This is a genomic window from Sphingomonas sp. LY54 (assembly GCF_035594035.1).
In the GTDB taxonomy this organism is placed as follows: domain Bacteria; phylum Pseudomonadota; class Alphaproteobacteria; order Sphingomonadales; family Sphingomonadaceae; genus Allosphingosinicella.
Window position 1 is genome coordinate 2829344 of sequence record NZ_CP141588.1, and the last position, 56261, is coordinate 2885604.

General features: G+C 64.8%; 55 protein-coding genes (2 of these 55 running past the window's edge). 32 read left to right on the top strand and 23 right to left on the bottom strand.

The features are described 5' to 3' along the window. Positions 1 to 94 carry the beginning of a GumC family protein gene (locus SH591_RS14045; protein ID WP_324749637.1) on the bottom strand. The gene continues 2132 nt to the left of window position 1, outside the view, so only the first 94 of its 2226 coding nucleotides appear in the window; its start codon is at positions 92 to 94; the stop codon falls past the left edge of the window. 299 nt (positions 95 to 393) lie between these two features. Between SH591_RS14045 and SH591_RS14050 the strand changes: the two genes are divergently transcribed. The 6 genes from SH591_RS14050 to SH591_RS14075 all read left to right on the top strand — a co-directional run bounded on the left by SH591_RS14050 (position 394) and on the right by SH591_RS14075 (position 8334). Then, complete coding sequence (locus tag SH591_RS14050) at positions 394 to 2109, top strand: type I secretion system permease/ATPase (protein ID WP_416385244.1); 1716 nt, start codon at positions 394 to 396, stop codon at positions 2107 to 2109. Further along, positions 2106 to 3464: an HlyD family type I secretion periplasmic adaptor subunit gene (locus tag SH591_RS14055; RefSeq protein WP_324749639.1), complete on the top strand. Its 1359-nt coding sequence runs from the start codon at positions 2106 to 2108 to the stop codon at positions 3462 to 3464. Before SH591_RS14050 ends, SH591_RS14055 begins: the two co-directional genes overlap by 4 nt. 112 nt (positions 3465 to 3576) lie before the next feature. Continuing rightward, entirely contained in the window at positions 3577 to 4425 is an 849-nt protein-coding gene (gene cysD / locus SH591_RS14060) for a sulfate adenylyltransferase subunit CysD (protein ID WP_324749640.1), read from the top strand. Positions 4426 to 4478: 53 nt separating this feature from the next. Further along, entirely contained in the window at positions 4479 to 6389 is a 1911-nt protein-coding gene (cysN, locus tag SH591_RS14065; RefSeq protein WP_324749641.1) for a sulfate adenylyltransferase subunit CysN, read from the top strand. Further along, positions 6386 to 7132 (top strand): 3'(2'),5'-bisphosphate nucleotidase CysQ, encoded by a 747-nt coding sequence (locus SH591_RS14070; protein ID WP_324749642.1) that lies wholly within the window; start codon positions 6386 to 6388, stop codon positions 7130 to 7132. Before cysN ends, SH591_RS14070 begins: the two co-directional genes overlap by 4 nt. Before the next feature lie 122 nt (positions 7133 to 7254). Further along, positions 7255 to 8334 (top strand): glycosyltransferase family 4 protein, encoded by a 1080-nt coding sequence (locus tag SH591_RS14075; RefSeq protein ID WP_324749643.1) that lies wholly within the window; start codon positions 7255 to 7257, stop codon positions 8332 to 8334. A gap of 60 nt (positions 8335 to 8394) precedes the next feature. On the opposite strand, the gene SH591_RS14080 is transcribed toward SH591_RS14075, so the two are convergent. Beyond that, a complete protein-coding gene (locus SH591_RS14080) occupies positions 8395 to 9531 on the bottom strand; it encodes a glycosyltransferase (protein WP_324749644.1) in 1137 nt (378 codons plus the stop codon). Between the two features lie 246 nt (positions 9532 to 9777). Between SH591_RS14080 and SH591_RS14085 the strand changes: the two genes are divergently transcribed. Next, positions 9778 to 10173 carry a calcium-binding protein gene (locus tag SH591_RS14085; protein ID WP_324749645.1) on the top strand — a complete coding sequence of 132 codons (396 nt, stop codon included), beginning with the start codon at positions 9778 to 9780 and terminating at the stop codon, positions 10171 to 10173. A gap of 158 nt (positions 10174 to 10331) precedes the next feature. Here SH591_RS14085 and SH591_RS14090 read toward each other — a convergent pair whose 3' ends face one another. Further along, positions 10332 to 10880 carry a polysaccharide biosynthesis/export family protein gene (locus tag SH591_RS14090; RefSeq protein ID WP_324749646.1) on the bottom strand — a complete coding sequence of 183 codons (549 nt, stop codon included), beginning with the start codon at positions 10878 to 10880 and terminating at the stop codon, positions 10332 to 10334. 379 nt (positions 10881 to 11259) lie between these two features. Between SH591_RS14090 and SH591_RS14095 the strand changes: the two genes are divergently transcribed. From SH591_RS14095 to SH591_RS14115, 5 genes are all read left to right on the top strand, one after another. Further along, entirely contained in the window at positions 11260 to 11892 is a 633-nt protein-coding gene (locus SH591_RS14095) for a WecB/TagA/CpsF family glycosyltransferase (protein WP_324749647.1), read from the top strand. A 52-nt stretch (positions 11893 to 11944) separates the two neighbouring features. Continuing rightward, positions 11945 to 13183, top strand: coding sequence for a cell wall hydrolase (locus SH591_RS14100; RefSeq protein ID WP_324749648.1), 1239 nt, complete (start codon positions 11945 to 11947; stop codon positions 13181 to 13183). Positions 13184 to 13300: 117 nt separating this feature from the next. Then, positions 13301 to 14161 (top strand): FkbM family methyltransferase, encoded by an 861-nt coding sequence (locus SH591_RS14105; RefSeq protein ID WP_324749649.1) that lies wholly within the window; start codon positions 13301 to 13303, stop codon positions 14159 to 14161. Positions 14162 to 14236: 75 nt separating this feature from the next. Beyond that, positions 14237 to 14422 (top strand): hypothetical protein, encoded by a 186-nt coding sequence (locus SH591_RS14110; protein WP_324749650.1) that lies wholly within the window; start codon positions 14237 to 14239, stop codon positions 14420 to 14422. A gap of 486 nt (positions 14423 to 14908) precedes the next feature. Continuing rightward, entirely contained in the window at positions 14909 to 15211 is a 303-nt protein-coding gene (locus tag SH591_RS14115; protein ID WP_324749651.1) for a hypothetical protein, read from the top strand. 171 nt (positions 15212 to 15382) lie between these two features. Here the strand turns inward: SH591_RS14115 and SH591_RS14120 are convergent, their stop codons facing one another. From SH591_RS14120 to SH591_RS14170, 11 genes are all read right to left on the bottom strand, one after another. Continuing rightward, on the bottom strand, positions 15383 to 15616 hold the full coding sequence (locus SH591_RS14120; RefSeq protein WP_324749652.1) for a helix-turn-helix domain-containing protein: 234 nt from the start codon (positions 15614 to 15616) through the stop codon (positions 15383 to 15385). Between the two features lie 852 nt (positions 15617 to 16468). Then, complete coding sequence (locus SH591_RS14125) at positions 16469 to 17002, bottom strand: calcium-binding protein (RefSeq protein ID WP_324749653.1); 534 nt, start codon at positions 17000 to 17002, stop codon at positions 16469 to 16471. 189 nt (positions 17003 to 17191) lie between these two features. Next, positions 17192 to 17674 (bottom strand): Ros/MucR family transcriptional regulator, encoded by a 483-nt coding sequence (locus SH591_RS14130; protein WP_324749654.1) that lies wholly within the window; start codon positions 17672 to 17674, stop codon positions 17192 to 17194. Positions 17675 to 18047: 373 nt separating this feature from the next. Next, positions 18048 to 19598 carry a porin gene (locus SH591_RS14135; RefSeq protein WP_324749655.1) on the bottom strand — a complete coding sequence of 517 codons (1551 nt, stop codon included), beginning with the start codon at positions 19596 to 19598 and terminating at the stop codon, positions 18048 to 18050. Continuing rightward, the gene (locus SH591_RS14140) at positions 19552 to 20595 is read right to left on the bottom strand and encodes a sulfate ABC transporter substrate-binding protein (protein ID WP_324749656.1); all 1044 of its coding nucleotides are present in this window, start codon (positions 20593 to 20595) and stop codon (positions 19552 to 19554) included. The genes SH591_RS14135 and SH591_RS14140 overlap by 47 nt, the downstream gene beginning before the upstream one ends. Positions 20596 to 20697: 102 nt before the next feature. Continuing rightward, a complete protein-coding gene (locus SH591_RS14145) occupies positions 20698 to 21750 on the bottom strand; it encodes a sulfate/molybdate ABC transporter ATP-binding protein (RefSeq protein WP_324749657.1) in 1053 nt (350 codons plus the stop codon). Then, the gene (cysW, locus tag SH591_RS14150) at positions 21747 to 22580 is read right to left on the bottom strand and encodes a sulfate ABC transporter permease subunit CysW (protein ID WP_324749658.1); all 834 of its coding nucleotides are present in this window, start codon (positions 22578 to 22580) and stop codon (positions 21747 to 21749) included. The genes SH591_RS14145 and cysW overlap by 4 nt, the downstream gene beginning before the upstream one ends. Further along, the gene (gene cysT / locus SH591_RS14155; protein ID WP_416385188.1) at positions 22577 to 23482 is read right to left on the bottom strand and encodes a sulfate ABC transporter permease subunit CysT; all 906 of its coding nucleotides are present in this window, start codon (positions 23480 to 23482) and stop codon (positions 22577 to 22579) included. The genes cysW and cysT overlap by 4 nt, the downstream gene beginning before the upstream one ends. Then, positions 23479 to 24501 (bottom strand): sulfate ABC transporter substrate-binding protein, encoded by a 1023-nt coding sequence (locus SH591_RS14160; RefSeq protein WP_324749659.1) that lies wholly within the window; start codon positions 24499 to 24501, stop codon positions 23479 to 23481. The genes cysT and SH591_RS14160 overlap by 4 nt, the downstream gene beginning before the upstream one ends. Positions 24502 to 24804: 303 nt before the next feature. Further along, positions 24805 to 25341 carry a hypothetical protein gene (locus SH591_RS14165; RefSeq protein ID WP_324749660.1) on the bottom strand — a complete coding sequence of 179 codons (537 nt, stop codon included), beginning with the start codon at positions 25339 to 25341 and terminating at the stop codon, positions 24805 to 24807. A 799-nt stretch (positions 25342 to 26140) separates the two neighbouring features. Beyond that, positions 26141 to 26557 carry a calcium-binding protein gene (locus SH591_RS14170; protein ID WP_324749661.1) on the bottom strand — a complete coding sequence of 139 codons (417 nt, stop codon included), beginning with the start codon at positions 26555 to 26557 and terminating at the stop codon, positions 26141 to 26143. 537 nt (positions 26558 to 27094) lie between these two features. Between SH591_RS14170 and SH591_RS14175 the strand changes: the two genes are divergently transcribed. From SH591_RS14175 to SH591_RS14195, 5 genes are all read left to right on the top strand, one after another. After that, positions 27095 to 27523: a bactofilin family protein gene (locus SH591_RS14175; RefSeq protein ID WP_324749662.1), complete on the top strand. Its 429-nt coding sequence runs from the start codon at positions 27095 to 27097 to the stop codon at positions 27521 to 27523. 841 nt (positions 27524 to 28364) lie between these two features. Beyond that, positions 28365 to 28793: a bactofilin family protein gene (locus SH591_RS14180; protein WP_324749663.1), complete on the top strand. Its 429-nt coding sequence runs from the start codon at positions 28365 to 28367 to the stop codon at positions 28791 to 28793. 10 nt (positions 28794 to 28803) lie between these two features. Further along, entirely contained in the window at positions 28804 to 29184 is a 381-nt protein-coding gene (locus SH591_RS14185) for a hypothetical protein (protein ID WP_324749664.1), read from the top strand. 350 nt (positions 29185 to 29534) lie between these two features. Then, positions 29535 to 30068: a hypothetical protein gene (locus SH591_RS14190; RefSeq protein ID WP_324749665.1), complete on the top strand. Its 534-nt coding sequence runs from the start codon at positions 29535 to 29537 to the stop codon at positions 30066 to 30068. Positions 30069 to 30383: 315 nt separating this feature from the next. Next, on the top strand, positions 30384 to 31181 hold the full coding sequence (locus SH591_RS14195) for a Crp/Fnr family transcriptional regulator (RefSeq protein ID WP_324749666.1): 798 nt from the start codon (positions 30384 to 30386) through the stop codon (positions 31179 to 31181). Positions 31182 to 32933: 1752 nt separating this feature from the next. On the opposite strand, the gene SH591_RS14200 is transcribed toward SH591_RS14195, so the two are convergent. The 4 genes from SH591_RS14200 to SH591_RS14215 all read right to left on the bottom strand — a co-directional run bounded on the left by SH591_RS14200 (position 32934) and on the right by SH591_RS14215 (position 36331). Continuing rightward, the gene (locus SH591_RS14200; protein ID WP_324749667.1) at positions 32934 to 33938 is read right to left on the bottom strand and encodes a DUF3616 domain-containing protein; all 1005 of its coding nucleotides are present in this window, start codon (positions 33936 to 33938) and stop codon (positions 32934 to 32936) included. Positions 33939 to 34299: 361 nt separating this feature from the next. After that, positions 34300 to 35256: a protein kinase domain-containing protein gene (locus SH591_RS14205; RefSeq protein WP_324749668.1), complete on the bottom strand. Its 957-nt coding sequence runs from the start codon at positions 35254 to 35256 to the stop codon at positions 34300 to 34302. Further along, complete coding sequence (locus SH591_RS14210; protein ID WP_324749669.1) at positions 35256 to 35855, bottom strand: hypothetical protein; 600 nt, start codon at positions 35853 to 35855, stop codon at positions 35256 to 35258. The genes SH591_RS14205 and SH591_RS14210 overlap by 1 nt, the downstream gene beginning before the upstream one ends. Before the next feature lie 17 nt (positions 35856 to 35872). Further along, positions 35873 to 36331: an Lrp/AsnC family transcriptional regulator gene (locus SH591_RS14215; RefSeq protein ID WP_324749670.1), complete on the bottom strand. Its 459-nt coding sequence runs from the start codon at positions 36329 to 36331 to the stop codon at positions 35873 to 35875. A gap of 126 nt (positions 36332 to 36457) precedes the next feature. Between SH591_RS14215 and alr the strand changes: the two genes are divergently transcribed. From alr to SH591_RS14230, 3 genes are read left to right on the top strand one after another with little or no spacing between them, the layout of a single operon-like run. Then, complete coding sequence (alr, locus tag SH591_RS14220) at positions 36458 to 37591, top strand: alanine racemase (RefSeq protein WP_324749671.1); 1134 nt, start codon at positions 36458 to 36460, stop codon at positions 37589 to 37591. Further along, entirely contained in the window at positions 37591 to 38841 is a 1251-nt protein-coding gene (locus SH591_RS14225; RefSeq protein WP_324749672.1) for a D-amino acid dehydrogenase, read from the top strand. The genes alr and SH591_RS14225 overlap by 1 nt, the downstream gene beginning before the upstream one ends. Before the next feature lie 18 nt (positions 38842 to 38859). Further along, positions 38860 to 39210 carry a RidA family protein gene (locus tag SH591_RS14230; protein ID WP_322832884.1) on the top strand — a complete coding sequence of 117 codons (351 nt, stop codon included), beginning with the start codon at positions 38860 to 38862 and terminating at the stop codon, positions 39208 to 39210. A gap of 24 nt (positions 39211 to 39234) precedes the next feature. Here SH591_RS14230 and SH591_RS14235 read toward each other — a convergent pair whose 3' ends face one another. Beyond that, a complete protein-coding gene (locus tag SH591_RS14235; protein WP_322832885.1) occupies positions 39235 to 39720 on the bottom strand; it encodes a response regulator in 486 nt (161 codons plus the stop codon). Positions 39721 to 39818: 98 nt separating this feature from the next. Between SH591_RS14235 and SH591_RS14240 the strand changes: the two genes are divergently transcribed. The 4 genes from SH591_RS14240 to SH591_RS14255 all read left to right on the top strand — a co-directional run bounded on the left by SH591_RS14240 (position 39819) and on the right by SH591_RS14255 (position 44155). Then, positions 39819 to 40622 carry a DUF72 domain-containing protein gene (locus SH591_RS14240; RefSeq protein WP_324749673.1) on the top strand — a complete coding sequence of 268 codons (804 nt, stop codon included), beginning with the start codon at positions 39819 to 39821 and terminating at the stop codon, positions 40620 to 40622. A gap of 1 nt (position 40623) precedes the next feature. Further along, the gene (gene amaB, locus SH591_RS14245) at positions 40624 to 42165 is read left to right on the top strand and encodes an L-piperidine-6-carboxylate dehydrogenase (protein WP_324749674.1); all 1542 of its coding nucleotides are present in this window, start codon (positions 40624 to 40626) and stop codon (positions 42163 to 42165) included. A gap of 73 nt (positions 42166 to 42238) precedes the next feature. Beyond that, a complete protein-coding gene (locus SH591_RS14250) occupies positions 42239 to 42664 on the top strand; it encodes a DUF4383 domain-containing protein (RefSeq protein WP_322832888.1) in 426 nt (141 codons plus the stop codon). A gap of 225 nt (positions 42665 to 42889) precedes the next feature. Further along, positions 42890 to 44155 (top strand): L,D-transpeptidase family protein, encoded by a 1266-nt coding sequence (locus SH591_RS14255; RefSeq protein ID WP_322832889.1) that lies wholly within the window; start codon positions 42890 to 42892, stop codon positions 44153 to 44155. 65 nt (positions 44156 to 44220) lie between these two features. Here SH591_RS14255 and SH591_RS14260 read toward each other — a convergent pair whose 3' ends face one another. Continuing rightward, positions 44221 to 44760 (bottom strand): murein L,D-transpeptidase catalytic domain family protein, encoded by a 540-nt coding sequence (locus SH591_RS14260; protein WP_324749675.1) that lies wholly within the window; start codon positions 44758 to 44760, stop codon positions 44221 to 44223. A gap of 253 nt (positions 44761 to 45013) precedes the next feature. Between SH591_RS14260 and SH591_RS14265 the strand changes: the two genes are divergently transcribed. The 6 genes from SH591_RS14265 (at position 45014) to gloA (ending at position 51149) form a co-directional block, all read left to right on the top strand. Next, positions 45014 to 46060: an ATP-dependent DNA ligase gene (locus SH591_RS14265; protein WP_324749676.1), complete on the top strand. Its 1047-nt coding sequence runs from the start codon at positions 45014 to 45016 to the stop codon at positions 46058 to 46060. Then, entirely contained in the window at positions 46057 to 46926 is an 870-nt protein-coding gene (ligD, locus tag SH591_RS14270) for a non-homologous end-joining DNA ligase (protein WP_324749677.1), read from the top strand. Before SH591_RS14265 ends, ligD begins: the two co-directional genes overlap by 4 nt. A 448-nt stretch (positions 46927 to 47374) precedes the next feature. Then, complete coding sequence (locus tag SH591_RS14275; RefSeq protein WP_416385189.1) at positions 47375 to 47941, top strand: response regulator transcription factor; 567 nt, start codon at positions 47375 to 47377, stop codon at positions 47939 to 47941. Positions 47942 to 48002: 61 nt separating this feature from the next. Then, positions 48003 to 50042 (top strand): PAS domain-containing sensor histidine kinase, encoded by a 2040-nt coding sequence (locus SH591_RS14280; RefSeq protein ID WP_324749678.1) that lies wholly within the window; start codon positions 48003 to 48005, stop codon positions 50040 to 50042. Between the two features lie 52 nt (positions 50043 to 50094). Then, positions 50095 to 50643 carry a peptide-methionine (S)-S-oxide reductase MsrA gene (msrA, locus tag SH591_RS14285; RefSeq protein WP_322832895.1) on the top strand — a complete coding sequence of 183 codons (549 nt, stop codon included), beginning with the start codon at positions 50095 to 50097 and terminating at the stop codon, positions 50641 to 50643. Continuing rightward, positions 50643 to 51149, top strand: a complete 507-nt coding sequence (gene gloA, locus SH591_RS14290; protein WP_324749679.1) for a lactoylglutathione lyase — start codon at positions 50643 to 50645, stop codon at positions 51147 to 51149. Before msrA ends, gloA begins: the two co-directional genes overlap by 1 nt. Here gloA and SH591_RS14295 read toward each other — a convergent pair. Further along, on the bottom strand, positions 51146 to 52081 hold the full coding sequence (locus tag SH591_RS14295) for an L-threonylcarbamoyladenylate synthase (RefSeq protein ID WP_324749680.1): 936 nt from the start codon (positions 52079 to 52081) through the stop codon (positions 51146 to 51148). The two genes, gloA and SH591_RS14295, sit on opposite strands and share 4 nt — an antisense overlap. Before the next feature lie 51 nt (positions 52082 to 52132). Here SH591_RS14295 and SH591_RS14300 point away from each other — a divergent pair, with 51 nt between their 5' ends. Then, positions 52133 to 53857, top strand: coding sequence for an acyl-CoA dehydrogenase (locus SH591_RS14300; RefSeq protein WP_324749681.1), 1725 nt, complete (start codon positions 52133 to 52135; stop codon positions 53855 to 53857). Positions 53858 to 53867: 10 nt separating this feature from the next. Here SH591_RS14300 and SH591_RS14305 read toward each other — a convergent pair whose 3' ends face one another. Then, positions 53868 to 54215, bottom strand: a complete 348-nt coding sequence (locus tag SH591_RS14305) for a GntR family transcriptional regulator (protein ID WP_322832899.1) — start codon at positions 54213 to 54215, stop codon at positions 53868 to 53870. A gap of 57 nt (positions 54216 to 54272) precedes the next feature. After that, positions 54273 to 54857 carry a nitroreductase family protein gene (locus tag SH591_RS14310; protein ID WP_324751396.1) on the bottom strand — a complete coding sequence of 195 codons (585 nt, stop codon included), beginning with the start codon at positions 54855 to 54857 and terminating at the stop codon, positions 54273 to 54275. Between the two features lie 134 nt (positions 54858 to 54991). On the opposite strand from SH591_RS14310, the gene SH591_RS14315 reads away from it, so the two are divergent. Then, positions 54992 to 56261: the 5' portion of a peptide MFS transporter gene (locus SH591_RS14315; RefSeq protein WP_322832900.1), read on the top strand. Its footprint extends 641 nt past the window's final position; 1270 of the gene's 1911 nt are visible here — the first part of the coding sequence; its start codon is at positions 54992 to 54994; its stop codon lies off the right edge, out of view.

Genomic DNA, 56261 nt, shown 5'->3' on the forward strand with positions numbered 1-56261 from the left:
ACATGATGCCGAGCGATCTCAGGTCGATCGGGTCTCCGGCATCCAGTGGCGTCGGAGGGGGAGATGCGGAAGCGACTTGAGTCGGCTGGTCCATTGCTCCCCCTCCGCCATTCTCCCCTCCGGTGCTGTGGTTCGCCAGGCGGGGCGAGTCTTGAATATGAGCGTTTTCAATAGTCTGTTGCCATGCGATAGATGAGGTGTCAAGTTGCTTGGCCCGAGTCTTGTCCAGATTATGGACTATGGCATTAGTGTTATTGTGCTCTGTAGAATATGCGTGACATATGGCTTTGCACATCGCTTGCGGTCGTGTTGGTATGCTAATGCGAAGCCTGTCTCGACTGGCGGTTTGGTTCGAGTCTGCTTGCGTCGTCAATGTCGGAGCTGGTGATGCTCATGGGTCGCAAAAGACATTCCGAGATATTGCGAGCATTCTCACCAGCACGTGGTGCCCTTATACCAATCGTTATACTTAGTGCGGTCCTTAACATCCTAATGCTCGCCGGGTCCTTCTTCATGCTCCTCGTCTATGATGAGGTGCTGACCAGTCGGAGCGTGCCGACGCTCGTGGGCCTGTTCGCGATGGTGGCCGTCGCATACGGATTCCAGGCGACCCTCGACATCATTCGAGGCCGCGCTCTCATCCAGGTCGGCGCGCTCGTGGACAAGCGCCTGTCGGGCCGCATCTACGACATCATCAGCCGCTACGAGCTTCGCTTCGGCCCCATGCATGGAGGGCTCATGCCCGTAAGGGACGTGGACGCGATAAGGACCTATCTGTCGGGCCAGGGCCCGATCGCGCTTCTGGATCTGCCCTGGGTGCTGTTGTTCCTGGCGGTCCTCTTCATGTTCCACTGGGCGCTCGGACTGACATCCCTGCTTGGCGTGGCCGTCCTCGTCATCCTCATGATTGCCACCGACCGGCTGACCCGTGACAGGATCCGTTCGGTCGCCAGCCTGACCAACGCCCGCTTCTCGCTCGCCGAGACGACTCGACGCAATGCCGAGGCGATCCGGGCATTGGGCATGTCGGAATGGACCCGTCGCAGCTGGGCCGACATTAGCACGAGCCAGCTTGCGGCCCATGACCGGCTTGCCGAGATCGGCGGCAAAATGCAGGGCGTGAGTAAGTCGTTCCGGCAGATGCTCCAGTCCCTGATGCTTGCAGTCGGCGCATTCCTGGTGATCGACGGCGATGCCACCGGAGGCATCATCATCGCCGGATCCATCTTGAGCGCGCGCGCGCTGCTTCCGGTCGAGCAGGTGATTGCACATTGGAAGTCCATGACCGCGGCCAGCCAGGCCTGGGAAAGGCTCGAGAGGGTCTTCAGCGACATTCCGGCCGAAATCGCTCCGCTCGCTCTGCCTGCACCCAAGGCCCGCTTCCAGGTGCGCGACCTTGCCGGTGGACCTCCCTTGCAGAAGCCGACCGTCCACAACATCACCTTCAACCTCAAGGCGGGCGAGTCGATGGGCGTGCTCGGCCGTTCGGGCTCCGGCAAGTCGTCGATGATCCGCTTGCTGGCTGGCATTTGGCCAGTCGCGAGGGGCAGCATAAGGCTTGACGGGGCCTCGCTCGATCAGTGGGCGCCCGACGATCTGGGGCGCCACATCGGCTATGTCCCGCAAAGCGTAGAGCTGTTCGACGGAACTGTCGCTCAAAACATTGCGCGCTTCGATCCGGAAGCGAACCCTGATCAGGTCCTGGCGGCGGCGCGGGCGGCCGATGTGCACGACATGATCGTCCATCTTCCAGGCGGATATGAATATCAGCTCGGTTCGGGTGGCGGCAATCTGTCGGCCGGACAGAAGCAGCGCGTCGCGCTGGCGCGGGCGCTCTATGGCGACCCCTTCCTGCTTCTGCTGGATGAGCCCAATTCCAATCTCGACCTCGAGGGCGAGGCCGCGCTGGCCGCCGCCATTGAAGATGCACGCCTAAGGGGCGCGATCACAATCGTCGTTGCCCACCGGCATGCGATCCTGGCCAACATCGATTATGTGATGCTGATGTCCGATGGACAGGTCCGCCAGCTTGGACGCCGGGATGAAGTGCTGGCCCGGCTGCAGATGCTGAACCCGGCCACTTCCGATCCCAGGATCGCCGCGGCATGAATGGCCAAACCGGCCTCGCCGTGGAATTGCGCGGCCAGCCGATCCGGCTCGCCGGCAGCGACTACAGCCCGGAAGCACAGCTGCGGCGGGGGCTGAGACGGGGCATGCTGATCATCTGCGTCCTCGTTCTCGGCCTGGGCACGATGGCGGCGACCCTGCCCATGACGGGGGCGGTGATCGCGCCGGGCTCGGTCTCCGTGGCGACGTTCGTAAAGCAGATCGCGCATCCGTTCGGCGGAGTGGTGGCCGAGGTGAGGGTCCGCGACGGCGACCGGGTGTCGGCAGGACAGGTGCTGATGCGTTTCGACGACCGCGTCAGCCAGGCCAATGCCGATCTGACCGGCGAGAGCCTCGACCAGCTGCTCGCGCGCTCGGCCCGCCTGATCGCCGAGCGGGACGCGCTCGGCAGGATAGCCTTTCCCGCCATACTTCTCTCAAGGTCCGGCGATCCGAATATCGCCGCGCTGATGCGCGAGGAGGACGTGGCGTTCCGGCTGAGGCGCGCAGCGCGCCAGGGCCAGTTGCGGCAGATCGAGCAGAAGATTGCCGAAACCAATGCCGAGATCGCAGGATTGCGCGCGCAAGGATCGAGCTACAGCCAGCAGGCAGAGCTGATCGGGCAGGAGCTTGCCGTCCAGAGAGGCCTTTTCGAGAAGAAATATACGACGCTCGATCGCCTCAACGCGCTCGAGCGGGCGGCCGTGTCGATCTCCGCAAGCGCGGACAGCGCCCGCAGCGGCGCGGCCGGCGGGCAGGCTCGCATCGCCGAGCTTCGAGCGCAGGCCGCATCGCTTGGGCAGGAAGCGAGAAGCGCTGCGGCAGGAGAGTTGATGGAGGTGCAGGCCAGGATTGCCGACCTTCGCCGGCAAAAGGTTGCTGCCGACGATGCCTATCACCGGTCGACGATAAGAGCGCCTTATTCGGGCGTGGTCGACAAGCTCGCCTACAGGACGATCGGAGCAGTGGTGCCTCCGGGGGATACCATCATGGAGATTGTGCCGGATCGTGACCGACTCGTCGTCGAGGTGCGACTGCCGGTGACGCAGATCGATCAAGTCCGGGAAGGACAGGCCGCGATCCTGCGCTTTAGCGCCTTTTCGGCGCAGACGACACCCGAGCTTCGGGGTTCTGTTAGCCACGTCTCCGCCGACCGCACGGTCGAGAAGGAGACGGGCATGGCTTATTACCGCGCGACCATCAGCTTGAGCGATACCGAACTGAGGCGGCTGGGCGGGCTCAAGCTCAAGCCGGGAATGCCCGTCGAAGCCTTTGTCCAGACCGAGGAGAGGACAATGCTGAGCTATATCGTTCGCCCGTTGCGGGATCAGCTCAACAGGGCTTTCAGGGAAAGCTGATCGTGGTGCGGAAGGAAAATCCATTCCGGGCTCCGACGTCGCTCGCCATGTCGAAGGAGGGCTAATGTCGCTTACACATCTCCAGCGACTCGAGTCCGAAAGCATCCACATCATGCGCGAGGTGGTCGCAGAGGCACAGAATCCGGTGATGCTTTACAGCGTCGGCAAGGATTCCGCGGTCATGCTGCACCTTGCCAAGAAAGCCTTTTTCCCCGGGGCGCCGCCTTTCCCCCTCCTGCATGTGGATACCACCTGGAAATTCCAGGCGATGTACGAGCTGCGCGACCGCGCGGCGGCTGAGGCCGGGATGAAGCTCATCGTTCATCACAATCCCGAAGCCTTGCAGATGGGCCTCAATCCTTTCGACCACGGACCGCTCCATACCCGGATGTGGAAGACCGAGGGCCTCAAGCAGGCGCTCGACCACCATGGGTTCGACATCGCCTTTGGCGGCGCGCGTCGGGACGAGGAGAAAAGTCGCGCCAAGGAGCGGGTTTTCTCGTTCCGCGCGAGGAACCATCGCTGGGACCCCAAAAGCCAGCGCCCCGAACTCTGGCGGATCTATAACGGTTTCAAGCGCAAGGGGGAGTCGATCAGGGTCTTCCCGCTCTCCAACTGGACCGAGCTCGATATCTGGCAGTATATCCGTGCGGAAGGCATTGAGATCGTGCCTTTATATTTCGCGGCCTCGCGACCGACCGTGGAGCGCGACGGAATGCTGCTCATGGTCGACGATGAACGCTTCCGGCTGGAGGAGGGCGAAGAGCCGGTCATGCGATCGATCCGCTTCCGCACGCTCGGCTGCTACCCATTGACCGGCGCCGTCGAGAGCCGGGCGAGCACGCTTGCCGAGGTCATCCAGGAGACGTTGCTTACTACCACCTCGGAGCGGCAGGGGCGCGCGATCGACAATGACCACGCAGCCTCGATGGAGGCGAAGAAGCGCGAGGGTTATTTCTGATGCGTGGTCCGTTGGGCGGATCGGCGGCCATGGTTGCGGGGAAGGGAAACTCCATGACGAGCGCATTTCTCGACAAGCATTACGAAGGCGAGGCTCTGATCGCCGAGGATATCGTCGCCTATCTCGACAGGCATGAGATGAAGTCCATGCTTCGCTTCATTACCTGCGGATCGGTGGACGATGGAAAATCGACCCTGATCGGCCGGCTGCTCTACGATTCCCGGATGGTCTTCGAGGACCAGCTGACGGCCTTGGAGGCGGAATCCGCGAAAGCCGGGGGGAAGGCCGGGGCCATCGATTTCGCCTTGCTCGTCGATGGACTGGCCGCGGAGCGGGAGCAGGGGATCACGATCGACGTCGCCTATCGATTCTTCGCGACCGAGAAGCGCAAGTTCGTGGTCGCCGATACGCCCGGTCACGAGCAATATACGCGCAACATGGTGACCGGCGCTTCCACCGCAGATCTCGCTGTGATCTTGGTCGACGCGAGGAAAGGGGTTCTGACCCAGACCCGGCGCCACACCTTTCTGGCCCGCCTGATGGGGATCCGGCACCTCGTCCTGGCGGTGAACAAGATGGATCTCGTCGGCTATGCCCAGGACAGGTTCGACGAGATCGTCCTCGCCTATCGCGAATTTTCCGAGGGTCTCGACGGCACCGACTTTCTCGCCATCCCGATCTCGGGCGTCGAGGGCGACAATATCGCCCGTATTTCCGCCAACATGCCCTGGTATGGCGGTCCCACCCTCATTTCCCATCTCGAGGAGGTGGAGGTCGCACAGGCGGACGCGTGCTCGCCGTTCCGCATGCCTGTCCAATGGGTCAATCGCCCCCACCGCGATTTTCGGGGCTATTCGGGGATGATCGTCTCGGGGACAGTCCGTCCGGGCGACCCAGTCCGAGTGCTTCCTTCCGGGCGCAGCACCAAGGTACAGGCGATCGTCACGTTCGACGGCGAGCTGCCGTCGGCGGAAGAGGGCCAGTCGGTCACCTTGACACTCGAAGACCAGGTCGACTGCTCGCGGGGCGACATCCTCGCGGCAGCCCATGCACCGCCCGAAGTCGCGAACCAATTCGAGGCCAGCCTCGTGTGGATGGCGGACGAGGAGTTGCTGCCGGGCCGGCAGTACTCGTTGAAGCTCGGCACTCGGGTGGTTGGCGCTTCGGTGCAGCAGATCAAGCACCAGATCAATGTCAACACGATGGAGAAGCTCGCCGCCAAGACGCTCGGGCTAAACGATATCGCGGTGGTCAACCTTCTCGCCGAGCAGCCGATCGCGTTCGAGCCTTATGAGGCATGCCGCGACCTTGGTGGGTTCGTCCTGATCGACAAGGTGACCAACGCGACCGTCGGCGCTGGCATTCTTCATTTCGCGCTGCGCCGATCGCACAATATCCATTGGCAGCCGAGCGATATCAGCCGCGACTTCCGCTCCTCGCTCAAGAACCAGAAGCCGGCCGTCCTCTGGTTTACTGGTCTTTCGGGGGCCGGAAAGTCGACCATCGCCAACCTCGTCGACAAGAAGCTTGCGCGGATGAACCGGCACACATTCCTGCTCGACGGCGACAACGTCCGCCATGGCCTCAATCAGGATTTGGGCTTCACCGAGGCGGACCGTGTCGAGAATATCCGCCGGGTGGGGGAGGTGGCGCGCCTGATGGCCGATGCCGGCCTCATCGTCATCGCCGCCTTCATCAGCCCGTTTCGCGCCGAGCGCGCGATGGTGCGCTCCATGCTTCCCGACGGGGAGTTCTTTGAGATCCATATCGACACGGCATTGGCCGAGGCCGAGCGCCGGGATGTCAAAGGCCTCTATCGCAAGGCCAGGGCCGGCGAGCTCAAGAACTTTACCGGCATCGACAGTCCGTATGAACCTCCGCAACAACCCGAAGTTCGTATCGATACCGCGAGCATGTCGCCTGAGGAGGCGGCCGACGCGATCATCGCGAAGCTCGTTCCATGACGCAGACACAAGATGCGGAACTTGCGGCCCAGCTCGCGGAAACGGCCGGACGAATTCTTCTGGCGCTCCAGTCCACGCCTCTTCTTGGTCCGGCAACTTTGGGTAAGGCCGGGGATGCCGTCGCCAACCAGTTCCTTATGCGGGCGCTCGGGGAGCAGCGACCCGACGATGCCATCCTGTCGGAGGAAGGGGGTTGGGAGGGCGCTCGACTAGGCAAGTCCCGTGTCTGGATCATTGATCCCCTCGACGGCACCCGCGAGTATGGCGAGGGACGCTGCGACTGGGCGGTTCATGTCGGGCTGGCAGTGGACGGCGAGGCGACGCTCGGCGCTGTTGCGCTGCCGAGACTGGGCGTCACCCTCCGGTCTGACGCCGGCATCGTCGCAGGACCTGAGGCCGAGGAGCGCAGGCCGCGAGTCGTGGTGAGCCGCACTCGTCCGGCCTCGCAGGCCGTCGCACTTGCCGATGCGCTCGGGGCCGAGCTGGCGGAAATGGGCTCGGCCGGGGCCAAGGCGATGGCCGTCGTCCGCGGCGAGGCCGACTTCTATCTTCATTCCGGCGGCCAGTATGAATGGGACAGCTGCGCGCCCGTCGCCGTGGCGCTCGCGCATGGCCTTCACTGCTCGCGCATCGACGGAAGTCCGCTTCGGTACAACCAGCCGGACTCCTATCTGCCCGACCTCCTTGTCTGCAGGAAACAGGATGCCGCGCGGCTTCTCGGACTTCTCGAGGCGATGGCGTGACGGAGGTTGCCCGCCTCGTGGCCGAGCGCTCCTGCGAGTGTGAGCAGGCCGGGCGGCCAGCCCCACAAGTTCCCGACCCACCTGCCGTTCTGGCTCCGACCCGTATCCTCGTCGTCGGCACGATGGCGAGCCGCTCGGGCGCTCCGATCGCGGCCCTTCGCCTCGCGGCGGGGTTGTCGGACGCGGGCCACGAGATCCGTGCCTTGTTCCTCTACCGACGCGAAGATGTCGAAGCCGGCGATTTTCCCGTTCGGTCCCTGATGACTACGCGCCCACAGGGGGCGCTGGACTTCCTGCGCATGTTGTGGCGCCTCGACGAGGCCATTAGGGAGTTTCGACCACAGGGCATTATCACGTTCCTCCCCCTCGCCTCGATCCTGGCCTGCACGCTCGGATGGATCCATGGCGCGCGCGCGCGGATCGTGTCGCATCGAGTGCCGCGCGCGACATATGGAAGGCTCCTTCTGGCGCTCGACCGGCTGCTCGCGTGGGCAGGCGTCTATAGCGATGTCGTGGCCGTTTCTCGGAGCGTGGCGCGCAGCTGCCGAAGCTATCCGCGATGGTTGCGGCGGCGCGTTCGGGTCATTTACAATGGACTGAAGGACTGGCAGCCTTCCTCGCTGGGTCGTGATGAGGCGCGCAGACGCTTCGATGTTCCGCGGGACGCCTTCGTAGTGGCCGCGGTAGGGAGGATCGACCCGCAGAAAAATTACCGTGTGTTGATCGACGCCATGCCCGGACTCCCCGTCAAGGTTGTGCTGGCAATAGCCGGCGATGGCTCCGAGCGGGAGGAGGTCGAGGCGAGGATCGCAAGCGAGGGACTCGGCGACAGGGTTCGCCTCCTCGGCAACATCCCACGCGGCGAGGTGCCCGATCTGCTGAAGGCCGCAGACCTGTTTGCGCAGCCGTCGTTGTTCGAAGGGCAAAGCAATGCACTTCTCGAGGCGCTAGCTGCGGGCCTGCCGTGTTTCGTGAGCGAGGCGCCGGAACAGGCTGAAACGATCAGCGGTCCGGCTGGGACGGCTGGCGCGATTCTTCCCACTCATGATCCCGAGTCTTGGGAGGCAGCGATCGCGTCGGCCTGCTGCGACCCGAATTACCGAACGAAGGTGGGGCCGGCCGTCGCTGCGCAGGCAGCCCGTTTCACGTTCTCCCGAATGATCGGCGATTTCCAGAATATGCTGTCCGATCGGCTGGCCTGACGGGGGCAGCAACCCGAAGGGGTGGCACCGGGTCCGGCATTGAGTTCCGAAATCGCGCGATCAGGTCCATCCGCCGCGGCTCGTCTGGTCCCGACCCTGGCGCACGGCGAGCCGTTCGAACAGGGCCTGGTAGCGGGCCACAGAAATCTCGAGCGAATATGCCTCCGCCCGCTCGGAGAGAAGCGCGGCGGCGAGCGGGGCCTCAAGGCTTGCGTTCATCGCGTCTGCAAGGTCGCGCGGCGCTGAGACCGGAACGAGCCGTCCGATACCGCCCTCAAGGATTTCGGCGGGACCGCTCGGGCAGTCGGTAGCGACGACGTTCACTCCGGCGGCGAGCGCCTCGATCAGGACCGTCGGCAATCCCTCCCAGCGGGACGAGAGGGCGAAAAGCCGGGCGGCGCGCATCGCGGCATAGGGGTTGCGATCGAACCCGGGCAGTGCGACGGCGTCGCCAAGGCCATTTTGGGCAATTTGGCGCTGCAAAGCTTCCCTTTGCTCCCCTTCTCCGAGAATGAGGAGGCGGACCGGGCGCTTCTGAAGAAGCAGCCCGAACGCCTCGATCAGCGTTCCGAAATCCTTCTGCTCGACAAGCCGTCCACAGCCAAGGATGACAGGCGGCCCCCCATCTCTCAACCACGGGTGAGCGGGCTCCTCAAGCAGGCGACGGCGCAGTTCGGGCGTGACGACGGGATTGGCGATGACGTGAAGGTTGTTGCGCGGAATCCCAGTGAAGCGTCGGACCGAGTCACGCACTCCTTCCGAGACGCTGACCAAGGCCGAGACGCGCGGATAGATCCAGCCGGCGACTCGATAAGCCGCCCTGACGCTGCGCTGCCGGATGCGCGGATAATTCAGGTCCATCTGATTATGCTCGACGGCGACATGCGCGGTGCCGGTTCGGGCCAGGCGCGCCGCTATCGCTCCGGCGACATTCACATGCGTGAGATGGGTGAACAGGATGTCAGGCCGGGTTTTCCTGAGCCAGCGTGCCAGGAAAGGGATCGATGCGGCCGTGGATGCCGCGCCGGTTGGGATCAGGCGTATTTGCGGAGACAGGTCGGCTAGATAGGGCCCTTCGGGCCTGGCAAGAATCAAGGTCACCTCGTGTTCGATGGCGAACGCATTGAGGAGCGTCACGGCAACCCGCTCGGCGCCGCCTCCAGCGAGATCCTGCAGGAACGTTGTTATCGAGACCATTCTTGGTTGAGCCTTAGATGATCAAAGCTGTTGTATGCGCTACTCTAACAAACATCATGGCTGTGTAAGTGTTCAAAATGGGACAGCTGTGTAAATGCCGTGAAATCTTGCGTCATGGAAGTAGTGTCACTATGGTTAATCCTAATAGGCGAATACGAGTCGCGCCCCTGTTGTAGCGTCGAAGGACAAGGGGGCGTCACGGCGAATAATTGTGTGGTGGGCATCAACGCAGCAAGGAGATCTATCATGTCTGACATCACCGGTACCGACGGCAATGACGACCTCACTGGGACCCCGGGCGACGATAGGATGCGCGGTGGTGGTGGTGACGATAGGATCCGCGGTGGCGAGGGCGACGATGAGATTTCCGGCGGTGGCGGGAATGACGACATTTCCGGCGGCCAGGGGAATGACACCATTCGCGGCGGCCACGGCAATGACGACATCAACGGCGGCGAGGGCTTCGACCGGGCCGTCTATGAAGGCGATGTCAGCGAATATGACATCTTCGTCGATGACCAAGGCCGCCTCCACATCAACGACCAGGTCGTCGATCGGGACGGCAACGACCGGGTGAAGGAAGTCGAGGAATTCAATTTCAACGGCGAGATCTATACCTATGCGGAGCTTCTGGCGCTCTGACCGATCGCGCGGGGTCTCTGCAGGGAAGGCGGCCCCGGGCCGCCTTCTTTTTTTCAGCGACCGATGCCGTCGAGGAAGGCGACATGACCACAGCGGGCTGGAAAGGCCACACGAGGCGAGCGGCTCTGGACCGGGCACGTCGGAATGCCGGCCAGAGCTTAGAAGAAGCGCTCGAGCACCCTCACCGTGTCCCCTGGCAGGACGGGAGTGTCGGCGGCGATCAGGACCCGTTCTTCCGCGCCCGCGTCGGAACGGCGGATATAGACGTAGCCCCGCTGCGCCCGATAGGTGAAGCCGCCCGCCTTCGCGACCGCGCTCAACAAGGTCATGCCCTCGACATAGGGATATTCGCCCGGCTGATTGACCTCGCCCAGAATGTAGAAGGGACGCCGCTGCATGACGTCGATATTGACCTTGGGGCTGGACAGGAAGCCACTGGCATATTTGGCGGCTATCGCGGCTTCGGCCTCGCGCTGGGTCAATCCGCCCAGCTTCACCGGACCTACCAGCGGGAGCGATGCCTCTCCTTCGCTGCTGATCGCATATTCCCCTCCAGAGAGATTGGGCTCTTCATAGACATTGAGCTTGAAGCGGTCTCCACCACCCAACCGGTAGGTTTCGGCAAGCGTGACAGACTGAGAAGAGGAGGCAGGAAGGGGCGGTTCGACGCCGCAGGCCGCAGTAACCAACAGCAGCATGCCGATCATGATACAGTATAAAGTCCGCATGTGGCTCTCCTGCATTGGCGCTTCCAAAGTTAAAATTCATATGGAAACAGCCGCCTGATAGCAACAGCGCCCGAACCCAGAGTCTCATATCAAGACGCGCCTTAGTCTATCTCGCCGGGTGGAAAGTAGGCGACATTTGCGATATTAGAATCACCAAGTGCAAAGGCGGCATTGCCGCGAGGCGGGCCTCATGGATAGAAAGTCCTTATTGGCGGAAAGCTGGCCGGCGCCCATCGCGCCGGTCGTTGTCGGAGGTCTTCCAATCGCACCGTTGACGACCCGTCAGTGGGTCGAACTCATGCTTTCCGATCACAGGTCCGTCAGAAAGCGGGGGGCGGCACCACGATATCATTCCGCCGTGAACGGCAACGTGCTGTCCGTCAACGCGACGAATGCCGAATTCAGCGCCGCGCTTCGTGAAGCCGACGCCCTCGCAGCCGACGGCGCCCCCATCCTGTTCGGAGCGCGGCTCTTCGGCCGTGCGGAAATACCGGACCGGGCCGCCACGACCGACCTTTTCCACGATCTCGCGCGCGCCGCCGAGGACGAAGGCCTTTCGATGTATTTCCTCGGAGGGACGGAGAAGGAGAATCGTACCGCGGTCGCGGAGGTGCGGCGGCAATATCCAAGGCTGAGGATCGCCGGCCGGCACGACGGCTATTTCGACAGCGGGGAAGAGGCGAGGCTCGTAAGAGAAATCTCGGCGGCGCGAACGGACATCCTCTGGGTGGGGCTGGGTGTCCCTCGCGAGGACCTCTTCGTGGTGCGCAACCGAGCCCGCCTCCACGGGATCACCTGGATCAAGACCTGCGGGGGGCTCTTCAATTTCCTCTCAGGCAGCCGCTCGCGGGCTCCGCTCTGGATGCGCAGAAGCGGGCTCGAATGGCTCTACCGGCTGGCTCTCGAGCCGCGCCGCCTGTTTCGCCGCTATTTTTTCACAAACTTCCACGCCCTCTGGTTGATGCTGAGGCTAAGCCGCGGCCGGACCTAAACGTCTGGCGGGACGGGCGGCGCGCGCGGAATATCGGAGAGCGCTGGTGCGAGTGACGAGCCTGGACGCAACGCTGCAATGGCCGAGGCTTGCGGCCCTATCGCTGGTGTTCCTCATCCTCCTCGCGAGCTTGACCTCCAGCGAACCGGCGCGGGTCGTGGGCGCGCCGGCTCCGCCCATCCCTCCGCGCCAGCTGCAAGCGGCCGCTTACCAGGCGCTGCTGAAGCAGGAGCCCGTGCCCATTGTCGCGCCTGCCGTCATTCCTGATATCCCGGAGGACAAGGCCCGCACGATCAACGCGTCCATTCCCTTTTCCGATGAACCGAACCCTTCCGCCGCGCCGTTTCAACTCCGGGCCCTAGGGGAGGATCGCGAGCGCGCGATCGACTGCCTCGCCGCCGCCATGTGGTACGAAGCCGGCGCGGACTGGGAGGGACAGCGCGCAGTTGCCCAGGTCGTCATCAACCGGTCCCGGCATCCTGCCTTCCCGAAGTCCATCTGCGGCGTGGTGTTCCAGGGATCCGAGCGCGACACGGGCTGCCAGTTCACATTCACGTGCGACGGCGCGATGAGGCGCGTTCCGCCAGACGCGCTTTGGCGCAGGACTAGGTCCAGCGCGGCCGGGATGCTCGAAGGACGCGTCTTTCATCCTGTAGGTCTGGCGACGCATTATCACACCAATTGGGTGGCTCCTTATTGGAATGCGCGGATGGAGAAGATCGCCGCGATCCGCACCCACCTTTTCTTCCGCTGGCCCGGAAACTGGGGCAGGCCGGTGGCCTTCCAGGCCAAGCCGGCGTCGACGGAATCGGTCGTCCCCGCGCTTTCCCGCCTGTCGCTAGCCCACCGCTCGAGCATCGGGGTGGCAGGGGTCGCGGATGATACGCTCGCGCTCGCGACCGGGAGGCAATCGGACGGCCTTGTGCCGCTCGCTCCCGCCACCTCCGCGTTCGCGCCGCGAGACGTGCGCGGCGGACGGCTCCTCCTGGCGGACGAAGAGGGCGGGACCTTCCTCGTCGCGCTCCAGCCTGGGACCCAGTCGGGCACCTATGCGCTTGCGGCCGCGGACCTTTGCGGGGCGAGGTCCGCTTGCCGGGTCCTGGGCTGGCCGAGCGCAGCCCTCGTGCCCACCTCGATCCCCCAGCCGGGCGCGGAAGGAGGCGGGCTCGGCTTCCACTTCATCCGGCGCAATGGACAGGACCATGTGCGGTGGGACTGCGACCGCTACCAGCGGCCGTCGCCCCAGCAATGCCTGGGTGCCCCGGGCTGGAAGATGCAGCGTGCCTCGTGAGGGCACCGGTCCCACGATGGGGCCGGCGAACATTCGGCGCCGTGCATCATGGGCGGGAGCGTCCGGACGGGCCAGGTCACCGACCGAGCGCGGGAACGGCAAGAGAGGAGAAAGGACATGACGCTGGAGGCAATGGAACTACCCGCATCGGGGGTCGCGTCGAGTGAGGCCGACCTCGTCTACGATGTCGGCCTCCACCTCGGCGAGGACACGGCTTATTATCTCGCCCTGGGCTATCGGGTCGTAGCTTTCGAGGCCAATCCTGATCTCGTGATGCACTGCGAACGGCGCTTCACATCCGAAATTGCCGACGGCACGCTTGTCATCGTCGCTGGTGCGATTGCCCCGACAGGCTCGCCGCCGACCGTGACCTTCTACCGCAACGTGAAGTCAGTCTGGGGAACGATCGCGGTCGACTGGGCCGAACGGAATGCGAAGCTTTTCCGGGGCAGCACGGCAATCACGGTGCCTACGGTGGATTTTCAGGATTGCCTTGCACGGCACGGCGTCCCTCAATTCCTCAAGGTCGATGTCGAAGGAGTGGACGGGCTCGTGGTCGAAACCGCTTGCGCGCTGGAGAGCCCTCCTGCCTACCTCTCGATGGAGTCCGAGAAGGTCGACTTCGACCGCCTCGTGAGCGACATCGACCGTCTACGCGAGGCAGGCTATTCGGGCTTCAAGATCGTTCAGCAAGCCTCCATCCCAGGGTCCGTGGTCGACGTGCGCAAGCTGAACGGCGAGTGTTTTCGTTACCGTTTCGAGAAGCATTCGTCCGGCCCTTTCGGCGAGCAGCTCCCGGGCCCCTGGCTGGACCGGGACCAGGCGATCGAGCGCTACCGCCGCATCTTCACGAGATATCGTCTGATCGGTGACCGCTCCGTCCTGGGCCGCTACGCGCGCGTCGTCTCCAAGCCGGCGGAGAAAATCTTCCGCATAGGGATACCGGGATGGCACGACCTTCACGCGCGGCGGGAATAGCACACTGCGTCCGCGACTGGACGTGCCGGCTGCCGCCGGCACCGTGGCCCTCGAGCTAGCCCGGAGTTCGCCGCGATGACATTGCGGGCAATTGCGACCCTTGTGGTGGCGGCGATCGGCGCCGCTGCGCCTCCGCAAGCCCTCGAGCTTGCCAAGCCGATCGATTGCGCACTCGGTTCCGACTGCTTCGTCCAGCAATATTATGATCGTGCCCCCCGGGCCAGCAGCCAGGGACTTCCGCTGCAGATCGCGTTCCTATGACGGCCATGATGGCGTCGATATAAGGGTGCCCGACCTGGCCGCGCTGACCCGCGGTGTGGCCGTAATTGCCTCAGCGCCGGGAATTGTCAGAAACGTTCGGGACGGCGAGGAAGAGCAGTCTCCCGGGCCCCCGGGGACCCCTGCGCCGCAGGGGCGGGAGTGCGGCAACGGCGTCGTGATCGCCCACCCCGGAGGCTGGGAAACGCAATATTGTCACATGAGGCGAGGCTCCGTGACGGTGAGACCCGGCAGAGCGTTGCACGGGGCGGACATCTCGGACTTGTCGGACTTTCCGGCGACACCGAATTTCCGCATCTTCATTTTTCCGTGCGGGAGGAAGGGACGAAGGTCGATTCATTCGCTTACTCAGCCGCATCTGATAGTTGCGGCGGCGGCGTGTCGCTCTGGTCGAAAGAGGCCGCGCAGGAGCTTCGCTAGAAGCCCGTCGAGATCCTGAACTCGGGTTTTGCCTCCAAGGCTGTCTCGATGCGGGAGGTCGAGGATGGGGTCGTCGCCAAGGTCGGCACGACGCACGACCCGATCGTCTTCTATGCTCGCGCAATCGGAGTCGAAGCCGGAGATGTCCTGCGCCTTACCGTCCTCACGCCCGATGGGAGGCCCCTTGTCCGGGACGATACCCTGATCGACCGTCCTATGGCGCAACATCTCGCTTTCGCGGGCCGCAGGAGCCGGGCGTCCGGATGGAGCCAGGGACGCTACGTGGGGAAGTGTGAGGTGCTGCGGCACGGCAAGCTGGCGAGCGTCGCGGAGCGCACGCTATCGCTTTGAGACAGATCGATCCTCGTCCCGCGGGTGCGGAATTCCCGGCTGCAACTCGCCCCCGACCGGTTGACACGGAACCATGTGTGTTGGCCGGGCGGCTGTCGCGCAAATCCCACGTCACTGCGTTTCGCACCGCTTCGCCGGTTTACTTGACGCCGGCTCGGCGATGGCGCGTTGCTAGCGGGGTTCGATTGCACATCCGTCGAGCGACGAGCGGATGTCTCCGGCGGTGCGGGCGGGCAATTGCTCGGGCTCGCCAAAGAGCAGAGGCGGACATCCCTCCCGCCCGAAGATCTGCTCGACCTTCCGGTAGATGGTCGATCGCCCGATCCCCAGCGCCTGGGCAGCGGCCGCCCGGCTTCCGCAAACAAGAAGGGCATGATCGATTGCAGCGGCCTCGATCTCGGCCATCGTCAAGAGATGCCCATCGGACCGGACTAATGGGAGGGAGTCGTCTATTAGATCTCGTCTCGGGTCGAGACTTTCGCAATTAGGCTGGAGCGAGAAAGCGGATCGATCTGACGCAGCCATGAGCGTCTCCCCTGCCGGACGATGGTGACCATACGCTTGCCCTCCGATTCCGTCTGGTACCACAACAGAGCTGCTAACTACAATGGAGAAATATATACATATCAGTAGCGTCCGCGCTCGAACATATACAATCGACGAAGTACGAGCCGTAAGTATATCTATCGAAGGTTTAGGCCCATGACTGAAAATCGACGACCTGTAGAAGGAGCCAAGTATAAGGAGCTTGAGTTCCTCATATCGGCGCACTGAGATTACTTAGAGTCCCAATAGTCGGCCAAGATCAGACGGCTGTCCACAGACGGTGCGATCCCTCACGCGTGTGTTGCGTCATGCCGATGCGGCTTATCGTCGTCGCGACGGCGCCGTGGTTGGACGGGCGCGGCCACCGCTAGTTCAAGGGCGAGAACGAGCGGTTTTCCTGGTGTGAATCATTTTTCGCGTGGATCGCCAGTTAATGGAGAGCCGTGGTCGTGCACGCGCATGGCCGCGCTCGCACGAGTCGGCCATGCCGTATTCCAATCTCCGGCATTTAAGTGATCTCATCGGGGCGCTCCCTTCTGCTCCGTGCGCCCACCCCCGGCGCCAACGCCGTAACGCGCGACGTGCGCGAGCCGCTATTTGTCCCGTCGGCGCTTCGTTGCCGATCATGAGAACGGTAGCCTGCGTGCCGGGTGGTCGCTCGGCATTAACCAGGGGACTGCATCGCCAGCGCACACAGCCGGCGCGTGGCAATCAGATGAACCAGGCGGCGGAAACGTCCGAGACGGAGTGAACTCCAAGGATGGTAACGACCGGCCCGCCCGGCCCCCAGCTAACCGTCACGCCGTCATGGGGATTGCCGTTATCGGTAATGGCCGCATCGCCCAGGGTATATCCGGGTGGAATGTCGATGCGGTCCCCGTGGGCATATTTGAAGTCCTGGATGATGTTCTCGAAGCCGGTGGCGTCGATACGGAACACGTCCTTCCCGCTGCCCCCCTTCATGATGTCGATTTCGCCGCCGCCGGTCAGCCGGTCGTTGCCGCTACCGCCGAACAGGAAATCGTTGCCGTGGCCTCCGTTTATCGTGTCGTTTCCGGGCCCGCCGAACGACCGGTCGTCCCCGGCGCCGGAGCGCAGAAGGTCGTTGCCCGTTCCGCCCTTGAGGAAATCGTTGCCATTCCGGCCTTCGAGAATGTCATTTCCACCCCGGCCATGTATTTTGTTCCCGTTCCCGTTCCCGGTCAAAGTATCCGGTCCGGACGTCCCCTTGATGGGCTTTCCCATACCATCCTCCTTTGAGCATCGTTAGAAAATAACGGTACCTCATCATATAGCGGATGGCAGTTTCGACATAGTGGGGTCTATAAATGGGACTTGCTGGAACTATCGTTTGCAAACAGTGACTTGTTGTCGCCTTTTGAATATCTAATAAGGGCGGTGACAATTCGACGAAGTATCGCTGGGCCCGGAAGCTCAGCCGTTACGCTTGCCTGTAGTGCGGGCTCGGCCGCCGCTCCGCTTGGCATCGGGTGCGGGGGCCGGCTCTTTCGCGCGCGCTGTCCAGCGAGATGTGGTGCGGCCAAGGCCCAGTGCGCGCGCCATGTCGCCGCGCTGCTTGGAATAGCTCGGGGCCACCAGCGGATAATCGTCGGGCAGGCCGTAATCTGCCCGATATTGTTCGGCGGAGATTCCGTGAGTCATACGGAGATGACGTTTCAGGGTCTTTTGCTTGCGGCCGCATTCCAGGCAGATGAGATAGTCCGGCTTTACCGACGCCCGGATCGAGACCACCGGAATCTTCGCCTCCGGCTCCACCTCCCTGGCCTCGCCCAACTCGAGGAGGGCGTCATGAACTTCGTGGATGACTTTACGCAGGTCGCCTACCGCCACGCTGTTGTTGGATACGTGGGCGGCGACGATGTCCGCGGTCAGGTTGATAAGATTAACGTCTTCCATGCTTACTCCGCGACCCAACGCCGAGGGACGCCCTCGAACCTTCGACAAGGCCGATCTTGTTTACAATGAATGGGCCGATTGGCAAGTCTCTCTCTCTCTCACCATCTGCTTTTGATTTAACCGGCTCTGCTTGAGGCGCGCGGTCGATCCGAATTGTTATTCATATCGCGGCCGGCATTTATACATGCGATTGGTTAATGGGACTTTTCTCGGGCAAGACTTGAGGTTCGATTCCCTAATAAGCGGATTTCCGCATGCTGGCCCCCATCCCGGTTCTTCGAGTGTCAGTCCGCATCGGCGCGATCTGAGGCCCTGCGCGGCGGCAAAGCCTCGGCGGGGCCTGGCCGGCGCCTGGGGAACGGCTCGCGACATTCTAGAAATCCAAGTGCAGCCGCGACCCGATTACCTCGCCTCTGGTCAGGGTTCCGATCGGGTCCAGCGGGCTGTTGGTGCCTTTGAAGCGGACCCAGTTGATCATGACTTTCGCATAGGGATTGAGATACCAGTTCAACCCGAGAGTGAAGCTGTGCGCCCGATTGCCGGCTCGCGCGGGAGCCGGCGTCTGCGAAAGGTCAATGCGATCGTAGCGGAGCGCAAGCTCGAGAGCGCCAAGTCCAGCCTTCCCCAATTCGCTGATCGGCTTGACTCGATCGAAGTTGCCGTTGCGGAATGGCCGGGTCTCTCCGGTCAGGAAATAGCTGGCATAAGCGTAGAAGCCGTCGGCATGGAAGTCCGGGAGCGCCTGCCGGTCTAGCCACAGCCTGCCATATTCGCCAGCCAGCGTCAGGGGACCGAACACCGAGGCGGCCTCGACGCCGGCATAGAACAGCGAGCTCACGTCCGTGACGACCCCGCTGTCCGCAATGTTGCCATTATCGACGCGGATGTTCGCCCGATCGCTAAGGCGGACTGCGTCTTCGACGTCGCCCGACTTAAGCGCCGATCTGTAATAGCCTGAAAGACCGACATGCACGATCTTGCCCGTGTCGAACACCGGCTCCAAGGTCGCTCGTCCGTTTACGCCCCAGCTCTCGTCGGGTGTATCGGTGACCGGGGAGCCGGTTGAACGCGAAATGCTCTCATTGTCACCGAACAGTCCGAGAGCGAGATTGATCGTCTCGCTGGGCGCGTAGGCGAGCGATGCCCCGATCCGGCGTTCGGCGCCGGCATTGCCGAAGGCGTTCGTAAACATGCCCCGCTCCAGAAAGACATTGTAATTGTCGCTGTTGTTGGACTCGAGACCGAACGGAGCCTTGTGCTGTCCCACCGTAACGGCGAGCTTGGGGATGCCCACATATTGGAGATAGGCGTCGGTGAGAGTGACCGCATTGCCGGCAAAGTCTGCCTCGATCCGATAGTTGAACGATTTGAAGGCCGTGCCTTCGAATCCGATCCTGGCCCTGCGGAAGCCGGTGCCATTATTGTAATCATATCCACCTTTGCGCTCGAAGAAGGCAGCATGGTCCGCCTCCACCACGCCCCGAGGTTTGAAAGTGAAGGCGCCGCTCGGATCCGACAGGGCCGGGCCCCAGCTGAACTGCACATTCTTGGCGGCGCGGGTTTCCACGGTCTCGAGGCGGGTCTCGTTTAACTGCGCCTGTTCCTCGAGTTGGGCGTTGCGGGCCTCAAGCTGTCTCACCCGGGCTTCGAGGGCATTGAGACGGTCGGCTACGGGGTCGCTCGTGGTCGGCGGAGGGACTGCGTCGACCGGCGCCTCCTCGATCCGCGAATCGAGCACACCGGACGACCTGTCGGCGGGAGGAGTGGCTTCTTGCGGCGGTGCCTGGCCTAGAGCAGGTGAGCCTGAAAGTACCAGGAGTGCGGCTCCGAAGGCATGGATATGCATTTGCAGTCCTCCTGACGTTTGATGGCTGGCTCTAGCGTTTCGCCTGCTCGAAGATCTGGTCGAATAGGCCGCCGTCATTGAAATGCGTCTTCTGAGTGCGTGCCCAGCCGCCGAAATTGCGGTCGATTGTAAACAAAGGAACGTTGGGGAAACGCGACTTGTATTTTGCGGCTACGGCCGGCGCGCGCGGTCCGTTGCGCGCGATCGTCTCCTGGGCCTCGGCCGTGTAGAGATATTTCAAATAGGCCTCGGCGACGCGGCGCGTGCCGCGTTTGTCGATAACCTTGTCTACCCAGGCGACCGGCGGCTCCGCGAGGATGGAAACCGAGGGCATGACGATCTCGAACTGTCCACGCCCGAGCTGGCTTGTGGCCAGAAAGGCCTCATTCTCCCAGGCGATGAGAACATCGCCTTGGCCGCGTTGCACGAATGTCGTGGTGGATCCTCGCGCTCCGCTGTCGAGCACGGGCACGTTGCGCAAAAGCCGCGTGACGAATTCGCGCGCCTTGACGGGCGACCCGTAGGTTTTCTGCCCATAGCCCCACGCCCCCAGATAATTCCAGCGCGCGCCGCCGCCCGTCTTGGGATTGGGGGTTATGACCGAAACCCCCGGCTTCGCCAGATCGTCCCAGTCGCGGATCTTCTTCGGGTTGTCTTTGCGGACGAGGAAGACGATCGCCGAATAATAAGGAGCGCTGTTGTTCGGGAGCCTCGCCTGCCAGTTGAGGGATAGAAGATGGGCGCGGCTGGCGATCTCGTCTATGTCGTAGCCGAGCGCCAGCGTGACGACGTCGGCGGGAAGGCCGTCGATGACGGCGCGGGCCTGCTTGCCCGATCCGCCATGGCTCTGTCGAATGCTGACCGACTGGCCGGTGCTCGCCAGCCACCGCTTCGCGAAGTCCGTATTTATCTGTCGGTAAAGCTCGCGCGTGGGGTCATAGGATGTGTTGAGCAGTTGCACCGGGGGCGGGGCGGCCGCCACCGATACGAGGGGCGATGCGACGAACGTGACGGCCGCGGCGATGCCCACAAGCCGGCGGGCCGTGGCTGTACGTAAGGGACGACGCAGGATCATGAATTCCTCCGCACCTGGATCGCGAGCGGCGGATCCGGTTTCTTGACTAGCGGTCTTGGTCAGGGAGCCTGCGCGTTAGCGCAGGGTGCAGGACTCAAATGTTCATCCCGCGCCTCCGTCCGCCTGGAAGACGGATGTCCGAGTCGGCGCCAGGCCGATCGTCGCGCCTATTTCCGGAACTTTCTGGCCCGCCACGATGGCCTCGACCGCGATCTGCGTTCCGACGATGATCCCCTCCAAGCGGACATGGCCGCCGCGCTGCCGCACGTCGTGAACGATCACCGGCAGCTTTCCGAGCGGCTCGGCGCAGATCGACGTGTCTTGGGGCCGGAAATAGAGCTCGGCGGCCCCTTCGAAGCGCGGCATGGGTTGTAGGTCCACCACATGCCCGTCCAGCTCAGCCCGACCTCCGCGAATTGTCAGCGGAATTCGATTGGAATCGCCCACGAAGTCGAACACGAAGGCGCTGCTCGGCTCTTCATAGACCTCGCGGGGCGTGGCTATTTGTTCGATGCGGCCCTGGTTCATGACCACGACCCGATCGGCCAGCTCAAGCGCTTCCTCCTGGTCGTGCGTGACGAAGACCGAGGTTATTCCCATTTGGTCGTGCAGCGCGCGCAGCCACCGTCTCAGGTCCTTTCGGACCTTGGCGTCGAGCGCGCCGAATGGCTCGTCGAGGAGCAGCAGCTTGGGATCGACCGCGAGCGCGCGGGCCAGTGCCACGCGCTGCCGTTGTCCGCCCGAGAGTTGTGAAGGAAGCCTGTCGCCTAGATGGCCCAGCTGCACCAGGTCGAGCAGCTTCTGCACCCGGGAGTCTATCTCGTGGCGACGCGGACGCTCGCGCCGCGCGCGCACGCGGAGGCCGAAGGCCACATTCTGCGCGACCGTCATGTGGCGGAACAGAGCATAATGCTGGAACACGAATCCGACGTGCCGGTCCTGTACCCTGAGCCGCGTCACGTCCTTGCCCTCAAAATAGACTGCCCCGGCCTCGGGGAACTCGAGGCCGGCCATGATGCGCAAAAGGGTCGTCTTACCCGATCCGGACGGTCCCAGCAGCGCCAGGAACTCGCCTGGCCGGGCTTCCAGGCTTACTCCGTGGAGGGCCGCGAAGACCCCGAAATTCTTGCTGACGCGGTCGACCTTGATGCTCACTTTCGGTCTCCTTTGTGGCGGCGACGCAGGCGCCATTCGAGCGCGCTCTTGAGCACGAGTGTGAGCAGCGCCAGCAGCGCGAGCAGCGAAGCAACGGCGAACGCAGCGACGAAATTATACTCGTTGTAGAGTATCTCCACATGAAGGGGCATCGTGTTGGTCTCGCCCCGTATGTGGCCCGAGACTACCGAAACGGCACCGAACTCGCCCATCGCGCGCGCGTTGGAGAGCAGCACCCCGTAGAGCAGGCCCCAGCGCACGTTCGGCAGGGTCACTCGGCGAAAGGCCTGCCACCCGCTGGCGCCGAGGCTGATCGCCGCTTCCTCATCGTCGCGCCCTTGCTCGGCCATCAGCGGGATGAGTTCGCGAGCGACGAATGGGAAGGTGATGAACATCGTCGCGAGCACGATGCCCGGGACCGCGAATATGATCTCGATATCGTGTCGCGCCAGCCATTCGCCCCACCAGCCCTGCGCTCCAAAGAGCAGCACGAAGATGAGGCCCGACACGACCGGGGAGACCGAGAAGGGGAGGTCTATCAGGCTGACGAGTACGGACTTGCCGCGAAAGTCGAACTTGGTGATCGCCCACGCCGCCGAAAGCCCGAAGACGACATTGAGGGGTACGCTGATGGCGGCGACGAGCAGCGTGAGGCGTATCGCCGCGCGCGCGTCAGGCTCGGTGATCGCCTCTGCATAAGCGGCAAGGCCTTGGGACAAGGCCTCAGCAAACACGGAGACGAGAGGGAGGAGGACGAAGAGGCCTAGATAACAAAGCGCGCCGCCGATCAGCCATTTCCTCGCCCGGTCGGGGGAGGCGGTAGCGTTCACGAGGCGAGGCTCCGCCGGCGCGCCCAGATCTGGACGAGATTGATGAGGAGCAGGAGCAGGAAGGAAGCAACCAGCATCACCGCTGCTATGGCTGTCGCCCCGGCATAATTATATTGCTCGAGCTGCGTGACGATGAGCAGAGGAGCGATCTCCGAGACATAGGGCATGTTGCCCGCGATGAAGATGACCGATCCATATTCGCCGATGCCGCGGGCGAGGGCGAGGGCGAAGCCGGTCATGAGCGCGGGAAACATCGCCGGAAGGATGACCCGGCGGAAGGTCTGGCTCCGGCTTGCCCCAAGCGACGCCGCGGCTTCCTCGACGTCGACGCCAATGTCCGCCAGCACCGGCTCCACCGAGCGCACGACGAAGGGAAGCCCGATGAAGGTGAGCGCGACGACCACGCCGAGCGGCTTATAGGCGACCTTGATGCCGAGCGGCTCGAGAAACTGCCCTAGCCAGCCATTGGACGCGTAGAGCGCCGTCAAGGCGATGCCGGCGACCGCAGTCGGCAATGCGAACGGGAGATCGACGAGCGCATCGACGACGCGCTTGGCGGGGAAGTCGTAGCGCACCAGGACCCATGCAATGAGCAGGCCGAAAAAGGCATTGAGCACGGCAGCCGCAAGCGAGGCTCCAAAAGTGAGCCTGTAGGCGGCAAGCGCCCGACCGGACAGCGCGACGTCCGCGAACTCGGCCCAGGACAGGCCTGCCGCTTTGATAAAGACCGCGCTGAGCGGGATGAGCACGATGAGGGTGAGCCAGGCTACGGTGAAGCCGAAGGTGATGCCGAAGCCCGGTATGACGCTTCGCTTTCGAAATGCGAGCCGTCCAGGCAGGGGGAAGGCCGGCGCCGCCGCTGGGGCGGGGACCTGGGCCCGTGCCTGGGCGACCGCGATCACCGTTTTCGCTCCGCGAAGATGCGGTCGAAGGTCGAGCCGTCGTCGAAGAAGCGCGCCTGTGCTTCTCTCCATCCACCAAAATCGCGGTCGATCGTCAGCAGCGCCAGGGAGGGGAAGCGCGCGGCATATTTGGCCGCCACCGAAGGGTCGCGCGGACGATAGAAGTTTCGCGCGATGATTTCCTGGGCCGCGGGCGTGTAGAGGTAATCGAGATAGGCCTTGGCGACCGCGAGCGTTCCTCGCGAATAGGCATTGTCGTCGATCACGGCGACCGGCGGCTCGGCCAGAATCGACAGGGAAGGAATCACGATCTCGAACTTTCCCGGCCCGAGCTTTTCCTGCGCGAGGAGGGCTTCATTCTCCCAGGCGAGCAGCACGTCGCCGATGCCGCGCTCGACAAACGTTGTGGTCGCGCCGCGCGCTCCACTGTCGAGCACTGGAACGTTGGCGAATAGCTGACGTACAAATCGCTCGGCGCCGGCCTCGCTTCCTTCGCGCTTACGGCCGTAGCCCCAGGCCGCGAGGAAGTTCCAGCGCGCGCCGCCGCTGGTTTTGGGATTGGGCGTGATCACGCCGACGCCCGGTCGTGCAAGATCGCCCCAGTCGCGAATTCCCTTCGGATTGCCGGCACGCACCAGGAACACGATCGTCGAGGTATAGGGGGAGGAATTGTCCGGAAGGCGGCCTTGCCAGTCGGGAGGAAGCTTGCGCGTTCGTTCCGCGATCACGTCCACATCATAGGCAAGGGCGAGGGTGACGACATCGGCATCGAGCCCGTCGATGACGGCCCGCGCCTGCTTTCCAGAGCCACCATGGCTCATCCTGAAGCGAATGCCCTGGCCGGTGCGCGACGACCAGCTTCTGGAAAAGGCCTCATTCAGGTCGCGGTAGAGTTCGCGCGTGGGGTCGTAGGACACATTGATCAGCTCGATGCTGCCGGGGGAAGCCGATTGCTCCCCTCCACAGCCCTGCAGCGCCGAGAAAAGGGCCGCCACCACCACCCATATTCTTAGACGCATGCCCAAGCTCCGCAGTGGAGGCTGATATGTCTACTTATCAAGTAGAGATTTAAAAGCGATTCGAGTCAAGATGTCGTTAGAAGTGTTCAAATCGGGACTCGCCTTTTACTTGCAGGCGCGTCGTAGCGTCTGCCGCTCCTCGACATGCCAGGCTTGGCCGGGCGCCATCTTGAAAGATGCGGCACCGCCGATCGCAGACATCACGCTCGTGCCGGTGGGGGGGTGGCGTTTCCTTCCCGCAGCCGCCGCTGCGGTCCAGCGTGGACGCGCGGGCAGCAGCGCGGGAAGCTCGGGTTGCACCGCTCAGTCCTTTCCTTCCGCCCGGCCGGCCTGCTTCCGGGCGAGGCTCGCAAGCGGCTCCCAGCGCAGCTTGGCCGGGATCGCCACACGGCCTTCCAGTGTTTCCCGTGCTCCCTCTCGTATCTCGCTGTCGCCCGCTGCTTCCTGAGCGCTCTGTCCCAGGAGCTGCGAGGCGGCGACCTGCAGGGCGCCGCGAAGCAGCTTCTGCTCCCCATCGAATATCCTGCGCATGTCGGCAGAAAGGTGGCGCCTCAACTGCCTCCGGCGCGGGAGCTCCAGCGCATCGATCATCTCCGCGGCATCGGCAATCCGTCCGCACGCGGCGCGGTACCGCTCGAGCGCCCCGAGCAGATCGACGCACTGCCCGGCGATCTCGGCAGGTTTGCCGGCGCCCCGCATGATCCTGAGCAGGTTGGCAGCGAAGGATCGCAGCGCCGCGCGCAGCTCGCATCTGGCCTCTCGCGCCGCGATGTCGGCCTCCGAATTTGCGATGATGAGGTGCAGCCGACTAGGCGCTTCACTGAAATCCTCGTCATTCATGGCCGCCCTCGCCCACGCGATCATGCCTCGCCGTGCCGGCGCGCCGGACCGGGCGGTTGTCGCACGAAGGAGTTGATCCCCGTATCTCCATGGGCCGCTCCGAATATCGCATCGACAAATAACAGATATTCTTAGGCGGGGGGAGACGTGCGGGGGAAAAGCCAAGATGTCTCGATCAGGGATTCTCGGTTCTACTAAGATTACGAACGGACAAAACCTTGGTGCTTATCGTCTGGTGCCAGAAAGCTCACCCCAACAAGACGAGCACTACCCAGCCTAAGCGATCTTCAATCCGGTTGCACCGGCTGAAGAGGAGGCGCGCTACATCTCAATCTAGAGAGCTGAGTTTTCGAGAGGGGACTAGCACCGATGTAGATCCCGATAATCGGGCCGTGATGGCTAAGGAAAATAGGATCGTTAAGTCCGGTCTTAATCTGGGATTCTTGTGGAAAAGCACGATTTGTACCATAAGGGATGAGTCCGGTCTTTCCCTTCGACCGGAGTCGCAAAGGGGTCGCCCGGCAGTATTCCGGACGACCTCTTTGACGTCGAATTGGGCGCTGCAAAGGAGCGAGGAGCTGCCTGAAGCTGCACCTTTCCCGATCACGTGCGGACATCGTCCCGCGAGGAAGGCGCGGCATGGGGGCGGCCATGTTCGCGCCTTCGTCGTCGCTGCGGCCCGATCAGATGAACCAAGCGCTCGATACGTCGGAAACATTGCTGACGCCCAGTATCTGCACGACCGGGCCACCCGATCCCCAGCTCACCGTGACGCCGAACAGAGCGAAGCCGTTGTCCGTTATGGTGGCGTCGGACAGCGCATAGCCGGGGGGATGTCGATCCGGTCGCCCTCAGCGTAGCAGAAGTCGGCGACGATGTTCTTGAAGCCGGTTGCGTCGATCCGGAACTCGTCCTTTCCGCGACCTCCGACCATCACATCGATCTCGCCACCACCGGTGAGCCTGTCGTCGCCGCTTCCTCCGAAGAGCAGATCGTAGCCGTGACCGCCGTTGATGGTATCGTTCCCCTTGCCGCCCAGCGCGAAGTCGTTGCCCGCACCCGATTTGATCAGGTCGTCGCCTTTCCCGCCGAGGAGCAGGTCGTTTCCGTTCGCGCCGTCGATGACGTCGTTGCCGCCCTTCCCGAAGATCTTGTCCGAAAACCTAGTTCCCGTGAGAGAATCCGGACCATTGGTGCCTTTCTTGAACCTGCCCATTTCTGCCTTCGCTATATTCGGAAATATATTCCCGGATATTATGTCTTTTCGCCAAGACAAGCTGATCCCAAAGCGGGACACTGTAGCCGGTAGGAACTGTGTCGAGTAAGTCCTGATTCAATTTGCGACGTGGCTAAGGATGTCTCTGGCGCGAGGTGATGAGATAGGCGGTAATTGTCAAATCGACCAAAGAAGTTATACCGGATCTGGCTATGTATATGAGGCGATGAACATTGCCTGGCCTGATGGTAACTTTTGATGATTACTGGAGAATTCTTACGGATCGTACGGAATTCTAATTGCCTGCGATGTCTGCGCCTCTTGGTGGGTGGGGCAGCTGCCAGGCGGCTCACGTCTTGGCCTTCGGCCGGCGGCCCCGCCACGACGCGGAAAAATAAACCTTTTGAAGGGCATGCAGGCCTGCTGTAAAGTTGGTCCCAACTGACCGGGTTGTTGCGTGATGGGGCGGTTCAGGGGGATCAGCATTGGCGACGGTCCAGTCCCCGGCATCATTCTCTTGTGAAAGGCCGGAACATCATGGAAAAAGCAGACGCTGGAGAGCGTGCCCAGACGACGCCGACCTCTATGATCGGCGCCGACATCGTAGTCACCGGAAACATCGAAGCCAGCGTCGACCTGCAGATCGAGGGGCGCGTCGTAGGTGATGTCCGCTGCGCGACGCTCATCCTTGGCGAGAAGAGCTGCGTGCAGGGCAGCATCTTTGCAGACCGTGTCCGCGTGTCGGGAAAGGTCGAGGGTGCGATCGAGACCCGAGACTTGGCGGTCGAGGCGACCGCCTATGTCGCAGGCGATGTGACCTATTCCCGGCTGAGAGTCGTGAATGGCGGGATCCTGGAAGGCAAGATGAGGAGACGGGCGATCGAAGAGCACGGGGCAGAAGCATCGAGGCTGAGACTGGTCGAGCCAGGTTCGGAACCGGTCGCCGAGGCCGTGTTCATCGAATGACCACTCCAGCCGCCGCTTCGCCTAGTTCGGACTTCGGCGGGTCCCTCGCTGCGATGCTCCCCGATGAGATGGTTATCTGCTGCCGGATGCGGGCGCCCAGATGACGGAGTTACGTTGCAGTCCAGAGCGGCTGAGCGGCTCCCGCAAAAGTCGATGACGGGCCGGGCGCCGGGAGGGTGCAATGACTCCATTGTGCAACCTGCGTTGGCGCGGGATCAGCCCGATAGTCCGCTGGAGCAGGGGCTAATGTTTCTCAGGCTGCGAACGATGCGGGCGAGACCTCATCTGCACGATCTATGGACGCTGGCACGAGCCGCGCGGCTATGGCGTGGTCTGGACGGGGGGCCGCACCGCTCTGTCCGAGTACGCCTCTTTTCGCAACGACACACTTCGGTGGGGCGAGCCCGATCAATTGCAGGACAGCACCCGCCCGAGAGGCGCGCGTCGCGCGACGCCTTATCTCAGAAGACAAAACCGACATTCTTGTCAATGATGCACGCCGTGCGAGTAGCGGCATCGGGGGGAGGCAATGCTGGATACAGGCCCGCTACATTCTACGGCTCGGCTGCCCAAGGCCCAATGACGGGCGAGCATTTCTTCCTTGAAGCTTGCGCGGTGGGGCGTTGCGGCGCGCCCGGCGCTCTCGTCCCAACAAGGGGCAGCGCAGGAAAAGAAAAAGAAACGTTTTGAGGGGCGTGGCTTGCTGCAGTAAAGTCTTCTGCACGCCGGTCGGTGGTTGTTTAGCGGGACGGTCAATGTCTCCGGAACGGCCCTCAGGCGCGCAGGCCCGAGGGCTCGCCGGTGCGTTCTCACCAGCCTTGCGAAGACAGGCGGAACGAGCATGGAACCTCCCCGAGGAAGAGGGCAGACAGACGAGCTGTCCATCTCGACGATCGGGCCGGAGGTCGTGGTAACCGGCACCATCGAGAGCGATGCGCAGCTGAGAATCGATGGTCGGGTGGTCGGCGACGCCATATGCTCGGCGATCTTTATCGGGGAGGAGGGGACCTTCGCGGGGAGGATTTATGCTGGCCTGGTGGAAGTAAGCGGGCAGGTCGAGGGGGCGATTCAGGCCAACGAGCTCATCGTCGAGTCCAAGGCACGCATCATCGCCGACATAAGCTATCTGCGCCTGCGGGTCGCGAGTGGAGGCCGGCTCGAAGGCGAGCTCGCAAGACGGCCCCCGCGGGGCCCGCCGGAAACGTGCAATTTGCGCTTGATACGCAACGGCGTAACCGAAGGCACATCGTGTATGTCGCCGACTGAATGAGGGAGGCCTTATGTCCCTGGGTTACTGGTCTGGGCGATCGAACGGCGAGACCGGCCGACCGGCGGCGATCGAGCCCCATTTGACGCCGCACGAGGCGTTCGTCGAGATCGGAGAGATCATGCTTCTCACCGCGAGCGACCATGCGGCCCCGCGGATGTCCGCGGTACGTTACACATGGTGCCGCAGCGCGCTGATCGAAAACGGCCTTCGCTCTGCCGTGCCGGGCTTTTTGGTCCAGTGCGTTTCGCTCGACAAATTCCACGATTTCATCAGTCTCCTCGACCCGGATCCGAAAGTCCGGGTCGCCTTCGTTGAGGCGGGGCTCGCCGGATCTCGGGATGCGCTCGACGTACGGAGGGACTATGACGTGTTCGGGAATGACGATTTCTAATGCGCGGGTTCCGTATCGGCGCGGTGCGATGACCCCGCACGCCGGCGTCGAAGGAGGCGGGCCATGGGCCTTTTCTGCCGGTTAGGACGACATCGTGCGAAGCCCATGCCGAAATGGAACGACGGCTATTATTTCTCGCAATGCCGACGGTGCGGCGTCGATCTCATGCGCGCCAGTTTTGGAAGGTGGGTAGAGGTCGAGGGCTTCCGCGTGGTCGTGAAGCCCGCGAAGCTGGATCCCCTGATCGCGGCGGACATGGATCTGGCTGCTGCGCGCGGGAAGAGCAGCCCGCGGACGTGCAGGCGCCGGGCGGGAACCATCGGCGCGGCGCCTGGGTCAGCGGCCCGCAGATGACCACTAACGATGCTCGTACTGAAGAAAGCGGCGTCGTTGCGAGCTTATCAGACCATCTCGCTCCGCCCGGCGTGTGTCCGAGCGGCATCGCTCCTGTTGCCTACCGTTCAAGCAAACCAACTCTCGCCCGGACCAGGTCAGCCGAACATGTCGGCGTCGACGGGGAAACCGTTGGTCACCTTCACCCCGCAGCATCCGGTCCGATACCGGAGCCTGAGCTGCGGCCCGATTGCCCGAGCCCACACGGCATTTCCCATTTGGAAGCTCCGCTGGCAGCCGATGGGATGCCGCAGCCCGTTGCGCCGAACATCCCGTTCGCGGGCCGTGCCGGTTACCGTCCGGCGATCCCTGACTTCATGGAGGAGGACGGGCAGAGCGCATGGGATTCCATGACGGCCGACGGCCAAAGCGATCGGGGCCAGTACAAGGCCATCGGCCACTACGCTGGGGCAGGGCATGAGACGCTTTCTCGTCAATTGGCGGCACTCGACGGGAATAAGGATGCGGCAAGTGCGGGCGCTGCGGATTGAGGCGTTTCCCAACCGAGCGTCGCGCCGTCTTGGAAAGCTGCTCTTGCCCAACTGACGGCAATCGTAAGTCGCGGTGCTCGATCGGCGGATGCTGCCCCGCAGCCCAACGAAGGAGAATGGGAGCAGCCCATTGGAATTGTTTGAGGGAAGTGGGCCGGAGACGGGGGGATCAGTGCCTCCGGCCCAGGTCACGGCGGCGGGCCGTGACCTGCTATACTTACCGTGTTTCAATGCGTGATGAAAGCATTCGCTGCATTTACTGACGAAAAATAAGATAATGAGCAGTCGAAGGACATAGCCTATATTATCCGAGCGATGGAATCGGCGTCAACTGGACCGTCGTCGGAAAATTTTGGGACAGCGCATATGCATCCGCAGTCCGGTTCGCCACTTCAGCCGATGGTGCGCAAGCTCTCCTCCCGCTTCCCATTGGAGCAAAGGGAACAGCAGGCGCTCCTTGATTTGCCGTGCACCGTCCAGGAGCTGCCCCGCAAGCAAGTGCTGTTCCGCGAAGGTGCGTTCAACGCCGATATCCGGATCCTTCTGTCGGGCCTCGCCTGCTCGTACAGGCCCAGCGGACAGGGCCGGCGGATCGTCACGGCATTGCATAGCGGCGGGGACATTCTCAACATGAAGGCTGCATTCGCGACCAAAGCCGATGGCGGGGCGTGGATGCTCACGCCGGGCAGCGTCGCAAATGTGCCTAGCCGGATTTTAGTGGCCCTTGCGCTCGAGGAGCCCCGTCTGGCCGTCGCCCTTTGGCGCGGATCGGTTGAGGGCGAGGCGGCTGCGCAGGACTGGGCTTCCAATATCGGACGGGACGGGCGCGTCCGGCTGGTCCGTCTGCTCCTCGAGCTGGCGCTCCGAGTCGAGGCGACGGGAGCGGCCAGCCGCCATCACTTCGACTTACCGTTGACCGTCGACGAGATTGCGGAGGCGATCGGCGTCTGTCCCACCCATGCGAGCCGCCTCTTCCACGACTTGGGCGAGCTTGGCTTGATCCGGCGGAAGGGCAATCGGATCGAGATCACTGAATGGGAGCGGCTGGTGGAGGTAGGCGAATTCCCCGCACCGGGGTCGACGCCGCCGCTATTGGCAAGGTGCAATCCATAAGCGCTAGGCACCACCTTGGCCGCCTCGAACCCAGCATAGTGCCGCGTGTTCAAGCGGCGTCGAGATCCAGAAACCTTTCGGTGCAACCGGACACGCGAGGTCCGCGTTTACATGGCCGCCGATTAAGCCGCGTCGGCCATAGCGCGCTGAAAAGAAAACGTTTCATCAAGGGACGGCGCAGATGGAGCTCTTGCGTGATTTGCCGGGTTCAGGCTCCCCTGAGCATATCGCGCGTTGCCCTTTTGCGCGAAGTCGCGACGGATAACCGTTCGCCGCGACCGGCCCCCGCCGCCTCACCGGCGACGGGGGTTGGGCAGACCCGGAGCCCACCTAGGAGGCGCTTCTTTGGGAGTCGCGCGTCTGTGCGAGCGTGCGCGATCCCTTCATTCTGGTGACAAGGGTGGACCCCGGTGTATATTTGCTTTTCGGTGATGGGCCTCTGGCGGGTCGTCGGGCCTGGTCCTAATGCTCGGCGACCCGACCCGACCCGACCTGACCCGACCCGCCGGGCCTGACTTGAGGTCCGCCGATGAAGGACCGGGCAGTGCGCCTTTGCGGCACTAATCGACAAACGAGCCTCGGCTACGCTGGGCGCCGCGCCCAAGCGGTCGACCGATGCCACGGAGGCCAATGCCAATTCTCGTCTGAGAAATCGGCCACTTCCGGCTATTTGCAAGTGAGCGTGTCAAACAGGTGAAGTGCCGCTACATGGCCGGGATCCTGCCGGACCGCCGCCATCTCTCCATTGCCAGTCGTCGCACCAGTTCTCGGATCCCTGTGCCTATTGGCGGTCGAGTGGGCTTTCTCAGGGCATTCTCGCAGCGAATGATGAAGGCGCAGACTTACCGGTATCGCCTAGCCCGCTCCGCGCCGTTCTCAATGGCAGCACATAGTTACCAAGCGGGCTTCTCGATCGGCAGCATGGTCGTGACCCAGATGCCGCGACACCCCCGCCCGGCTTCCAAGGTCCGGCCCGAGAAACTTGAGCAGGTATTTGCGGTTGGCGGATCGACTTCGTGCACGGCGGGTATGGCGGCGGCTATGCCGCAGCAGCCAGGGCTAGCGGAACGTCTGCCTCCGGTCAGCTTCAGCCGAAAAGCAGCCAGCCCGCTTCCGGCCAATTACTGCCAGAATCTCTAGGGGGCACGCTGAGGAGCAGCCGGCCGCCGGATTGCCAGCAGACGCTCCCTTCAGAGCCTGAAGTAAGCGTCTGCGAGGTGCTCCAGATTTTGCGCCAGCAGATAGGCTCGTACGTCCCTTATCCGGTCGGTCCTAGAGCGGGCCTTGCGTCGAGCGGTGATCGGCTTGCGAACAGCGTCGCATTATTCGGGTCATCATCCAGCTGTCCGTCTGGTCGGAACCTGGCAGCAGCGAGTTGATCCCCTCGAAGATGTCGAGGAGCATGGATTTCAGCTGCTGCGGAAGCTCGCTGCTGCCCGCGTCCCATCCGAGGATCGAGTTGTGCGTCGAGGACCGTATTACGCGCTCTCAGTCGTTTTCGTGAACTCGCTTCGGGACCCACATCGCACTGCGCGGGCGGCCCAGATTTGGAATTTCAATGGCCCCAGCGGTCGGAAACAGCCTTGCCAGATTGTGACAATGAGCTGTACCAGCAACCTGTGCAGCAAGGTGCTGCGCGCGAGTAAAATCAAGCACTTAGACGCTGGTGGAATTGGCTGAGAATCCTGCCGCCCCAGCCAATTAGCTCTGCAGCCCTGTATCCGGTGCCCCGCCCTCTTGGGCGAGTTCTCGTCACTCCTGAGGTTTCGTTGGCCCCTTGAGACCGGCCAGCGGTATGAGCGCCGACCGAAAGCGGGGTTTGTCCTTGCAGCCTTTGCGGTCGCCGTCGTCGCTCAGCACCAGGAGCTGTCCCGGGGTGGTGGACGGCATCAGCATGGCTTCGCCGATCAGGCCTGCCGGCAGGTCGCGGAGATAGACTCCGGCCTTGTCGCCAAGGTGCCAGCGGTAGAGACGGAAGGTGCCGCCGTCGCCGACGGGCCCGGCCGCGATCAGATAGTCGTCGCTTCCGGGCATGCGCGCGATGCTGCGAATGCCGAGGCCGCCCAAGTCCACGCCCATGGCTGCGCCGAACTTTGCCTTGGGGACGGATGCGCCGCGCGCCACGCCGGCGGTAATCTCCGGCCCGTTCAGCAACGGCACTACCAGCGCCTTGCCCAACCGCACGGGGCTTCGGAAGCCAAGCAGCAGGGTGTCGCCCGGGCCGGCGGCAAGGCCCTCTATATTGAAGCCGCCTTCAGCGTGACGGCGCATCGCCTCGGCTGAAAAAGCGGGCTGGGCCGGCGCGGCATCCTGGCCTTTCTCCGCCTTGGGTGGCAGTTCGTCCTTGGTCAGGCCGGTCTCCGGTGTGCGCGTCGCGGCGTCCTCGAGCGCCCATTCGCTTCCCTTCATGGCTTCGAGGAGGTCTTCGCGAAGCCCGTCATAGGCCCGCCCCACCGGGACGGCGGCGGCGCCTGGCCCGGCCGACAGGCGCGTCCTGAAGAGCTTGAGGCGCTCGCGCTTGACGTTGGCCTTCTTGGTCAGGCTGTGGGACGTGATCCAGAAGCCGGTGTCGCCGATCCGCGTCGCTCCCTCGATGTCCGGAGCCTCTTCGGGATCGCCGCCAAGGAAGGCGGTGAGGGGAACCGTGCCGGCCGGCGAATGGTCGCCCAGACGGTACAGATGGAGCGAATAGCTGTCGTCGTCGGCGACGGCGATGGTTCCTGCGCCCGCATCGAGTGCGGCCGAGGCCTCGCACATGCCGGCAAAATCCGTCGGCGGCTCGGCGGCTATCGCCGTTCCTCCCGCCAGGCCCCACAAGAGCCATGCACGCCACATGTCCGCGCTATGTGCCATCTCGATGCCTTTCGGGCCTGCCTGCCGTTCCTCATGTCTTGGCTACGCACAACGACGTCCGACGGCGGGAGCGGCGGCGTCCGGTCATGCGGGACTGTCTTCGGTCACGCTCCGGCGTGCCGGCCCAGGGATCGGCAGCGCTCGCGCGCGACTGCCCGGCCGTCCCCGGCAGGATGACGTAGTTTGCCGGGCGGAGGCAAGCCGCCGAAACGTCCGCTTCGGACGAGATTGCGTCCGGCCTCGGTGCGGGTCCGGCCGGGATCGTTCAGTGCGCGGCGACGGGCGGGCCGGGACCTCCAGCGGGTGGCACCGGTCCTCCCGCCGCCGGGCTCGGTCCGCCAGCAGCGGCGGCCACAGGAATGGCGATCGCGGGAAGCGCCGCCGCAGCAGCAGCAGCGTCGTTCGCGACCAAAAGCCCCGCGATCCAGGCATTGAGGGCGGGAGTCACCGGCACGAGCTTCTCGAAGGTCTTGCCGAGCGCATAAAGATCGGTCGCGGCGCTGTAGTGGATTGGCTGGTTGGCCGCTGCTGCGGCGACGATGTTGGGATGGTAATAGCCGGCCGTCCCGGCCCTCACCGGGGTGATGAATTCCCCGTTCCCGTCCATCGGCTTTGCTTCGCCGACATTGAGCATGATGTTCTCGGGCTTGATGTCGCGGTGGATAAGGCCTGCGGCATGGACATGGGCGAGGCCGCTGATCGCATCGAGCATGATCGCCTTCTTGCGCGTATCGTCGATCGCGGCATTGCCGATCACCTTGGTGAGGTCGCCGCCCGCCATCATCTCCATCACGAGATAGGCCTTGGGCACTCCGCCTTTGCCGATGCCGACCGCGCCGCCATAGCTTTTGATGACGTTGGGATGGTTGAGCAGGTTGGTGGTGACGTTGAGCTCGGTCCGGAACTTGACCATCTCCTCGTCAATCCATGCGAGATTCTGGTCCTGGATCTGCTGCGGCTGCGCATTAAGCGCTGTGCCGACGCCGGCGGCTGCCGTTTGCTCGTTCTTCTTCAGCTTTTGCTTCTTGACGAAGCGAGTGTGGCCGCCGAGCTTGCCGAAACGGCCGTAGCCGGCGCCGCCGGTGCCGAGATTCTGCGTCTTGCCGGTGTCGGGGTTGACCTTGTTGTGGAGGGCGAGCTCGCCGGCCTGGCCGGGAAGGTCGAGCAGGGTCGGCTTCTTGCTCTGGTACCAGGACGTCTCCTGCTTGGTGCGGATCGCCATCAGATATTTGGTCTGGATCCGGACGATCTCGGCCTGGAGATTGGCGACCTGGACGGTGAGCGCTTGATAGAAGGAAGCTGCGCGTCCGCGATCGGGCCCACCGGGAGCTGCTTCAGCAGCCCGGCCCGGGCGGTGGCCATCTGGTTGAGGACGTTTTCGGCTTCGCGGCGCGCTTGCGGGTCGGTCCATGGTCGCGGGTCGTTGAACATGCGGGTCGCTTCCGCGATCATCGCGTTCGCGGCGCCGAAATTGAGCCCGGCGCGGGTATAGGCGGTCGCGATCGCGGCCCAGTTGAGGGCGATCGCCCCGGCGGCGACGGCGCGGGCGGCGACGAGATTGGCCCAGCGCTGGAAGGGGAAGGCGACCGGCGGGACGGCGGCGAGCGCCGCCGCCTGTGCTCCTGGCAAGGCGTTGGCCGTGGCCAGGGCGTCGGCCTCGGTGCGCTGGATCGTGCCCGACACACTCCGCGCGGTTGCGGGCGGCGGGGCCGTTACTTTCTCCGGCGCCGGCCGCTGCGCGGAGGCTCGGATCCCTATTGCGTCGGCCTCACGCTCCAGGCCGGCATCGTCGTTGAGGTCGATCGCCCCGGACGCCGTCATTGGCTGCGCGCGCGCCCTCAATCCTCGCGCCGCTGGCCGAGCGCGTCGCGCATGGCGAGGCTGGAGTTGATCCGGGTCACGCCGGGGAGGCGGGACAGGACGTCGCCGTGGATCGTCTCGTAATGGACCGCGCTTTCCACCTCGACACGCAGCCAGTAATCGAACGATCCCGAGACCAGGAAGCATTCCTTCACTTCGGGGCATTTGCGCACGGCGCGCTCGAAGCGGGTCAGATATTCCTCGGTCTGGCGCTCGAGCGTGACCTGGATGATCATGTTGACCCGCGCGTCGGCGCCGTCGTTGCGGCCGAGCACGATCGTGTAGCCGCCGATATAGCCGTCGGCTTCGAGCTGCTTGATGCGACGGTGGCAGGCGGAAGGGGAGAGGCCGACCTCCTCGCCGATCTCGGCATGGGTCAGCCGCGCGTTGACCCGCAGCAGCCGCAATATCGCGCGATCCTTGGAATCGAGGCTCATCGAATATTCTCCCGTGTCGCGGCATGGGCTAAGCGCCCGGCCGGCGAATTGGCAAGGCGGTTCGAATGATTCGCCCCATATTCGACGCCTGTCTCACTATGCTGGGGCGCAATCCGGGGGTCAGCCATGGTCGATGCGGTTCAAGCAGGGGCGACGTTACATATCGACCTCGATGCGCTGGTCGCGAACTGGCGCGCGATCGGGGCCAGCGCCGCGCCCGCGGTCGCGGCCGCCGTCGTCAAGGCCGACGCCTACGGGCTCGGCGCGGTCCCGGTCGCGCGCGCGCTCGCCGCGGCGGGCTGCCGCCATTTCTTCGTCGCGCATCTGTCCGAGGCCACGGCGCTGCAGGGGGAATTGCCGGCCGGCGCCGCCCTCTATGTCTTGAACGGCTTGATGCCCGGCGCCGAGGCGGCCTGCGCCGAGGCGGGGGCGATCCCGGTGCTGAATGCGCTCGACCAGCTCGAGCGCTGGGCTTCGCTCGCCCGCTCGGCCGGCCGCAAGCTTCCGGCGGTGCTGCAGGTCGACAGCGGGATGTCGCGGCTCGGCCTGGCCGAGGACGAGGCGGCCCGGCTGGTCTCGGAGCCCGAGCGGCTCGACGGCGTCGAGCTGCGCTTCATCATGAGCCATTTTGCCTGCGCCGATGTCCCCGATCATCCGGCCAATGCGATGCAGCGCGCGCGCTTCGAGCGTTTCTGCGCGGGCTTTCCGGACGTCAAGCGCGCGCTCGACAATTCGGCCGGGGCGCTCACCCGCCGCGACACGCATTTCGACCTCGCCCGCCCCGGAATCGCGCTCTACGGCGGCGCGGCGCTCGAAGAGGGCCCCAATCCGATGCGGCCGGTCGTCCGCCTCGAGGCACGGATCGCCCAGTTGCGCACGATTCCCGCCGGGGCGGGGGTCGGCTACGGGCTGACCTTCACGGCGGCGCGCGACACTGTGCTGGCGACGATCCCCGTCGGCTATGCCGATGGCTGGCCGTTCCACCTCGCCAATCGCGGCTCGGCCTTCGTCGCCGGCACGCGCGTGCCGATCGCCGGGCGCGTGTCGATGGACAGCATGACGGTGGACGTGACCGACGCGCCCGCCGACGCGCTCTATCCCGGCGCCCCGGTCGAGCTGATCGGCCCGCACCAGTCGCTCGAGGACGTCGCGCGCGACGCCGGCACGATCGCCTATGAAATCCTGACGCGGCTCGGCCATCGCTATGCGCGCGTCTACCATGTGAGCGGCGCCGCTGCGCCCGACGGAGACCAGTTCTGATGCGTATCATCATCTTGGGCGGCGGCGTCGTCGGCGTCACCTCGGCCTGGTATCTGGCGCAGGCGGGGCACGAGGTCGTCGTCGTCGACCGCCAGGGCGGGCCCGCGCTGGAGACCAGCTTCGCCAATGCCGGCGAGATTTCGCCGGGCTACGCCTCGCCCTGGGCGGCGCCCAACATCCCGGCCAAGGCGGCGCGCTGGCTGATGATGAAGCACGCGCCGCTGATCATCCGCCCGCAGCTCGACATGGCGATGGTGCGCTGGCTGACGGCGATGCTGATGAACTGCACGGCCGATGCCTATCGCACCAACAAGGAGCGGATGGTCCGGCTCGCCGAGTTCAGCCGCGACCAGCTGATCGCGCTGCGCGCCGAGACCGGCATTGCCTATGACGAGCGCGCGCAGGGCACGCTGCAATTGTTCCGCAAGCAGAGCCAGCTCGACGGCGCCGACGCCGACATGGAGGTGCTGCGCGCCGACGGCGTGCCGTTCGAATTGCTCGACCGGGCCGGCTGCATCGCCGCCGAGCCGGGCCTGGCCTATAGCGACGTGCCGTTCGTCGGCGGGCTGCGGCTGCCGCTCGACGAGACCGGCGACTGCTTCAAATTCACCAACAAGCTTGCCGGGATGGCCGAGGCGCGCGGCGTCGAATTCCGCTTCGGCACCGCGATCCGGCGGCTGGTCCGATCGGGCGGCGCGGTCAGCCATGTCGAGACCGATGGCGGCGATCTGAAGGGCGACGCTTTCCTGGTGGCGATGGGCAGCTATTCGCCGTTGCTTGTCGCGCCGGTCGGCATCCGGCTGCCGGTCTATCCGGTGAAGGGCTATTCGATCACCATGCCGATCGTCGACGAGGCGCGCGCGCCGGTCTCGACGGTGCTCGACGAGAGCTACAAGGTCGCGATCACCCGGCTCGGCGATCGCATCCGGGTCGGCGGCATGGCCGAGATTTCGGGCTACAACAATGTCCTGCGGCCGGCGCGGCAGGCGACGCTCGAACATTCGGCGCGCTCGCTCTTTCCCGGCTCGGGCGGCGATGCAGGTGCGAGCTTCTGGTCGGGCCTGCGGCCGATGACCCCGGACAGCACGCCGGTGATCGGCCCCACCAAATATTCCAACCTCTTCCTCAACACCGGACACGGCACGCTCGGCTGGACGATGGCGTGCGGATCGGGCCATGTCATCGCCGACATGATGAGCGGCCGCGCGCCCGCGATCCGCACCAACGACCTTTCGATCAGCCGCTACTGACCCACAGGAGACATTGAGATGACGATCACCCGCTTCGACCAGGGGCCGCGCATGAGCCAGGCCGTCATCCATGGCGATACTATCTACCTTGCCGGCCAGGTCGGCGCGCCCGGCGAGAGCGTCACCGCCCAGACCCAGGCGGTGCTGGCCGAGATCGAGGACATTCTCGCTCAGGTCGGCAGCGACAAGAACCACCTGCTCCACGCCACGATCTGGCTCGCCGACATGGCCGACTTCGCCGAGATGAACGCGGTGTGGGACGCTTGGATCGCCGGCTCTCCGGCGCCCGCGCGCGCGACGGGCGAGGCCAAGCTGGCCACGCCTGATTACAAGGTCGAGATCATCGTCACCGCCGCCAAAGCGCGCTGACCCGAGGCGGGAACCGCGCGGCCGTCAGGCCGCGGCCGTCCAGTCGATCGCCGATCCGGTAAGCTCGAGGAACAGCGCCTCGATGCGGCGCTTCAGGTCCTCGGGGAAGAACGGCTTCAATATGAAGCTGTTGACGCCGAGCTCGTCGGCTTTCTCAACGACCGCCTCGTTGGCGGCGCCGCTCAGCATGATGAAGCCGGTCTTGTCGAGCGCGGAGTCCTGGCGGACCGCCTTCAGGAACTGCAGGCCGTGCATCTTCGGCATGTCGTAATCGGCGATGATCAGATCGGGCCGCTGCGACTGCGCGAGCGGCAGCGCCTCGGCCCCGTCCCGCGCCGCATAGATCTGGGTGAAGCCCATCTTCTCGAGGGTGCGGCGCACCAACGCGCGCATCATCTCCTCGTCGTCGACGATCATCACGCGGATCGCGGACGGCGGCACGGGCGCGCCGGCGGCGCGCTTCGCGCCGTCGGAATGCGGCGGGTTTGTATGATCGTCGGATGGGGTCATAAGGCGGCTAAGCCACGGGCGCGCTTTCTATTCTGTTACCTCCCAATTAGGGGTTTCCGCGCGCGCGGCAAGTTCGGTGGTGGGCGGCGGAGGAAGGGATGGCGAAGGACAGGCGAATCCGGGTCGGCATAGGCGGCTGGGATTTCGATCCCTGGCGCGGCACTTTCTACCCCGAAAAGCTGCCCAAGACGCGGCAGCTCGAATTTGCCTCGCGCGCGCTGACCGCGATCGAGATCAACGCGACCTATTACAAGCTGCAGAACAAGGATCTGTTCGCGCGCTGGGCGCAGACCGTGCCGGACGGCTTCCAGTTCGCGGTCAAGGCCTCGCGTTTCTGCACCAATCGCAAGCGGCTGGGCGAGGGTGGCGAGGCGATCGCCAAATTCTGCGCGCAGGGCCTCACCGAGCTCGGCGACAAGCTCGGCCCGATCCTCTGGCAGTTCATGGGTACGAAGCAGTTCGACCCCGAGGATTTTCAGGCGTTTCTTGATCTGCTGCCGCCTGAGCAGGACGGGGTGAAGCTCCGCCACGCGGTCGAGCCTCGGCACGAGAGCTTCCGCGATGCGCGCTTCGTCGAGATGGCGCGCAGGGCCGGGGTCGCCATCGTCTTCGCCGATGCCGACAATTATCCGTGCATCGCCGATATCTCCGGCGACTTCGTCTATGCGCGGCTGCAGCGGTCGCGCGAGGAGGAGCCCGCCGGCTATTCCGAGGCGGAACTCGACCGCTGGGCGGAGGTCGCGCAGGGCTGGGCGCGCGGCGAAAGCCGGCCCGGCTTTCCCTATGCCGCCGAGGCCCCGGCGCCGGCCGTGCCGCGCGACACCTACATCTTCGTGATCAGCGGCGCCAAGGTCCGTGCTCCGGCCGCCGCACAAGCTCTGATCGCCCGCGTGGAGGACTGACATGAACCGCTCCGGCTTCGACTCCCGCGACGAGATGCGCACGCTGTGGCAACGGCTCGGCCTGCCGCCGGTGCAGGGGGGCGACCTGGAGTCGCGCTCGCCGATCGACGGCGCCGTGATCGGCAGCGTCGTCACGCAGGACGCCGCGGCGGTCGCAGCCGCGGTCCGGCGCGCGCACGGCGCCTTCCTCCATTGGCGGTCGGTGCCGGCGCCGCGTCGGGGCGAACTGGTCCGCCTGTTCGGCGAGGTCCTGCGCGCGGAGAAGGAGGCGCTCGGCCGGCTCGTCAGCCTGGAGGCCGGCAAGATCCTCCAGGAGGGCCTCGGCGAGGTCCAGGAGATGATCGACATTTGCGACTTCGCGGTCGGCCTGTCGCGCCAGCTTTACGGCCTCACCATCGCCACCGAGCGGCCCGGCCACCGGATGATGGAGACCTGGCATCCGCTCGGCGTGATCGGCGTGATTTCGGCGTTCAATTTTCCCGTGGCGGTATGGGCGTGGAACGCCTGCCTCGCCTTCGTCTGCGGCGATGCGGTCGTGTGGAAGCCGTCGGAAAAGACGCCGCTCGCCGCAGCGGCGGTGCAGGCTCTGTTCGAGCGGGCGATGGAGCGGTTCGGAGACGCTCCGGCCCACCTCAGCCAGGTGGTTCAGGGCGGTCGCGAGACCGGCGAAGCCTTGGTCGATGATCCCCGCGTCGCGCTCGTCTCGGCGACAGGCTCGACGCGCATGGGCCGGGCGGTGGCGCCGCGCGTTGCCGCCCGCTTCGGTCGCACCCTGCTCGAGCTTGGCGGCAATAACGGCATGGTGGTCGCGCCCTCCGCGGACCTTGCTTTGGCCGAGCGGGGGATCACGTTCGCGGCGGTCGGGACGGCGGGGCAGCGCTGCACGACGCTGCGCCGCCTGTTCGTCCATGAGCAAATATACGACGCACTGGTGCCGCGGCTGAAGCATGTGTGGGCGCAGGTTCCGGTCGGCAATCCGTTGGAGGAGGGGGCCCTGGTCGGGCCGTTGATCGACGCTGCCGCGTTTGAGGCGATGCAGGTGGCGCTCGCCGAGGCGCGCGCGCAGGGCGGCCAGATCGAGGGCGGCCAGCGGCTGCTCGAGAAGCAAGGACCGGAGGCGTTCTACGTCCGCCCCGCGATCGTCGAAATGCCCGGCCAGACCGAAATCACGCTGACCGAGACGTTCGCGCCGATCCTTTACGTCATGCGCTATGCGGCACTCGACGAAGCGATCGCGGCGCACAATGCGGCCCCGCAGGGCCTCGCTTCGTCGATCTTCACCAACGACATTCGCGAGGCCGAGACCTTCCTGTCCGCCGCCGGCTCGGATTGCGGCATCGTCAACGTCAATATCGGTCCATCGGGCGCAGAGATCGGCGGCGCGTTCGGCGGCGAGAAGGAGACGGGCGGCGGCCGCGAGAGCGGCTCGGACGCCTGGCGCGCCTACATGCGCCGCGCCACCAACACGATCAATTACAGTCGGGAGCTGCCGCTGGCGCAGGGCATCAGTTTCGCGCTCCCCGAAGGTTCGTCACACCAGTAGTTTCGGAGTGGAAAGCAGCGTAAGAAGAAGCGGGACCGTGTAACGCTTCAATGGGATAAACAGGGAGGCATTCATGAACACCCGTAACTTTGCGCTTGTTTTCGGTGTGGTTTTTCTTCTGATCGGCATCCTCGGCTTCGTGCCCGGACTTGTTCACGCCCATGGCCCTGGCCATCCCGATCTTGCCGTCGACGCGTTCCGGGGCGACCTGCTCGGCCTGTTTCCGATCAACCTGCTGCATAATCTGGTGCACATCCTGTTCGGGATCTGGGGGCTGCTCGTTTATAAGAGCGTTTCCGGCGCCGTGACTTATGCGCGGTGCGTGGCGATCATCTATGCGCTGCTCGTCATCCTCGGATTGATCCCCGGGCTGAACACCCTGTTCGGTTTCGTGCCTCTCTACGGCAACGACATCTGGCTGCATGCTTTGCTTGCCGCGGTCGCGGCCTATTTCGGCTGGATCCACCGCACTAACGGAGCGCCGATCGGCCGCGCCTGATCGTCGCGCGAGAGGAAGGGGCGGCCCGATGCGGCCGCCCCTTTTTTGTAGAGGCCGGCGTGGAATATTCGTGGCCCTTGCGGCGATCGCGCGCTTTCCGCGTTCAGATTGCACAATAACGCGCGTGTTCAGCAAGTTGTGCGCCGTGCGCCAATCGGGGTAGGGCGATCCCAGTCAGCTTGGGGAAAGCTGGTTTGGGCCAAAGGGCTGCGCTAAAGGACCGATATGCACAGCAATTTCAAATCTTCGCTCGCCCTTCTGCTCGCTGCCGGCGCGACGCCCGCTTTGGCGCAACTCCAGCAGGGCGAGAAGCCGACCGCGGAGCAGATCGCCACCGGCGAGGCCCCGGCCACCCCGATCGATGAATCGGAAAAGGCCCTGCGCGCGCTCCAGAACCAGGCGGCCGCGGTGCAATGGACCAAGTCCGCCGCCCGCGAACTTCTCGTCTATGTCGAGCGCGTCGGCGAAGAGGGGCTGGATCCGGCCGATTATAGCGACGCCCAGCTGCGCGCGGCCCTCACCGGTCCCGACATGGCGCTCCTCAGCCGGGTCGCGACCGACGTCTTCCTGCGGCTCTCGTCCGATCTCGCGCTTGGCCACGCCCGCGGCGACACGCGGGTCGACTGGCACATGGTCGACCCCGATCTCAACGGCAACGAGCAATATGCGATGATGGAGCGTGCGGTCGCCAACGGCACCGTCGCCGATTCGCTCAATTCGCTGCTGCCGACCCATCCGCAATATACCGAGCTCAAGCAGGTGCTCGCCAACGTCAAGGACAAGGCGACGCTCGACAAGGTGCGCGTCAATCTCGACCGCTGGCGCTGGCTGCCGCGCCACCTCGGCGAGCGCTACCTGATCGTCAACGTGCCGGCTTACACCGTCGCCCTGGTCGAGGACGGCCATGTCGTCGCCCGCCGCCGCGCTGTGGTCGGCGCGCCCAAGACCGCGACGCCGCAATTGAGCGCCACCGTCACCGGCGTTATCCTCAATCCCTGGTGGGAAGTGCCGCAGAGTATCGCCCCGGAAGTCCGCGGCAAGAAGGGCTATGTCACGGTCAAGAGCGGCAACGGCGTGCGCTATCGCCAGCCGCCCGGCCCCGGCAATTCGCTCGGCCGGATGAAGGTGGTGATGCCCAACAATTACGCCATCTACCTGCACGACACGCCGTCCAAGGCCTTGTTCAAGCGCGACGCGCGCGCGTTCAGCCACGGCTGCATCCGCACCGAAGATCCGCTGGGCTTCGCCGAGATCATGCTCAACAATCCCGAATGGGATCGCGCGAAGATCGACGCGACGGTGGCCTCGGGCAAGACGGTGCAGGCCAATGCGGCCGCGCCGATGCCGGTCTACATCACCTATTTTACCGCGGCGGCAGCCAAGGATAACCAGGGCATCCTCGAATATAAGGATGTCTACGGCCGCGACGGCAAGGTCGTCGTCGCGCTCAACGACCGCAACGGCACGGCGCTGGCCTCCGCCAGCAACTGAGCCAACGAAAAAGCCCCGGCCTCTCCGTTGAGAGGCCGGGGCTTTTTGCGTTCAGAGCCGGACGGTCAGACCCGGTCGGCGTAGAGCAGGCGGCCGGGGCCGAGGCGCGCGAGCACTTCGGCATGGCTCGCCGCGGACAAAGCGAAGCAGCCCTCGCTGCGGCCAAGCTTGCCATATTCCTGGACGACCTTGGGCTCGGCATACCAGGCGCTGTGGACCACGATGGCGCGCGCCTCGGCATTGTTGTTGCTGTGGTCGAGGCCCTTGAGGCGCAGCGAATAGCCGTATTTGCCGGTATAATATTCGCTGGTGACGTAGGAGCCGCGCGACGTCGCCTCCGAGCCATATTCGTTCGAGAAGCTCTGCAGCCAGCCGAGATGGCTCGGGTCCGAGCCGCGGCCATGGGCGACGAGATGGTTGGTGACGCGGCCGCTGCGCACGTCGACCAGGTAGAAGCGGGCCTCGCGCGACGGACGCGAGAAATCGGTGATCCCGATCACGTCGGCGTTGCGGATGCTCGCTCTTTTGGCTTCGAGCGCGAGCAGCGCGCGGGCCTTGAGCTTGGGATCGATCTGCGGCTCGAACGGCGCCACCGTCGCTGCCACGGTCGGGCGCGCCAGCGTCGCGGCAAGACCGGCCGCGGCCCCTGCCTGTAGAATGTTCCTGCGCGTAAGAATGGTTCGAGCCTCCCCGGAAAATCTCACCTTCCTTTTAAAGTTCAAAGGGTTTCTCCTCAATTAAGAGGTAATACTGGGATCCTCGCATCGTCCCGCCGGAGCCGCGCTTCATCGCAATCGCGACTCTCTGATCGTTGAGCGTCCGTTCGGAACCCCGGCAATTCAGACGCGTCTGTACGCCATGGCCGCGTTCGACACGATCCCGGTAACGCCCGGACTGCCGCCGATGGAGGCGAAGCTCGTCGATGCCCTGCCCGACGGCGGCGGCTGGCAGTTCGAGCCCAAATGGGATGGTTTTCGCTGCCTCGTCTTCCGCGACGGCGCCGCCGTCGAGCTGCAGTCGAAGGCCGGAAAGCCGCTCGGCCGCTACTTCCCCGAAATCGTGGCGGCAATGGCCGGCCTGCGCGCCGACCGCTTCGTGCTGGACGGCGAGCTCATCATCCCGATCGGCGGCATCCTCTCGTTCGAAGCGCTGCAGATGCGCCTCCACCCGGCCGAGAGCCGGATTCGCAAGCTCGCCGGCGAGACCCCGGCGCAGCTGATGCTGTTCGATTGCCTCGCGATCGGCGACGAGAGTCTGGTCGATCGTCCGCTCGCGGAGCGGCGCGAGGCGCTCGAGCGCTTCCATCGCGCGGAGAAGGAGCCGGCGCTGCAGCTTTCGCCCTTCACCCTGGACAAAGCGGCGGCGCAGGCCTGGCTCGATGCCGCCGGCGGCGCGCTGGACGGTGTCGTCGCCAAGCGGCACGAAGGGCAGTACGAGGCGGGCGAGCGGGCGATGCTGAAGATCAAGCAGATGCGCACGGCCGACTGCGTCGTCGGCGGCTTCCGCTACGCCACCGGCAAGGCCGAGGTCGGCTCGCTCCTGCTCGGCCTCTACAATGACGAGGGAAAGCTCGACCATGTCGGCTTCACCTCCGGCATTCCCGCCGCGCAGCGGCCCGCCTTGACGAAGCAACTCGAGGCTTTGGTCGAAGCGCCCGGCTTCACCGGCAATGCCCCCGGCGGCCCGAGCCGCTGGAGCACGGACCGTTCGGCCGACTGGCAGCCGCTGCGCCCGGAACTGGTCGCCGAGGTACGCTACGATCACGTCACCGGCGACCGCTTCCGCCACGGCACCAAATTCCTGCGCTGGCGGCCCGACAAGGCGCCCACCCAATGCGGGATGGACCAGCTCGAGCATGAGGCGCGTCCGGCCGAGCTGATCGCCGAACTGGAGGGCGCGACATGAGCGAACGCATCGTCGAAGGGGTGCGTCTCAGCAATCCCGACAAGATCCTCTATCCCGATCAGGGCATCACCAAAGGCGAACTCGCCGATTATTATTGCGCAGTGGCCGACAGGATGCTGCCGCATGTCGCGCGCCGCCCGGTGACGATGGTGCGCTGTCCCACCGGCCAGGAGAAGAAATGCTTCTACCAGCGCCACGCCGGCTCGGGCGTCCCCGAGCAGCTGCGCGAAGTAAAGGTCCCGGGCTTTGACGAGCCCTATCTCTATCTCGAGGACGTCGCGGGTCTGATCGCGATGGTGCAGATGGGCGTGCTGGAGATCCATCCCTGGGGCGTGACCGTGGAGCGGCCCGACCGGCCGGACCGGGTCATCTTCGATCTCGATCCGGCCGAGGGCCTCGACTTCGGCGATGTCGTGCGGGCGGCCCTCGAAGTCCGCGACCGGCTGGACGGGCTGGGCCTCGAAAGCTTCGTCAAGACGACGGGCGGGAAGGGGCTGCACGTCGTCGTGCCGATCGACCCCGTCGCCGACTGGAAGAGCGTGAAGGGCTTCGCCAAAAGCCTGTCCGAGCGCATGGCCGCCGACGCGCCGGACCGATATTTGACCAAGATTTCGAAGGCCGAGCGGGTCGGCCGCATCTTCATCGATTATCTGCGCAACGATCCCACGTCGACGGCGGTCGCGCCTTATTCGACGCGCTCGCGCCCCGGCGCGCCGGTCGCGCTTCCGCTCGAATGGGACGAACTGGACGACTCGCTGGCGCCGGCGGAGTTCACGATCCGCACTGTCCCGAAGCGGGTCGCGGGCAGCAAGGACCCTTGGGCCGCGATGGATCGCGTGAAGCAAAAGCTGCCGGAGGCCGGCTGAGGCGATCCGAGTCGCAGGCCCGCGCCGACCGACTGGACGGCGGCGCCGAAAGATCGAAGCAGACCGGCAAAAGAACAGCGCGAACTTACCGTGTAAACACTATGGTATCACTTGAGTTGGGCAAGTAACGGTCGTTTCTGCGGTTACTACGGTATTAGTATTGCTTGCGTCGACCGGGGCTGCTGGTGTTTATCGGCGGGGCATCAACTGGTCCTGATGCACAAAAGGCGGCGGGACCCCCACTCCCGCCGCCGCATTGTTCCGGGACCCCGCCTTTTCCGCTAATTTTCGCCATTTTTCGCGAACGAGCCCGGTTGACTTGGCGGCGCAGAGCCCCATTATCGCAGGCGTGCTGGCTGAAGCTGCGTTCCCGAAGGAAGTTACCCTGTCATCTCAATACGTCTATGTGGTGGACGACGATCGCGATGTGCGCCGATCGATCAGTTTCATGCTTGGCACGACCGAGTTGAAATCCCGGCCGTTCGCTAGCGGGACCGACTTTCTGGAGAGCCTCGAGGAGCTCGAGCCCGGCTGCGTGCTGCTCGACATCCGCATGCCCGAAGTCGATGGTTTCCAGGTCATGGCCGAGCTCGAGAATAAGGGCATCGACTGGCCGGTGATCATCATGACCGGCCATGGCGAGGTCTCGGTCGCCGTGCGCGCGATGAAGATGGGCGCAATCGACTTCATCGAGAAGCCGTTCGAGGAAGAAGTGCTGCTCGGCAGCCTCGAGCGCGCCTTTGAATTGCTGCGCGATCGCGGCGAGAAGGCCGAACGTAAGCGCAGCGCGCGCGAGCGCATCAGCCATCTCACCACCCGCGAACGCGAAGTGCTTCAGGGCCTGATGGCCGGCCTCCCCAATAAGATGCTCGCCCGCCACCTCGACATCAGCCTGCGCACGGTTGAGATGCACCGCGCCAATATGATGGACAGGCTTCAGGTCGGCAGCCTTGCCGAGGCGTTGACGTTGGCGGTGCAGGCTGAGCTCGCACCGCTCGAACAGAGCGACACCTGACAAAAGCGGCCGTGCGCTTTATGCTGGCGGCTGGATTCACCGCACGGCGGGACTGCGAGCGATGAGCGACCGTCCCCAATCTGAACGCATTGGATATCGGGTCGCGGTTCTGGCCGCGGACGAGGACTGCGAGTCGATCCGGGCTATCGTCTGCGAGCGGGATTGCGAATGCCTGTTCGTTTCGCCCGAGCAGTTGCTGAGGGGCATCGCCGAAGCCCGCTTCGAGGCCGCCGTGCTGACCGGCGTGGCGCTGCTCGCGCTCGATCTGGCCGCGCTGGTGCGCGTACTCGCGGACCAGCCTTCATGGTTGGATTTCCCATTCGTCCTGATCGCCTCGCGCGAGAAAGTGGATCAGGTCGCCGAAGCGCTCGATCGGCTCGGCCACGTCGCGATCGTGGAGCGGCCGGTCCATGCCCCGATATTGCGGAACGAGGTGCGCAAGGCGCTGCGGCTGCGCGACCGCCAGAAGCAGGCTGGCGCCTATCTCGAACAGAAGGAAGCGAGCGAGGCGGCCTTGTCTGAGGCAAACGCCTTGCTCGAGGCGCGGGTCGAGGAACGCACCCGCGCGCTGCAGGAGGCTGTCGAACGCCTGCGCCAGAGCGAGGAGCTTTATCGCTACACGCTCGAACTCAGCCAGCAGATCGTCTGGACCGCTGATGCGGAGGGCGCGATCCTGACCGTCAGCCCCCGCTTCTACGAGTTGACGAAGCTCGATCCGACGCAGCCGGCCCGCGAAGCCATTCACCCCGACGATGTCGACCGGGTCCTGGCGGAATGGAACGCTGCCCGCGCCGATTTGAGGCGGCACCAGGTGGCGATGCGCCTGCGCATGGACGACGGCAGCTATCGGCGCTTCCTTGCCCGGGCGGCGCCTCGCACCGACGAGAAAGGACGCATCGTCGGCTGGTACGGCACGATGGAGGACGTCCACGATCAATGGATCGCGGACCAGCATCGCGCCGCGATCGCGGAGCGCTACCGGATGGCCGCGCTCGCCGCCGACGATGCGATCTGGGACCATGATCTGATCGGCAATTCGATCTGGTGGACGGATGCCGCCTCGGGCTTTCTCGGCCTTCCGGGGGGCGAGGGGAACACCCCTTCCGAATATTGGGAGCAGCACCTCCATCCCGACGATCGCGCCCGCGTGGTGCACGTCATGTGGGACGCGATCAATGCGGGGCGGAACCGTTGGTCCTCGGGCTATCGTTTCCTCGCCGGCAACGGCGAATATGTCGACGTGTTTGACCGCGGGTTCGTGATCCGGGACGATGAAGGCCATCCGATCCGGGCGGTCGGGGCGATGGCCGACATCACCGACCGCCGCCACGCCGAGGCGGAGCTGCGCAAGCTCCAGGCGGAATTGATTCATGTCTCGCGGCTGAGCGCGATGGGCGCGATGGCCTCGACGCTCGCCCATGAGATCAACCAGCCGCTTACGGCGATCACCGGCTATCTGCGCGGCAGCCAGCGGCTGCTGGCCGACCAGCCGGATGCGGAGGAGGTGGTCGGCGCGCTCGAAGCTGCGGAGGCGAGCGCTCTTCGTGCCGGCCATATCGTGCGTCGGTTGCGCGAGCTGGTTGCGCGGGGCAACGTCGCGGTGCGGACCGAGGATGTGGCGCGGATGATCGAGGAGGCGGCCGTCCTCGCCTTTATCGACGAGCAGGTGCTGGGCGTCGCGCACCAGATCCACGTCGATCCCGACGCGCGCTGGGTGGAAGCGGATTCGATCCAGATCCAGCAGGTGCTGATCAATCTCGTGCGCAACGCCATCGAGGCGATGAAGGATCTGCCGCGGCGCGAAGTGACGATCGCCACGCGCGCCGTCGGCGGCGGCCTGGTCGAGGTCAGCGTCGCCGACACTGGCACCGGCCTGTCGGAAGAAGTGGCCGACGCGCTCTTCTCGCCGTTCCGGACGACCAAGAGCGAAGGCATGGGGATCGGGCTCTCGATCAGCCGCACGATCATCGAGGCGCATGGCGGCAAGATCTGGGCCGAGAACCGGCCGGAGGGGGGCGCGGTCTTCCGCTTCACGCTGCCCGGCGGGCATGTCCCGGCGGAGCCGAGCGCGGGCGGGGACGCTTCCAAGACCCCATTATAATCGGCCGCCGCTGCCCCTATGTGGGACGCGAACCAATCCAAGCGAGGACGACATGGCCGAACAGCAGGCGACTTTGGCGGGCGGGTGCTTCTGGTGCACCGAAGCGATCTTCGACGACGTGATCGGCGTTTCCAGCGTCGAGAGCGGCTATATCGGCGGCACCGTCCCGAACCCGACCTACAAGCAGGTCTGCGGCGGCGACACCGGCCATGCCGAGGCGGTGCGGATCACCTTCGATCCGGAGATCATCGCTTATGACGACGTCCTCGACATCTATTTCGCGACCCACGATCCGACCCAGCTCAATCGCCAGGGCAACGACATCGGCACCCAATATCGCTCGGCGATCTTCCCCCACGATGCGGAGCAGGAGGCCGCCGCCCGGTCAGCGCTCGAGCGCGCCCAGCAGGATTGGGACCAGCCGCTCGTCACGCGGATCGAGCCGCTTTCCGACTGGTGGCCGGCCGAGGATTACCACCAGGAATATTTCGAGCGCGAGGGCGCCAACAACAGCTATTGCGTGGCCGTGGTCGCGCCCAAGCTCCAGAAGTTCCGCAAGAGCTTCGCGGCGCGGCTGAAGCGGCAGGAAGCCGCCCAGTAATGCGTGACGCTGCGACGGAGGGCTTCACGCTCAACCAGACGATGCTGCGCGTCCGCGATCCGGAGGCGTCTGTCGCTTTCTATCGCGACGTCCTCGGCATGAGCCTGCTCCAGCGGCTCGATTTCGAGGAGATGCGCTTCTCGCTCTACTTCCTGGCCTATCTGAAGGATGGCGAAACCGTCCCGGAAGACCCGGCCGAGCGGGCGCGCTACATCTTCACCCGCGAGACGACGCTCGAGCTCACCCACAATTGGGGCACCGAGAGCGATGCGGCCTTCGCGGGCTACCATAATGGCAACGAGGAGCCGCGCGGCTTCGGCCATCTCGGCATCAGCGTGCCCGATGTCGAGGCGGCCTGCGCGCGCTTCGATCGACTGGGCGTGCCGTTCGTGAAGCGGCCGGAGGATGGCAAGATGAAGGGCATCGCCTTCATCCGGGATCCTGACGGCTATTGGATCGAGATCCTGTCGCCCGCGGGAATGGCCCCGCTCGTCGCCGCCGCTTAGCGGGGCGCGGCGGCGCGGCGGAGACGGTCGTTGATCGCCACGCCGAGGCCGTTTTCGGGAACAGGGGCGACCGCGATCGCGGCGTTTGGTTGGGCATCGGCCTCGTGGAGCAATGCGAACAGCTTCGCCGCCGCCTCGGTGAGATCGCCGGACTCGCTCAGATTGCTGTCGCCGGCGATGGCGCCGAAGCCGATCAGCCATTCGCCAGGCGCGGCCGTTTCGGCCTCGAGGCGGAGCGGCTTGGACGGCGCGTAATGGCTGGCCATCTGGCCCGGCGCCTCGATCCCGCCAGTCTCACCACCAATCGCGGAAACTTCCGTGATCGGTCCCGGGCGCAGCAGCCGCACCCGGCCATCGGTGACCGCCAGGATCGTGCTTTCCAGGCCGTGACCGGTCGCGCCCCCATTGATGATGAGGGAGATGCGCCCCGCCAGGCTGGACATGACGTGCTCGGCGCGCGTGGGACTAATCCCGCCGCTGGCATTGGCGGACGGGGCGGCGAGGGGACCGCCGACGGCGGCGAGCAGGTCGCGCATCGCCGGGTGGGCCGGCACGCGCAGCGCGATCGTCGGCAGCCCCGCCGTGACCAGCGTCGCAATGCCGCTGTCCGGGCGCAGCGGCACGACCAGCGTCAGCGGACCCGGCCAATGGCGCTCGGCCAGCCTGCGCGCCGTCTCGTCGAAGAGGGCGATCGTCTCGGCCTCGGCGAGCGACGGCACATGGACGATCAGCGGATTGAAGCTCGGCCGCCCCTTGGCCGCGTAGATGCGCGCGACGGCCTTGCCATTGGTGGCGTCGGCGGCGAGGCCATAGACCGTCTCAGTCGGGATCGCGACCGGCTGACCGTCGCGGATGAGCGCCGCGGCTTCGGCGATCGCGGCCTTGCCGTAGGGCCGGATTAGGGTATCCAAAGGCGCGTTTGGCGAGCTCATGGGGCCGCGCTATAGCCGCCGCTACCGCCACGCAAGACTGGAACCCGATCCTTGACCTACACCCCGCCCGTCGCCGAGCAGCGCTTTCTCCTCCGCCACGTCGTCGGCATCGACGAACTGGCCGGCCACAACGCGTTCGCCGACGCCACGCCCGACCTCGTCGACGCGATCCTGGAGGGGATCGGCGCCTTCGCCGCGGGCGAATTCGCGCCGCTCAACCGGATCGGCGATCAGGTCGGCGCGCAATGGTCGCCCGAAGGCGTGACGATGCCGGACGGGTTCAAAGAGGCCTACCGCGCTTATGTCGAAGCCGGCTGGGGCTCGCTGGCGGCCCCCATCGAACATGGCGGGCAGGGGCTTCCGCTGACCCTCGCCGCCGTCGTGCTCGAGGATCTGGGCAGCGCCAACATGGGCTTCTCGCTGGTGGCGATGCTCTCGGCCGGCGCGGTCGAAGCGCTGCCCGCCCACGGGTCGCCGGAACTGGTCGCAAAATGGCTGCCGAAAATCGTTTCCGGCGAATGGCCGGCGACGATGAACCTCACCGAGCCGCAGGCCGGCTCCGATGTCGGCGCGCTCAAGACCCGGGCCGAGCCGCAGCCCGACGGCACCTACAGGATCAAGGGCCAGAAGATCTTCATCACTTATGGCGAGCATAACCTCGCCGAGAATATCGTCCATCTCGTCCTGGCCCGCACGCCCGACGCGCCCGCGGGCACGAAGGGCATCTCGCTCTTCCTCGTGCCGAAATTCCTGGTCGGCGCGGACGGCGCGATCGGCCCGCGCAACGACCTGCGCTGCGTTTCGATCGAGCACAAGCTCGGCATCCACGCCTCGCCGACCTGCGTCATGGCCTATGGCGACCACGACCAATGCGTCGGCTATCTGGTCGGCGCCGAGAATGGCGGCATGCGCGGCATGTTCACGATGATGAACAATGCCCGCCTCAACGTCGGCCTGCAGGGCGTCTCGATCGCCGAGGCGGCGACCCAGCAGGCGGTCGCATACGCCCGTGAGCGCGTCCAGTCGGCGCGCGCCGGGGCGGGGCGCGATCCGGTGCGGATCGTCGAGCATCCCGACGTGCGGCGCATGCTGATGCGCATGAAGGCGCTCACCCAGGCCTCCCGCGCGCTTGCTTATTATGCCGCCGGGCAGACCGACCGGCGCCATCTCGGCGACGCCGCTGCCGGCGCGCGCGCCGATTTGCTGACGCCTCTGGTCAAGGCCTATGGCACCGATGTCGGGGTCGAAGTGGCGAGCCTCGGCATCCAGGTCCATGGCGGCATGGGCTTCATCGAAGAGACCGGCGCGGCGCAGCATCTGCGCGATATCCGCATCGCCCCGATCTACGAGGGCACCAACGGCATCCAGGCCGCGGACCTGGTCGGGCGCAAGATCGGGCTCGAGGGCGGCGCCGTGCTCGCCCGCTTGTTCGCTGACATCCGCGCCGAGGCTGCCGGGGAAGCGCCGCTGATGGCATTGGTCGATGCCTGTGAGCAGGTGGGAGCGCATCTGGCCGCGGCAAACGCCGACGACCGCATGGCCGCTTCCTACCCGTTCCTGACGATGCTGTCGGTTGCGGTCGCCGGCTGGCTGATGGCGCGCCAGCACGATGCGGCGCTGGACGGGGAGGGCGATCCCTCGTTCCTGGCGATGAAGCGCGCAGCCGCGCGTTTCTACCTCGACCAGATGGTGCCGGAGGCGGAGGGCCTCAAAGCGGCGGCCATGGCTCCGGCCGACCTGCTTTACTCGATATCGGAAGACGCCTTCGCGGCCTGAGCCGTTTCGCTCAGGCGAGGGCGCGCTCGACCAGATCCTCGACGTCGAGGTCGAGGCGGCGGATATGGGCGGCGATGCTCGGCCAGCGATGCTCGAGGAATTCCTTGCGGGCGCTGGCGCGGAGCTTGGCGGTCGCGCCCTCGGCGACGAACATGCCGACGCCGCGCTTCACCACGATCAGCCCCTCGTCCTGGAAGGTCTGATAGGCCTTGGCGACGGTGAGCGGATTGGCGCCATGCTCGGCGGCGAGGCTGCGGACCGACGGGAGCGCGTCGCCGTCGCCGACAGAGCCGTCAAGAATGGTGGCCGCGATCGTATCGCGGAGGCGGAGATATACCGGCCGGTCGTCGTTGCTCATCGGCGCTATACTGTTCTAATACAGCGAGGGGGTCAAGGCCTAAAGCCCGGGCCGCGATCAGTCGTGCGGAACCCAGTCCGAGGCGATCTTGTCATAGTCCGGCCGCGGCCGTTCCTCCAGCTCCGCACCCGGCGTACCGATGAAGACGAAGCCGGCGATCCGCGCACCCTCGGGGCCGAAGGCGCGGGCGACGGTCGCGGAATTGGCGGCCCAGCCGGTCACCCAGCCGCCGGCAAAGCCCAAGGCGTGCGTGGCGAGCAGCAGGTTCATCAACGCTGCGCCGGCAGACAGTTCTTGCTCCCAGAGCGGGATCTTGCTCGGCACGACCGGGACGAAAAGAGCGACGACGAGGGTCGGCGCCTGGTGTGCGAACTTGTCGATCGCCTCGAGTTCGAGCCGGCCGGGGGTCGGATGCTCCTCCCGATAGGCGCGCTCCAGCAGGTCGCGAAAGGCGCCGCGCTGGGCCTTGGACACGTGGACGAAGCGCCACGGCGCGAGCTTGCCGTGATCGGGCACGCGCATCGCCGCTTCGAAAATCTGCCGGAGCTGGGCGTCGTCGGGGCCCGGCGCGACGAGGTCGCGCGGTCGCGCCGAGCGGCGCGTGCGCAGCAGCGACAGGGTGGAGGATCGGTCGTTGAACATCGCCAAGTCCGCTAGCAGCGTCACGTCTCGGCAACAATCCGCTTCACAACGGCGTTCCACGCGTTAGTCTGCCCGCCCATCGAGGCTGCCCTCCCTTTATGGCGGCCCTAAACTGTATTGGAGTCAGCGCGCCGATGGCCACCGTGACCTATCCCGACCGGCACGCTCCCTCAGACGATCGAAGCTTTTTCGGCCACCCCAAGGGTCTGGCCGTGCTCTTCTTCGCCGAAATGTGGGAGCGCTTTTCCTTCTATGGCATGCGAGCCCTGCTCGTCCTGTATCTGACGCAGCATTTCCTGTTCAGCGACACCGAGGCGCAGGGCCTCTACGCAGCCTATGCCTCGCTCGTCTATCTGGCGCCGGTGCTCGGCGGTCTGATCGCCGACAAATATCTCGGTTCGCGCAAGGCCGTTACCATCGGCGCCGTTTTGCTGGTGCTGGGCCATTTCGGCATGGCGTTCGAAGGGGCGGGATCGAAGCAATATGTCGACGTCGGCGCCTCCAGCTATGAGGTGGTGACCGATGGCCGCGGCGACGACCGCAACCTCTTCATCAAGTCCGTCGACGGCCAGGCGCAGTCGAAGATGACTTTCTCGTCCGAAGGCATGCTCGTCGAGAATGGTGCTGCCGTCGGCCTGCCGGCGACCGTGCCGACCGGCGGGTTCACGACCCGGTCGGTGCAGGAGCCGATCTACGTCCAGATCCTGTTCCTGTCGCTGTCGCTGATCATCGTCGGCGTCGGCTTCCTCAAGGCCAACATCTCGACCATCGTCGGCGCGCTTTATGCCCCCGATGACCCCCGTCGCGACCGCGGCTTCACGATCTTCTACATGGGCATCAACCTCGGCTCGGTCCTCGCGACTTTGGGCTGCGGCTATCTCGGCATCAAATATGGCTGGAAATACGGCTTCGGCCTGGCCGGCTTCGGCATGCTCGCCGGCCTGCTCACCTTCCTGTGGGGCCAGAAGTTCCTGATGGGCAAAGCGGAGCCGCTGCGTCCCGAGGTTCTCAAGAAGAAGAGCGCGGTCGGCCTCAACATCGAATGGACGATCTACGTCGCCGGCTTCCTGATGCTGCTCCCGGCCTGGTGGCTGGTGCAGCGCCACGAAATCGTGACGCTGATGCTCACCATCGGTGCGCCCTTGATCTTCGCGGCGATGCTGATCTGGTCGTGGGTGGCGCTGAAGGGCGCCGAGCGCTCGCGCATGATCGTCGCGCTCGTGCTGATCATCTTCTCGGTGCTGTTCTGGACCCTGTTCGAACAGGCCGGCAGCTCGATGACGCTCTACGCCGATCGTAACAGCGATCTCACCATCGCCGGCGACCTCCGGATGACGGCGGCCCAGACCAACTTCTTCAACCCGGGCCTGATCGTCCTGCTCGCGCCCATCTTCGCCGCGATGT

Coding starts and splice junctions, on each gene's coding strand:
- SH591_RS14050 (WP_416385244.1), top strand. CDS start 394: ATGGGTCGCAAAAGACATTCCGAGATATTGCGAGCATTCTCACCAGCA.
- SH591_RS14055 (WP_324749639.1), top strand. CDS start 2,106: ATGAATGGCCAAACCGGCCTCGCCGTGGAATTGCGCGGCCAGCCGATC.
- cysD (WP_324749640.1), top strand. CDS start 3,577: ATGCGCGAGGTGGTCGCAGAGGCACAGAATCCGGTGATGCTTTACAGC.
- cysN (WP_324749641.1), top strand. CDS start 4,479: ATGACGAGCGCATTTCTCGACAAGCATTACGAAGGCGAGGCTCTGATC.
- SH591_RS14070 (WP_324749642.1), top strand. CDS start 6,386: ATGACGCAGACACAAGATGCGGAACTTGCGGCCCAGCTCGCGGAAACG.
- SH591_RS14075 (WP_324749643.1), top strand. CDS start 7,255: ATGGCGAGCCGCTCGGGCGCTCCGATCGCGGCCCTTCGCCTCGCGGCG.
- SH591_RS14080 (WP_324749644.1), bottom strand. CDS start 9,531: ATGGTCTCGATAACAACGTTCCTGCAGGATCTCGCTGGAGGCGGCGCC.
- SH591_RS14085 (WP_324749645.1), top strand. CDS start 9,778: ATGTCTGACATCACCGGTACCGACGGCAATGACGACCTCACTGGGACC.
- SH591_RS14090 (WP_324749646.1), bottom strand. CDS start 10,880: ATGATCGGCATGCTGCTGTTGGTTACTGCGGCCTGCGGCGTCGAACCG.
- SH591_RS14105 (WP_324749649.1), top strand. CDS start 13,301: ATGACGCTGGAGGCAATGGAACTACCCGCATCGGGGGTCGCGTCGAGT.
- SH591_RS14110 (WP_324749650.1), top strand. CDS start 14,237: ATGACATTGCGGGCAATTGCGACCCTTGTGGTGGCGGCGATCGGCGCC.
- SH591_RS14115 (WP_324749651.1), top strand. CDS start 14,909: ATGCGGGAGGTCGAGGATGGGGTCGTCGCCAAGGTCGGCACGACGCAC.
- SH591_RS14120 (WP_324749652.1), bottom strand. CDS start 15,616: ATGGCCGAGATCGAGGCCGCTGCAATCGATCATGCCCTTCTTGTTTGC.
- SH591_RS14125 (WP_324749653.1), bottom strand. CDS start 17,002: ATGGGAAAGCCCATCAAGGGGACGTCCGGACCGGATACTTTGACCGGG.
- SH591_RS14130 (WP_324749654.1), bottom strand. CDS start 17,674: ATGGAAGACGTTAATCTTATCAACCTGACCGCGGACATCGTCGCCGCC.
- SH591_RS14135 (WP_324749655.1), bottom strand. CDS start 19,598: ATGACGGCGGCCTATTCGACCAGATCTTCGAGCAGGCGAAACGCTAGA.
- SH591_RS14140 (WP_324749656.1), bottom strand. CDS start 20,595: ATGATCCTGCGTCGTCCCTTACGTACAGCCACGGCCCGCCGGCTTGTG.
- SH591_RS14160 (WP_324749659.1), bottom strand. CDS start 24,501: ATGCGTCTAAGAATATGGGTGGTGGTGGCGGCCCTTTTCTCGGCGCTG.
- SH591_RS14165 (WP_324749660.1), bottom strand. CDS start 25,341: ATGAATGACGAGGATTTCAGTGAAGCGCCTAGTCGGCTGCACCTCATC.
- SH591_RS14170 (WP_324749661.1), bottom strand. CDS start 26,557: ATGGGCAGGTTCAAGAAAGGCACCAATGGTCCGGATTCTCTCACGGGA.
- SH591_RS14175 (WP_324749662.1), top strand. CDS start 27,095: ATGGAAAAAGCAGACGCTGGAGAGCGTGCCCAGACGACGCCGACCTCT.
- SH591_RS14180 (WP_324749663.1), top strand. CDS start 28,365: ATGGAACCTCCCCGAGGAAGAGGGCAGACAGACGAGCTGTCCATCTCG.
- SH591_RS14185 (WP_324749664.1), top strand. CDS start 28,804: ATGTCCCTGGGTTACTGGTCTGGGCGATCGAACGGCGAGACCGGCCGA.
- SH591_RS14190 (WP_324749665.1), top strand. CDS start 29,535: ATGACCACTAACGATGCTCGTACTGAAGAAAGCGGCGTCGTTGCGAGC.
- SH591_RS14195 (WP_324749666.1), top strand. CDS start 30,384: ATGGAATCGGCGTCAACTGGACCGTCGTCGGAAAATTTTGGGACAGCG.
- SH591_RS14200 (WP_324749667.1), bottom strand. CDS start 33,938: ATGTGCGAGGCCTCGGCCGCACTCGATGCGGGCGCAGGAACCATCGCC.
- SH591_RS14205 (WP_324749668.1), bottom strand. CDS start 35,256: ATGGCGATCCGCACCAAGCAGGAGACGTCCTGGTACCAGAGCAAGAAG.
- SH591_RS14210 (WP_324749669.1), bottom strand. CDS start 35,855: ATGACGGCGTCCGGGGCGATCGACCTCAACGACGATGCCGGCCTGGAG.
- SH591_RS14215 (WP_324749670.1), bottom strand. CDS start 36,331: ATGAGCCTCGATTCCAAGGATCGCGCGATATTGCGGCTGCTGCGGGTC.
- alr (WP_324749671.1), top strand. CDS start 36,458: ATGGTCGATGCGGTTCAAGCAGGGGCGACGTTACATATCGACCTCGAT.
- SH591_RS14225 (WP_324749672.1), top strand. CDS start 37,591: ATGCGTATCATCATCTTGGGCGGCGGCGTCGTCGGCGTCACCTCGGCC.
- SH591_RS14230 (WP_322832884.1), top strand. CDS start 38,860: ATGACGATCACCCGCTTCGACCAGGGGCCGCGCATGAGCCAGGCCGTC.
- SH591_RS14235 (WP_322832885.1), bottom strand. CDS start 39,720: ATGACCCCATCCGACGATCATACAAACCCGCCGCATTCCGACGGCGCG.
- SH591_RS14240 (WP_324749673.1), top strand. CDS start 39,819: ATGGCGAAGGACAGGCGAATCCGGGTCGGCATAGGCGGCTGGGATTTC.
- amaB (WP_324749674.1), top strand. CDS start 40,624: ATGAACCGCTCCGGCTTCGACTCCCGCGACGAGATGCGCACGCTGTGG.
- SH591_RS14250 (WP_322832888.1), top strand. CDS start 42,239: ATGAACACCCGTAACTTTGCGCTTGTTTTCGGTGTGGTTTTTCTTCTG.
- SH591_RS14255 (WP_322832889.1), top strand. CDS start 42,890: ATGCACAGCAATTTCAAATCTTCGCTCGCCCTTCTGCTCGCTGCCGGC.
- SH591_RS14265 (WP_324749676.1), top strand. CDS start 45,014: ATGGCCGCGTTCGACACGATCCCGGTAACGCCCGGACTGCCGCCGATG.
- ligD (WP_324749677.1), top strand. CDS start 46,057: ATGAGCGAACGCATCGTCGAAGGGGTGCGTCTCAGCAATCCCGACAAG.
- SH591_RS14275 (WP_416385189.1), top strand. CDS start 47,375: ATGCTTGGCACGACCGAGTTGAAATCCCGGCCGTTCGCTAGCGGGACC.
- SH591_RS14280 (WP_324749678.1), top strand. CDS start 48,003: ATGAGCGACCGTCCCCAATCTGAACGCATTGGATATCGGGTCGCGGTT.
- msrA (WP_322832895.1), top strand. CDS start 50,095: ATGGCCGAACAGCAGGCGACTTTGGCGGGCGGGTGCTTCTGGTGCACC.
- gloA (WP_324749679.1), top strand. CDS start 50,643: ATGCGTGACGCTGCGACGGAGGGCTTCACGCTCAACCAGACGATGCTG.
- SH591_RS14295 (WP_324749680.1), bottom strand. CDS start 52,081: ATGAGCTCGCCAAACGCGCCTTTGGATACCCTAATCCGGCCCTACGGC.
- SH591_RS14305 (WP_322832899.1), bottom strand. CDS start 54,215: ATGAGCAACGACGACCGGCCGGTATATCTCCGCCTCCGCGATACGATC.
- SH591_RS14310 (WP_324751396.1), bottom strand. CDS start 54,857: ATGTTCAACGACCGATCCTCCACCCTGTCGCTGCTGCGCACGCGCCGC.